The organism is Candidatus Firestonebacteria bacterium RIFOXYD2_FULL_39_29 (assembly GCA_001778375.1).
Lineage (GTDB): Bacteria > Oederibacteriota > D2-FULL-39-29 > D2-FULL-39-29 > D2-FULL-39-29 > D2-FULL-39-29.
The window spans coordinates 1-47,913 of record MFGV01000021.1; the positions used below are offsets into that span (position 1 = coordinate 1).

Below are 47,913 nucleotides of genomic sequence, written 5' to 3' on the forward strand. Positions count from 1 at the left end.
GAACGGTGTTTCTAGAAATAATTGCGACACAGTCTGTATTAGTAATTGATTTAATTGGAGGTTATATGGCTTTATTTAAAAAAATGAAATTTAGGGAACTTACTGCGAAAAAAGTGGAAATACCCAATGGTTTGTGGAGTAAATGCGATAATTGTAAAGAAATGATATATACCAAGCAATTGGAAGAAAACCTTCGTGTTTGTCCTAAATGCCAGAATCACTTCAGGATGAATGCCAAGGAACGAATTAAACTCCTTGTTGATGAAGGGACCTGGGTGGAAGATAAAAACAGAGTGATACCTATGGACCCGCTTAACTTTCCTGAATATAAAGGAAAACTTAAGAAAAGTCAGGAAGCTACCGGCTTAGATGATGCGATTATTACAGGTGAAGGTAAGATCTGCGGGATTCCGACAGCAATCGGTGTAACGGATTCTTTCTTTATGATGGGTTCCATGGGTTCTGTAGTGGGGGAAAAGCTGACAAGGATTGTTGAGCATGCGATAGCCAGAAAAATCCCGCTTCTTCTTGTTTCTTCTTCCGGCGGCGGCGCAAGAATGCAGGAAGGTATCCTCTCGCTTATGCAGATGGCAAAGACCAGCGCGGCTTTAAAAAAACTGACAGACGCACATATTCCTTATATTGCTCTTTTAACGGACCCGACCGGCGGGGGTGTTACTGCCAGTTGGGGAATGCTCGGAGATATTACTATTGCAGAACCAAATGCTTTGATCTTATTTGCAGGCCCGAGAGTTATCGAACAGACCATAAGGCAAAAGCTTCCGAAAGGTTTTCAGAGGTCGGAATTCCTGCAGGAACACGGTTTTATTGATATGGTAGTCCACAGAAAAGACTTGAAAGAAAGCCTCTCTAAGGTTTTAAAGTTTTTCTATAATAATTAAGCATACTTTGCTTTATTTTTTTAGCATTTTCTGATTAGATTTGATTTTTCTTTAATTTTAATGGTAAAATATAAATGGTAATATATACACCGTAATATTCATGTAATACTCATCCGCCTAGGCGGAAATATTTTTACTCGGCTTCAGCCGTACGTGCTCTGCTCGGTAAAAGGAGGCCATTAGATGGCGAAGGTAATACTTGAAAAGATAGAAAAGAGGTTCATAAACAATCCAAAACCTGCAGTTGCTGAAATGAGTCTTGAAATCAATGACAAGGAGTTTGTTGTCCTTGTCGGACCTTCGGGTTGCGGCAAATCAACAACCCTCAGAATGATCGCAGGTCTCGAAGAAATTACTTCCGGTAGAATATTGATTGACGATAAAGTGGTCAATGAAATCCCTCCCAAGGACAGAGATGTGGCTATGGTTTTTCAGAACTACGCACTGTATCCGCATATGACTGTTTATGATAATATGGCGTTTGGTTTGAAGATCAGAAAATATCCGAAAGATGAGATTAAGCGGCGTGTCATGGAAGCTGCAGAGATTTTGGGAATTCAAGAACTCCTGGAAAGACGTCCAAAACAACTTTCAGGCGGACAGCGCCAGCGTGTGGCCGTAGGCAGAGCCATAGTACGAAAACCAAAAGTTTTCTTGTTTGACGAACCTTTATCAAACCTTGATGCAAAATTAAGAGGTTCGACAAGAACAGAGATTATAAAACTGCACAACCGGCTTCAGGCGACGATGATTTATGTTACTCATGATCAGGTGGAAGCTATGACCATGGGGGACAGGATTGTTGTTATGAAGGATGGTTTTGTCCAGCAGATAGGCGATCCGGTTACTATCTATGATCATCCCAAAAATAAATTCGTTGCAGGTTTTATAGGCACGCCTCCGATGAATTTTCTTAACGGTAAAATTGAAAAGAAAAATGGAAATGTATATTTTGGAGAAGGTAGTTTTACTTTGAAACTTGATAAAAGCATGAATGATAAAATGTCTTCTTATGACGGAAAAGAAATTATACTCGGGGTGCGTCCCGAGTACATAGAAGAAAAAAGGATTTCAAAACTTGCTGACCCGGAATGGAAGATTTCGGCCATGGTTGATGTAATTGAACCGATTGGTTCTTCTGCATATGTTTATCTTACGACAGGACAGTCGTCTTTTGTCGCATCCCTTGATTCTCATGAACAGTTGAAGATTTCTGAAAAAGGGGAAATCGTGTTTAATATGGAAAAAGTACACTTTTTCGACCGTCAGACAGAAACTACTATTATCTAGGATTAAAAAAGATGTCAAAAAAAAATGAATATGCGATAGGAGTTGATCTCGGCGGTACTAATATTGCCGCGGGGATTGTTAATTATTCAGGAAAGGTAATTTTGCGTGAAAAAATCCCTACCATGGCAAAACTTGGAGGGAAAGCTGTTCTTGACCGCATAGTTCAATTAATAAACTCCTTAATTTTAAAAGCCGACCCAAAAATAAGAAAAAGAATTATTGGTATTGGTATGGGAACACCGGGTCTTGTGGAACATAAAAAAGGGATTATTCATGAACCGCCCAATTTGCCGGGAATGGACGGGATGAATATTAAAAAATACATGGAATCTCGTTTAAAAATAAAAACGTTTGTTGCAAATGATGCTAATGCGTATGCTGTCGGTGAACATACCTTTGGTGCGGGAAAAGGCACAAAAAATATGGTGTGTATTACTCTCGGGACCGGGCTTGGCGGCGGTATTATTATTGACGGTAAACTTTATGTAGGGTCTTTTGAGACGGCCGGAGAACTGGGACATATAATAATCAGGAAAGAAGGAAAAAAGTGTCATTGTGGGAGTATAGGGTGTGTGGAGTCTTATGTGGGCGCGAATTTCATAGCTGAGCGTGTGAGGACGGACATAAAAAATGGAAAAAAGACCGCAATAGTAAAACTCGTGAACGGGGATTTATCAAAGATCACTCCGGCAATACTTAAAAAAGCGGCAATGCAAAATGATAAATATTCTAAAGCTCTTTGGAACGAAATTGGCGCAGAGATTGGGACTGCTCTGATCAGTATCGTTAATACTTTAAGTCCTGAAATGGTGGTAATAGGCGGCGGAGTTTCAAAGGCCGGGGATGTTTTGCTAAACCCAATAAAGAAAAAATTTAATATGATAGGTTTTAAATTCTTAAAAAAGAGAGTAAAGATTGTTCCCGGCAAGCTTTCGGACGATGCGGGAGTGCTTGGTTCAAGTTCTCTTGTTTGGAATCATATTTAATGTCGGGAGCCGGAAGGCAATATGTTAAGTAAAACAATAGCCGCCCTTTTGTTTTGGGCGGTTTTATTATTTTGTGGTGTAATAAATACTTATGGCGGGGAAATATCGGCTCCGGCGGCCGGAGTTACAATAGAACGGACTTCTGCGGAAAAAAGTGTTGTCACTTCTGAATCAGTTATACTTCCCAAGCAGGAAGTGACCTCCGAAGAAAAAATACCGGTTGATTGTTCTGCGGACTATCTGGAATACGATGAAGGTTTGGGGATAATAAATGGAAGAGGAAATGTAAAAGTAATATACAAAGGGACCGAAATTACCGCAGATGAAGTAAGATTTGATGTGAAATCGTCGTATTTGGAGGCCAAGGGGAATATTATTCTTAAGGAAGGTGACAGTATTATTAATGGCGCTTATGTCTCCTTTAATATGAAGAGTAAAACAGGGAGAATAGACCGGATCCAACTTTCAAACGGTCCGTGGTATTTTAAAGGTTTAGCTATAGAAAAACCGGATGAAAAGAATGTTTCAATAATGGAAGGCTATGCCACTACCTGTAAGGATAAAGAGCATCCTCACTACCGTCTGGTTTCTCAGAAAATACATGTTGAAATAGATAATATAGTTGAAAGCTGGAATGTCCTGCTTTATATCGGAGATATTCCTGTGTTTTATTTTCCTTATATTTGGAAGTCTCTGAAAATATCCTCAAAGAGTCCTCTAACCGTGAATCCCGGTTATTCAAGCAATGAAGGCGGTTTTCTTAAGCTTGCGTATAACTATGATTTTTCTGCGTATCTTTCCGGCGCAATTTTGCTGGATCTTATGACGAAAAAAGGGTTAGGGTACGGGATACAACAAAATTATAGATTTGATGAAGGCTCGACAAATGGATACCTCTATGCTTACTATATCCGCGAGAATGATACCGGTAAAGAGAGAATCCGCCTGAATCTTGAACATTTAAGCAGATTTGACAATACTTTTAACCTTGTGGGGCGGCTTAATTTTCTCACTGATGAGGCGTTGACTCAGGAATATGATTCCTATGGTTTTCCGATTGTATCCAGAGATATTAGATCTTATATTGCAGGGACGTATTACGATCCGGCATTTTCGGTTATTGCAGCAATTGACCGTCAGGATACATATTTTCTTAAAGACAGTGCTTACAAAATGGCATATCTGACTCTCCCGATGTTGAGATTCAGCACTTCGTCATTGCGCTTTGGTGAGACCAGTCTTTATTACAGTTTTTGGAGCGAACTTGCCAATTACTACAGCGGGAACAGTGGATATTATATCCTCAGGCTTGGAGGTCATCCTGGGATTTCATATTCCATGCAATTAGATCAATCAACTAACCTTAATACCACTATGGGGTTTAATGCTTATACCCAGGATCGACTGGAGTTACACACTGTTGGGAATCTGACAACTGCTGATTACTATGCTACAACCAATCTGCATACTTCCTGGAACATGAATATGGATACGGACTTTACTTATTCGTATTCCCAGCGGCTTACCGATATAAGCTATGACTTTTATGGAGGGGTGTTAAACAGCAGGCTTGACGGGCGTCTTAATCTGAGAATTGAAAGTTTTTTCTCCACCACCTTTTCAAGCGGTTATGATTTCAGGAATTATTATAACGATCCCAGATTAAACTTCAGTAATATTCTCAATTCTATAAATGTTTTTGTTTCTGAAGATTTCAATGCTTCCTCTTTTTTACAATATAGTATAGTCGACAGTACGGTAAAATCCGCTGATGTTTTTGCTAATTATGGTAAACCCACCGGGACGAAAATAACATTTGGTATTAATTATTTGAATCGTGCTCCCTCCTATGCTGATTTCCTATATCTTTCCGGTTCTCTTGCGATGGATTTAGGAAAGGACATTCGTATAGAATATGGAGCTCGCTTTGATACTGTGGCAAATGAAGTTAAGGAACAGCATGCTGCGATTTCTACAAATCTTACGGATTGCTGGTATTTAGACATAAATTACTCAAAAACCTATGGTATATATACTAATGAATCTGTTGGCTTTACTCTTCAGCTTAGAGCCTATAAAGAATCTATTCTTGATAAAAAGCTTTCCCCGGGGGACTTCAAGTACTGACCTATGACAAAATATATCATTAGACGACTGCTTCTTTCCATCCCGGTATTATTTGGTATTACGGTAATTACATTTGTAATTATTCATATTACACCCGGCGGGCCTACAGCGCTTCAAAGTAATATGAACGCAAAAATTTCTGCGGATTCCGTGGCAAAGCTCAGGGCGCTTTACGATCTCGATAAACCTTTATCTGTTCAGTATGTGAAATGGCTGTGGCGTGTAGTCCGGCTGGATTTTGGTGAATCCTTTATTGATAACCGTCAGGTTATAGATAAGATCCTGGAAAGAATCCCTAACACATTACTGTTAACCGTTTTGTCGATGTGTGTGATATTTGTTGTTGCTATTCCTATTGGTATTTATTCAGCTATAAAACAAAACGGGTATTTTGATAAAATATTTTCAATTGGAACATTCCTGGGTTACTCCATCCCTACGTTCTGGCTGGCGCTCCTATTAATGTCGTATTTTGGGAATTATCTCAAACTCTTGCCTGTATCAGGTATGAGATCATCCGATGCTGAAAGTTTTCCGGTATATCTTCAGATATTTGACCGTTTATGGCATCTTGTGCTCCCTGTATTTGTGAGTGCTTTCGGCGGGGTTGCAAGTATATCCCGTTATACAAAATCCAGTATGCTGGAGGTTGTCCGTCAGGATTATATCAGAACTGCCAGAGCTAAAGGGTTGTCGGAAAACAAAGTAATATTTAAACATGCTTTTAGAAATGCGCTTTTACCTATTGTCACAATACTCGGGCTATCCTTACCCGGACTTATCGGCGGTGGTTTTATATTTGAAACGATATTTTCCTGGCCCGGAATGGGACGTTTGGCTTATGAGTCATTTTTCAATTTTGATTACACGGTTATTATGGGAGTAGTTATTTTTGCAGCAATATTAACATTAATAGGCAATATTATTGCTGATATTACCTATGCATTGGTAGATCCGAGGATTAGATATCAATGAAAGATCAAATATTACATAAAGGACAAAAGGTGTTGGGAAAGCTAATTCGTAATAAACTTGCATTTTTAGGAGCTTTTGTAATATTTGTACTGAGTTTTCTATCGGTTTTTGCTCCCATGATTGCACCTTTTAATCCTGAAGATCAAAACATTGAAGAAAGGCTTTTAGCGCCGAATTCAAAGCATATATGCGGGACAGATGAACTTGGAAGGGATGTTTTTTCGCGGATGGTTTTTGGTGCGAGGGTCTCTTTGGCTGTGGGATTTATAGCTGTGATTATATCCGCTATTATAGGAATTTTAATAGGTTCTGCGGCGGGGTATTATGGGGGCTGGCTTGATACGGTATTAATGCGTTTTGTTGATATAATGCTCTCAATACCTACGCTATTTTTGATATTAATGCTGACTGTGTATCTGGGACCGAATATTATTAATGTAATGATAATAATTGGTTTAACCGGATGGATGGATCTTGCCCGTTTGGTTCGAGCTGAGTTTCTTACCTTGAAAAAAAGAGAGTATGTGCTGGCTGCAAGGGTTTCAGGTGCATCAAACGGCCGGATAATATTTAAACACATTTTACCCAATGCCTTATCCCCGGTATTTGTATCTGTAATATTTGGGGTTGGAGGGGCGATACTTTTAGAATCCGGTTTAAGTTTCCTGGGTCTTGGTGTTCAGCCTCCGGATGCGAGCTGGGGAAATATTTTAACTTCAGGTAAAGATTATATCGAAAGGGCCTGGTGGTTGACTGTTTATCCCGGTTTGGCAATATTTATTACGGTTATGTCTTATAATATTTTAGGCGAGGGACTTAGAGATGCTCTGGATCCCAGGCTTGTAGAATGAAAGATAAAATGCTGGAAGTAAATAATTTATCGGTTGGATTTTTTACCCCGGACGGGACGTTGACCGCTGTGGATGGTATAAATATTTCGGTAAGAAAAAAAGAAACGGTTTGTCTTGTGGGGGAATCCGGATCGGGAAAAACGGTTTCAGCTCTTGCAATTATGAGGTTAGTTCCCAATCCGGGAGTAGTTACATCCGGAGAAATAATATTTAACGATGAAAACCTGCTAAAAATTTCCGAAGAAAAGATGAGGGCGCTCCGCGGGGCTGAGATATCAATGGTGTTCCAGGAGCCGTTTAACTGTTTGAATCCCGTATTCCGTGTAAGCGGGCAGATAGGGGAATCAATAGAGATACATCTCGGACTTAAGGGTAAAGAAAGGGATGAAAAAATAATAGAGGTACTGAAACTCGTAGGCATAACCGATGAAAAAAGGGTCTTTAGTTCTTATCCTCATGAACTTTCAGGAGGAATGCGGCAGCGTGTGATGATAGCTATGGGTCTTGTGAGTAATCCCTCCTTACTTATAGCGGATGAACCGACAACGGCGCTGGATGTGACCATTCAGGCGCAAATTCTGGAACTTCTGGCTGATTTGAAAGAAAAACTCTCTCTTAGTATTCTACTAATTACCCATGACCTTGGAATTGTAAATGAGATTGGAGATCGGGTTTATGTTATGTATGCCGGTAAAATCATGGAAAAAGGGAGTAAAAACGAGATATTTGGAAGCGCAAAGCACCCTTACACCGAAGGACTTCTGAAATCAGTTCCCGACCTTGGCCCCGTGAAAAAGCGCCTTTATACTATTGCGGGAAATATTCCAGACCTGACGGATATCCCCACAGGCTGCAGGTTTCACCCCAGATGCCCTTATGTTATGGATATCTGTAAAATGAAAGATCCTGTTGAGAGTATGTTCTCCAAAGAACATTCTGCCTGGTGTTTTAGATATTTCGGCGGGGAGCAGAAGAATGGCTAAACTTATTGAGGTAAAGAACCTTAAAAAATCTTTCAAGAGTTCAGAGGGGATTTTTAGTAAAGGCAGACCTGTATTTGCCGTTAATGGAGTAAGTCTTGAAATAGAAGTCGGAGAATCACTCGGATTGGTCGGGGAAAGCGGCTGCGGAAAAACAACAGTGGGAAAGCTTATTCTTGGTTTGGAAAAGCCCGACAGCGGTGAAGCGTTTTTTGAAAGCAAACAAATATCCGGTTTGCCCGAGAAAGAGCTTTTCCGGATAAGAAAAGAGATGCAGATAGTATTCCAGGATCCTTTTGCTTCTTTAAACCCGAGAATACGGATAGGAAATGCTATAGGTGAAGTACTTAAGATTTACGGCGAAAAAGACATAGAAAAAAGAGTAAAAGAATCTATAAAAACCATCGGGCTTCCGGAAGATACTTATTATCGGTACCCGCACGAATTTTCAGGCGGCCAGCGGCAGAGGATTTGTATAGCAAGAGCCCTTGTCGGAAATCCAAAGTTCGTGGTCTGTGACGAGCCCGTATCCTCACTTGATGTTTCCGTGCAGGCTCAGATTATTAATCTTCTGAAAGATCTAAAAGAAAAATCCAATCTGACTTATTTGTTCATCTCCCATGACTTAAGAGTTGTGAGAAATATTTGTGACAGGATTTCTGTAATGTATTACGGTGTGATAATAGAAGAAGGGGAAAATGAAGATATATACAAAACTCCTCTGCATCCCTATACAAAGCTGCTGCTTTCTTCAGTACCGTCAATGTCTGAAAAAAAGAACAAAGAAGTTTTGAAAACATACAAAGAAGGCACGTCTAATTTAAACAAACCCGCCGGCTGTCCCTTTTACTTTAGGTGTCCGGAAAGAATAGAAAAGTGTGAAAAGGAAATTCCACAGCTGAAGGATAAAGGAAATCGGCATAAAGTTGCATGCTGGAAAGAATAAAAAAGGTGCTGGGTACTGGGTTTACATATTTGAGTTATTGAATATAATAATACCACATTAATGTGGGACTATTATAGACCTTTACAGACATTATGGACTTTTATGGACAAATGTTTTACGTGAGCAACGTGATAACGTGTAACGTTTTAACAATATAGTTAAGGAGTTATCTATGTATTTACTCGGTCTTGACATCGGTACTACAAACTGGAAAGCTAACCTTTACGACTTAAAGGGTCGGCTTATTATCTCTGTCAGTCATCCTGCGCCTGTAAAAAAGGATAAGAGTGGTAATAGTTATTACGATGCCAATCAAATGTGGAAGATATTTTGTGTTTTGATCCGTCAGGCCGTAATAAAGGTTAAAAACCCTGAACTGATAAAAGCAATTTCCTTTGCTTCCATGGCAGAGGCGGGATGTTTAGCGGATGAAAACGGATTGCCTTTAACTCATATTATTCCCTGGTTTGATAAACGTACAATACCTATGATGAAAAAGATATTGAGAAAAATTTCAAAAAAAGAAATCTTTGGGATTACAGGGGTAAATCTTACTCATATTTTTTCAATATGCAAGATCATCTGGTTTAAGGAACATGAGAGAATTGCCTTTAAAAAAGCGGCAAAGTGGGTTTGTGTTCCGGACTACCTTATTAAAAGAATATCAGGCGAGTGGGCAACGGATTATTCAATTGCTTCAAGAACAGCGTTATTTGATATTAAGAATAAAAAATGGTCAAAAAAGATGCTTGATTTTGCGGGTATTAAAGAAAGCTTTTTACCCAAAGCGTTTCCTTCAGGGACTTTTGTTGGAAATGTCACAGAGAAAGCCTCGAAAGAATGCGGGCTTTCTATCAATACAAAGGTTGTCCTTGGCGGGCATGATCATGTTTGCGGCAGTCTGGGCGCGGGACTTTTCTCGGAAGGGAAAGCGCTTGATTCTATGGGGACTGCGGAAAGTATATGTGTCCCTCTGGAAAATATTGACAATCTGAATAAATATTTTAATTCAGGTTTTTCTTTTGGATGCTATACGTTCGGCAGTATGTATTATGCTATGGCAGGGTTATATTACTCCGGTGGAATTATTGAATGGCTTATGCGTGAATATTATGAAACAGATCAAAAGAAGAGTAAAATATATAAAACGATGATTAAAGACGCGAAAGGATCAAAACCCGGGTCAAACGGTCTTTATGTGTTGCCGCATTGGCTTGGGATAGGTGCTCCGTATGGACTGCGCGAGGCGAAAGGCATGATAATAGGATTCCATCCGGATACGACAAAAGGAGACCTTATAAATGCGGCTTATGAAGGACTTGCTTATGAATACAGACTTCTGATTGAAACTGCCGAAAAAACAGTCGGCTTCAAAGCGAAGGAAATAATCGTAATAGGCGGTGGTGCCAAAAATAAACTCTGGCTTAAAAGAAAAGCAGACATTTTAGGAAGAACTTTAACAGTGCCGGAGGTATCCGAGTCTGTATGTTTCGGTGCCGCCTTACTTGCAGGATTAGGCTCAAACACAATAAAAGATCCGGTAAGTTTTGTAAATCGTAATAAAAAAGAACTCATAAAAGCCGGAAAGAAGTTGAAGGACTTCTATAATAATGAATACCTTAACCATTATATGCGAATATACAGACAAAACCTGCCTTATTGGAAAAACAAGACTACTTGAAAACCCTGTATTGTACATGTGAAATCATTCTAAACATTAGTTTAAACTAAAGTGTAAACTAAAATACATACCATAAAAACGAAGTAGAACTATTCAAATTAGAACTTCATGAAACCATTATGTTCATTGTCTAATCAGTGGAATCCAGTAGCTTTGTAATCGGTGGAATCGAACCCGAAATTCCACTAAACTTTAATATTATGCAAGCCAATAATGGTATGCTTTCTACTTCGGATTTCGGGTACATATGTAAACTTTGCAAAAATAATAAAACGGTGTTATAATGTAAGTGAAAATATTCGCAGGGATGATAAAATTAATAGTAAGGATGGTGAAAATGAAAAAAACATTATTTGTGATGTGTGTTTGGTCATTTTTGTTTGTTTCGGAAGGCGGTATTTTGGCGGAACAAAAATTGAAAGATTTGGATGTGCTATATTTAGCTGCGCAGCCGGCGGATAAGGCAGCAAAGGATGCGGCAGACAAAGCAGCAAAAGATGCTGCGGACAAAGCTGCAGCAGAAAAAGAAAAACAGGAATTTGCTGACAGGGTTGCATTAGAAGAGAAAGCAAAAAAGGAAGCGGCTGACAAGGCTGTTGCAGAAGAAAAAGCAAAGCAAGAGGCGGCTGACAAGGCTGCGGCAGAAGAAAAAGCAAAGCAAGAAGAGGCTGACAAGATTGTTGCTGAAGAGAAAGCAAAGAAAGAAACGGCTGATAAAGCTGCGGCAGAAGAAAAAGTAAAGCAAGAGGCGGCTGATAAGGCTGTTGCAGAAGAAAAAGCGAAAAAGGAAGCGGCGGATAAGACAAAAGAAAGCGGTAACAGCGGTACAACTCCTGCTATTCCCGGTTCAGGAACCACGGATACTGTCCCTGCTCAGCCTGCTGACAAAGATTCTAAAGACAAATTAAAAGAAAACAAGGAAAATAAAGACGAAAGCATTGAGGATAAAGTTAAAAGATGGAAAGAGGAAAAAGAAAATAAAGGGAAAGGATCAAAAGAAAAAAAGGATAAGAACGATGGGGAGAATAAAGACAAAGATAAAGAGAAAAAGGAAAAAAATGGCGAAAGCAATGATGATAAATTTAAAAAGTGGAAAAATGAAACTCTTGATGACAAACTTAAAAGATTAAGAGAGGAAAAGAAAAATAAGACCACGGTTGGAAACAAAGACAGTAAGGAAAGTAAAGAGAAAAGAGAAATAAGCGGGGTGTTGGACGTTAAGGACTTTCCCGCGTCTAAAATGGAAATAGCGGTAATGTATATGGCAAGTGAGAATATCACTCCCAGTGTTGTCGAGATAGTCACGGAGTTGCTGAGAAATAATCTTATAAATTCCGGTAAATATAAGGTTATCGAGAAATTTGATATGGATAAGGTAATAAGAGAAAAGTACAGGGATGCCGGTTGTGCCAACCCGGAGTGTGCCATCGAAGTTGGGAAAGCGCTGAATATGCAGGAAGTGGTCGTAAGCTCAGTAAACAAAATTGGCTCAAAATACATAATTAATTCCATAATGCTCGATGTAAGCTCCGGAAATACCACCGTTACCGCCTCCGCCGAGTGTTCTTCCATAAACGATCTCTCTGAAGCCTGCAAAGAAATAGCAGGTAAATTAACTAGAGATAAATAAAATTAGGGACAGCGACCAATTTATTCATTTAATTGGTCGCTGTCCCTAATTTAGTTGGTTAGGATGTTTGCAATTATATCTTCAGGAATGTTCTCAACTATTTTTACTTTTCCTATGCTTATAGGAAGCACAAATCTGTTTACACCGGAGACGAACTTCTTATCTCTTTTCATTGAGGCGAGGATTTTCTTTGGCTCTATTCCTTTGGCTGAGACGGGGAGTCCTGCCTTACGAATAAGAGATTCTATTCGTGTTGCTTCACAAGAGCAAAGACAACCCAGTTTGACTGCCAGTTTTGCGGCTAAGACCATGCCTATACCTACGGCTTCTCCGTGGTGGAATTTCTTGTAGTTTGTGGCGGCTTCGATTGCGTGGCCGAGAGTATGACCGTAGTTCAGTATTATCCTGATATCTTTATCGTCTCTTTCGTCTGCTGAGGTGATTTTGGCTTTTATTCCCGCGCAAACAGGTATCATTTTATTAAGAGCGGTTTTGTCATAGTTTAAAAGCTTTCTCATGTTCTTTTCAAAGAAAGAAAAGAGCGAGCTGTCTTTGATCACTCCGTACTTTATTGCCTCCGCCAGACCGCATTTTAGTTCTCTTAGAGGGAGAGTATTTAATACTGCTGTATCCATGTAAACCATCTTTGGCTGCCAGAAGGCGCCTATAAGGTTTTTAGCTTCCCTGAAGTTAAAGGCTGTTTTTCCGCCGAGACCGCAGTCTACGAGACCGAGTAAGGTTGTCGGGACCTGAATATAGTTAACCCCGCGCCTGTAACTGCTTGCAACAAAGCCTCCGAGATCGCCGACTACTCCGCCGCCGAGAGTAAGTAAAATAACCTTTTTCTGCTGGTTCTTATCAAATTCATAAAGGGCATTGAGAATCTTAAGGTAGGTCTTAAAATTCTTTTGTACTTCGCCTGCAGGGATAATGACTTTTCCTACATCGGAAAACCCGCCTTTTTTCAAGGCCGTTATAGTCTTCTTTAAATAAAATCTTGCTACATTTTTATCAGTAATTATAAAAATAGAGTTGCCGCATTTAAGTTTTTTAACCGCTTGCCCAAGATTTGAAAGTATGTTATTACCGAGGACGATGTCGTAACTCTTGTCGGTTCTTGTTTTCAGGGATATTTTAATTATTTCAGGCATTTTTTACCCCGTTAGTTTCTGCGAAATCTTCCGCCATTTTAATCCTGTCAAGCATTGGCGGATGGGAAGCGAACCAGAAAGTCAGGAAGTCATCCGTGTAAAGATAGGACTTGTTATCTTTTGCAAGCCCTACCATGCTGGAGATAAAAACTGCTTTATTTTGAGTGGTTTTTAGTTCGAAGGTGTCGGCGGTCACTTCCATCTTCCTGCTGAAAAAGCTGTCAATAGGAGTTGTAAAGAATGTATAGACAGTCAGTATAAACATCAGAAGCGGCAATCCTGCGGCTTCTGAGATGATGAGCCCTCCTGAAAATTCAGGAAATGTTAACGCTATTAACCAGGCTATAATAAAAGAGCCAAAGAAACCGAGGGCAATTCCTTTAAGTACATGATGGTATTTCCAATGTCCGGCCTCGTGAGCTACTACGGAAGCGACCTCTTCAGGCGTATTGTTTTTCACCAGAGTATCAAATATGTAAATTGATTTTTCAGGACCAAATCCGGTAAAAAAGGCGTTTGTATGTTTTGAATATTTTGATTCGTTGATCTGAAAAAGTTTTTTAAGTTTAATCCCTGCCTTATCTGCAACTTCAAAAATAGGTTTGGTGTATTCACCCTGTTCGAAATTGCTCTTTTTGTAGAAAAGAGGCAGTACCAGGTACGGATAAAGAAAGGTAAGTACCAGTTCGAAGGCTAAAAGAACAACAGGGATAAACCAGACCCAGTTTTCTCCGGATTTTCTAAAGGTCATATAAGCTGCGGAGATAATAATGATATTGATAACTGCTCCTACAGAAAATTGCTTAATGTTGTAGATGAGCCAGTCTTTTAAGGTCAGATTGGAAAACCCGAATTTATGTTCGAGTACGTAAGAAAAGTAATAGCTAAACGGCAAGTTTAGCAAAAACTGGATAAGTATGTAGCAAAGCGCAAAGAGCGCCGTTTGAAGGGTTAGGTAGTTGAAAGAAATTGGAGACAAAAGCCCCGATAAATAGACTGCAAAGCCGCTAAAGAAAAAAATCAGGGGGAAGAGCAAATCGATTATTTTTTTTGCCACTCCCGCACCAAAACCCCTGTCATGATATTCCTTGCCCTTTTTAATATCTTCCTCAGTGAAGTATTTCAAGGCTAGCTTCTCTTTTTCTCCGGTCTTGCCGCCCTTTTTGTCCAGATATGTAAATAGGATGCGAAGAAGAATATAGGCGATTGTTAAGGTGATAAATAGAATTTTCATGTTTTATCCTCACTAATTGAATTTGCTAACGTTCACATTTTACCCATACCCGGAAAAAAAGTCAATGTTTAATAAGCTCAAACTGCTTAAAAGATAATGTGTGTGCGGCTTGATGTCTTTATTTGGAAATTCATCATCCTGAATATTTTTTGTAGTTGCCTCATTACGTGCCCGCCTCTGGAGGGATGAGGCCTAAAATGCTTGATAAATCAAGCAACTACAGTTCTAATTTTATTCTGTTTTTTTGAGGAATTTCTGGTATTTATTTGGTTTAACCGAAAAGTCTTTTAATAATTTATATTATCGATTTGATATATATGCTTTATTAGAAAATATTTGGTATATGTAGAAAGATTCTGGTAGAATAACAGCTGAACAATAAGTACAAAGTACGAGTGCGAAGTACAATATAAGGTACGACATATATAGCACTTTTTATCGTCATTTGTAATTTGTCTTTCGTAATTTATTTTGGGGGCGTGTATATGAAAAAGACTTTGAAAATAGTAGGGATAGTATTCGGAAGTTTTGCGGCGATTGCGGTGATTTTGACACTTGTGGTTTCTTTTCTTATTCCCTGGGATAAGGTGAAAGATAAGATAGCTGAAAAGGCTTCGGCCGAACTCAAAAGGGAAGTGAAGATTGAAAAAATATCTTTTGGCTTGTTCAAAGGTGTAGAGCTTAAAAACTTCTATATAGGTAATTCCGAAGGCTTTACAAAAGGTGCTTTTATTTCTGCCGAGTCGGCGCTGGCGAAATATGATTTTTGGGCGCTTTTTAGAAAACAGGTTATACTTACGAAAATAGAGTTGGTTAAGCCTTATATAATGGTGGAGAAAGATAAAAAGGGGAAATACAATATTTCTGATATTATGGAGATGGCAAATGCTTCAGAGAAAAACTCAAAAAATGAAGTAAAAACTGAAACGCCGGTAAAGGCGGACCTGCCTGTAGAACTTTCTGTTTCAAAGTTTGCTCTTACCGGGGGAACGGTCAAATACACGGATGCTTCTTCTACTCCGGTAATGCTGGTAGAAGTGAGAAATATTAATGTTTCGGTTGACGGTCTTTCGCTTGAGAGTATCAAACCCTTCCTTGTGAAAGCCTCGGCAACCGTGGATTACAATAAAATGCCTGTTGAATTTTCCTTTGAAGGTAAAATGGAGGTCAGGTTAAAGGAACAAATATGTAAGGCCAGCGGGCTTTTTGTACGTTTGCCGGGAGTGGAGCTTAATGCTGATGCTGAAGTAATGAAATTTATGGATAATCCTGAGTTTAAGCTTGACGCTTCTGTGGTAATGAACGGCGAAAAGGTGCTGAAATTGGCGGGTGGAATGGTTCCGAAAGAAATGAAGGTCTATATTGACGATACAAAACTGGCAGGTGATGTTTCGTTTAAACTTAGTGCGGCAGGGAGCATGGTGAAAACACAAAAATCCTACGATATAAAAGCTAACGGCTCGGGTAATGCTGATTTGTCGAAAATGGATATCAAGTACAGTACGTATTTTACAAAACCAAAAAATCATCCTGTTGTGATGAATTATAAATTTGACCTGACCGGGGAAAAAATTGTGCTTGACGCAGATATGAAGCTGAAAGATTCTGCAATGAAAGCAAAAGTTAATCTTTCAGGTTTTGAAGCGCCTAAAATAAACGTAAATCTTGACGGGGAAGTAGGGATAGCTGAAGTATATTCTCTTATTCCTCTAATGGAAGGTTTTTCCGCCGAGGGTAAGGCAAAGCTGGCGGGTAGTATGAAAATTCCAGTTAAAAAAGACTATTCCGTTGATTACAAAGGTATAGTTATTGATCTTAAAGGAAAGATAGCCGACTTTGGTACCAAGTATGCAAAGTTTAACTACGGTGTTACAAAATTAAATGCTGATTTGCTGTTTAATGAAAAAATATTGGAGCTTAAGAATTTGGCCTTTTTATCAGGAACTTCTCCTTTTAGCGGGTATATCTCGGCTGCAAATTTTAATCTGGAAACAATGACGGAATGGAAGACTAAGTTCACGGGAGATGTTAAGCTGGACCTGAAATGCCAGAAGTTTCTTATAGACGAGATAATGGATGCCTTGCCGGAAAAACAGAAATCTTCTATGCCTGCATCTGCTACGGCTGTAAAAGGCGCGGCAAGTGCGGCAGAGCCGGATGCAACTATAGGATTTACCAATGAAGAGATAAATGAATATCTTGTATATGTTAATCCCGGTCTAAAAGTTGACGGAAAAATAGAGCTTAAAGAGATGATTTATAAAAAAGTTAAATTCACAGATATGGTAACGTTAATTAAACTGGCAAATAAAACGGCTAACTTAAACAACACCATCAGCGGTTACAGTGGTTCTATTTTAAACACGATACAAATAGATATGAATATTCCCGGACTCGGGTATTCAGTTTCGGCTGATGTTAACGGAGTGCAGTCGGGGGATTTGATAAATGCAGTTATCGATTCTTTCTTTAAACCGGAATTTGCCGTGCATATGAAAGAAAAGATCTCAGGGGCTGCGGTTGCCAGGGTTGTACTTAAGGGTTCAGGTTCGAATATGCGGGATGTAAAGAAGAATATTGCCGGTTCTTTGGAGTATAAGATTGTAAACGGAAAATTGCGCAATTGGAAGATCCTTGGGGATGCGCTTGCCTCAGCCAAGATCAATAGAACGGACGAGATAAATTTCCGGGAATTTACCGGAAAACATAAAATCGGGAGTCAGAAAGTTACTTTTGATGAATTCAGGATTATTTGCGATGATGCCAGATATAATGTTGCTGCGGGAGGCTATGTTAACTTTGACAAAAATCTTGATAGTCTGATGTTCTTGCCTGTCAGAATTGATTTTTCTCCGGGAATTGCCGGTGCCTTGGGGGATATTGGTAAGTATGGAGCAGATGAAAAAGGCTGGATCCCTGTGGATGTGGATTATAATTGTCCTATTAACAGGCCTGCCCTTCCTGCTCCTAACCTTGAAAGGGCGCAGAATAATGTAAAAAGAAAAGCGGTGGAAGAATTAAAAAAGAATGAACCTGAGTTAAAGAAAAAGGCTGCTGATTTACTCAAAGGCCTTTTCGGAAGATGAGGAAATAATGGAAGAATTTATAAAAAAACTACTTGACCTTGATGTCCGGGTTTTTTATTTTTTAAACAAGGATCTCGCTAATCCTGTTCTTGATTTTATTATGCCGATTATAACTAATGAAAAATTTATTTTGATTCCTGTTATAGCTGTGGCTATTTATTTTATGATCAAGGGCAGCAGGAATACCAGGATTGCCATACTTTGTATGATTATTGCGGTGCTTCTTGCTGATGCTGTTGCCTACCGCCTTATAAAACCGTTTTTTGGCAGGTTGCGTCCTTGCGATGTCCTTCCAAATGTGCATATTCTTGTGCTGGCCGGGAGATTTTCTTTTCCTTCAAACCATGCCGCAAATATGATGGCTCTTGCGGTCATAACTTTTTTCTTTTATAAAAAATATTCCTGGATAATATTTGCTATTGCGCTTATCGAAGGATTTTCAAGGGTTTATGTCGGGGTGCATTATCCTCTGGACGTTTTGAACGGTTATTTTCTGGGGATCTTGTGTGCTTTTCTGGTAATTGCTGTTTACAGGGGTATTGAGTTGGAGAAAAAGAAAAAAGGAGCAAGAAAATAGAATGAAGAAAATGACCCTTATTATGGCGGTCTTCTTCCTGCTCTCGCTGCTGCTTGCCGTACTTTCCCTGGGTAAAATATCTGAACGTTTAAAACTTGAAGCCTCTAAATCCGTGGAGATAGCAGTGGACCTTACCGGGGAAAAAAATAAAACAGCAGGTAGTAAAAATTTTACGGTGTTTTGCGGTCAGAGTGACCGCGGTTCCATTAATAACAGTGAAAAAATATTATATGTTAAAACCGGAGAAAAATTTCAAACAAAAAAAGGCGCCCGGTATTGTTTTGAAAACAATATAATTCCGGAAGAGCTGTTAGAGAAAGACGCTAATTCTTTGGTTTGTCTTAATGAACTTGTAATGGCGTTAAATTATCAAAAACTGAAAAGAAACAGAATCCTTACTTTGCATATTTTAAAAAAAGAAGAGGCCTTGAAGTTGTCGCGGTTGGATATATATAAACGTTTTATCAGGGCGGCGGTGGAGAGAAATATCAAAGTGCTGGTAGCTCCTGATATTGAAACGGCGGAAGAGATCAAAAAATCTTTAACTTCAAGAGGATATGAAATTAAAACTTTCAAGTCAAACCCGGTGTTGATGCGTTCTGTTTTGAGCAAGTACCGCCTTTTGTATAATAAATACTATGCATTAATTGTTTCAATAATATACCCGTTATTTGGCTTCTTTTTAATGCGGTTCTTTAAAAGTGTTTTTGTGCGTTTTTCCGTGCTTACTTTTGTTTCTTTACTTGCTTCTTTTATTATTGCAGGTACACTTTCTGAAACGGATTTTATGCTGAAACTGAGTATGTTCTCCGGCGCAAAAGTTGCTCTGCTTTTACCGCCGCTTGCGGTATTTTTTATTCTGGCATATGAGAATAAATCACTATTTAACAAGAAATCCGCAGGTATCATATCCGTTTTTCTTCTCGGGTTTATTGTGGTAGCAGTTATCGCAAGATCCGGTAATTACAGCATGCCTTTACTTCCTTTCGAGAAAGAGCTTCGCGAGTGGTTTGAAAATGTTTTTGTTGCCAGGCCCCGGCTTAAAGAGTTTTTAACCGGGCATCCGGCTATGCTGCTTGGACTCTATATGTATGTCCGCACAAAAGTTTCTTGGGAAAAAGTAGCTGCAATATTCTTGATCGCTCTCGGGACGCTCGGGCAAACTTCTATTATTAACACCTTCTGCCATCCGCAGGCAGATTTTATACTCTCAGTACTCCGGACAATGTACGGTCTTTTAATCGGGATAACAATAGGAGGGTTACTTATACTATGCCTCAAACTCGTAAGAAAATACTGATATTCGGATATTTTGGTTTTAAGAACAGGGGAGATGATCTTATTCTTCTTTCTCTGGTGAATAATCTGAAGGAAACCGCGGACATTACCGTTCTTTCGAAAAGACCGGAGTTGACAGCTAAGGAATTATCGGTAAAAGCCGTGAACAGGTGGAATCCCTTCAGTGTTCTTTGGCAGATTTTACGCGCTAAATCAGTTGTCGGGGGAGGGGGCGGGTTGTTCCAGAATAAGACAAGTACCAGAAGCCTGTTTTACTATCTTTCGATAGTTGTGCTTTCAAAATTATTTTTTAAGAGAATTGTGCTATTTTCTCAGGGAATTGGCCCTATTCACGGTAAGTGGCCCAGATACTTTTCCCGGATGATTCTCAATCTTGCGGATATCATTACCGTAAGGGATCGCGGTTCCTACATGGAATTAAAGAAACTCGGGTTAAAGGAAGACTCGATTATTACTGCGGACGCGGTTTTTGCTTTGGATTTTTTCCCCTTCAGAAAAGAAAAGGCAAACACAGGAAAAGTCGGTTTGGCTCTTAGAAAGTTCCACGATTACGGGTATTTTGTTGAAGAGCTTCAGGAAGTGAGGGATGAACTTAAAAATAATGAAAAAATAAGTTTTACATTTTATCCTTTTCATCTGCCCGAGGATAATATAATAGGAGGGGAGATAAGGATTAAAGCGAAACTTGAAGATCTTCTTCGGGAGTTCTCAACTCTTGATCTGGTTGTAGGAGCAAGATATCACAGTCTGCTTTTGGCGTATGCTTTACATAAGCCCTTTATCGGTATTAATGTGGACACAAAAATTAAATATTTTTGTGAGGCCCACGAAATGCCCTGTCTGGACCTTAACAAAAATACTTTCAAAAAAAATATTAAAAGTAGTATAATACACATGATCGGGAAAAAACCGGAGTTTAATCCGGAAGAAGCCGGAAAAAGGGTGAAAGACTCGTTTTCGCTGGTATTCGAAGACTAGCGCGAAAAAGGATGCTCAGAGGCTTGGATGCTCGGATGCTTGGCAAAAGCTTGAGGATGGAAGATACAATGAAGGAAAAGGTTTAAAAATTTGTTTTTTTAGTTATTGTTTTGTTTTAAATTTGAATTATAGAGGAACGGATGTTTGCCAGGCTAGCGATTGTTTTATTCATAGTGTTATCACCTGTAACGGATAATAAAGACAGCCTTTTAACAAAGGACCTTAATAATTGGAATATAATTTCCGGGAATTGGAGTATTGTTGATAATGAAATACATGGAATCTCAGGAGGGGGCGACGGATTAATATTCTTTAAAAAAAGTATATTTAAGAACTTTGTGATGGAATGCAAAATAAATGTGGTAAATAGGGAAGGCAGCCTGGTTTTTAGAGCTGCTGATAAAAATAATCTTTATATTCTGGTTTTCAATCCTAAAGTTAATGAGGAATCACAGGGAAGCATTCTTTTAATCCGGCGGTTAAAAGGGAAAGAGACTTATTTCGCGGGAAGTGAACAGTATTTCAGGATAAAAGAATCTGTTAAGCTGAAAATAATCTGCGAGGGTAAGAAAATTGATATTTATGTGAATGACAAATTTACTCTATCGGTTGAAGACAATAATCTTGCTTTCGGTTTTACGGGTCTTCGTGTTTTTGGTGATTTTTTTAACAGCTGCAGTGCTTATTTTAAGGAATTCTCTGTGAAAGAGCTGGAAATAAAAAAATGAAAAGAATTATTATGACCGGTGGTAATATCAGCGGCGGGTTAAGTCTTAGGCATAAGTTAATTTTAACCGGCTTTATTATTCTGGGTGTTGTTTTAATGATTTTTTTTGCTTTTGCGGTCATGGCGCTTGCTGTAGTTCTCATACCTGTTGGTATCGCATTATTTGTTGTAAGGAAGTTACTCTTACACGGCAGAAAAGTTGAAACATCTGAAGTTGAACCGTTAAATACTCGGGAGATAAAAGATATTATTGATATAACAGAGTATGAAAATACAGAAGACCTAAAAATGCTTCAAGGGCACGGGAAAGATGGAAAATAAAATAGAATTTCTTTCGAAAAAAGATATTGGCCAGTTCTTAAAATTGGCTGACCACGCCTTCCCGACAGAAGTTCCGGTAGAAAAAACTTGCAGGCATATTGCCTTGAGTAAGAATGATAGAGGTATAAAACATCTGGGGATACGAGATAAAGGCAAAGTGGTAAGTCATGTCGGACTTTATCCTTTAAAAATGAAGCTCCCCGGTGCAGTGCTCGGTATTGCCGGTATAGGAGCTGTTGCCACTTACGAAAAATACCGCGGTAAGGGATTTATGAAACTCCAGCTGGAATATGCTGAAAAGCTTATGAATGAGAACGGCTATGATATTTCCTGGCTTGCAGGTGAGAGAAAAAGATACGGATATTTCGGCTGGGAAAATGCCGGAAGATTAATGAAATATAGTATTACGGAAAGAACAACAAAGGGGATAGTTACTTCCGGATACACTTACAGAAAATATTCCGATAGGATTCAAGATCTTAAAGGTATAATTAAAATACATGAAAAAGACGGAATCGGACTCAAAAGAACGTTTTTGGACTATCAACTTCTCTTTAGCCGGCTGCACCGGGAGACAATAATTGCCTCCGTTGGAAGTAAACCCGCGGCGTATATTACATTTATGATAACCCGATGGTCAAAAGAAAACGGGACCGTTCTGGAGTTCGGCGGTGATTTGACAGCGCTTAAGGCATTGTTCCGGCACGTAATTGAAAAATATGAATTCAAAGAAATTATTGCAGCTGCTCCTGCTTTTTTTAACAGGTATAATGAATTACTTGCTTCAATTTCAGGATACCGGGTGCTGGAAAATTACGGAATGATAAAGATAATAAATCTTAGATCAATGCTGGAAAAATTTACCGGTCAAATGAGCATAAAAGTAGAAGGTCTTAACCTTAAGAAGACGATGGTCACTTTCGAGATCCCGGAATTAAATCAGAAGGCAACTCTGGAAATAGGTGAAAATGTTAAAGTCGCTGATAAACCGGCCGCGCTTAAAATAAGCCTGAACAGAAAAGATATGGTGCGTTTCCTCTTTGGCTTGTCTAAACTTTCGGACGAATATAATTTAAGTGAAAAATACGCGCCGCTTAATGTAATTCTACCGCTTGATATCTATATGTGGCGGCTGGAAACGGTGTGAAACAAAGTTAATAAAGTTTGTAAAGTCCATAAGGTTCATAAAGTTCTGGCAGGTTGCTGAAAAACTCATTTTTCTGTCATTCTCGCGAAGGCGGGAATCCAGTTGTATTTAAAATTGCTTGCACAATAAGCATTTGGCATTTGAGGTTCTGAAAAATAGTATTAACGTATTAAACTTTTAATATTGAGTTTTTCAGCAGCCTGTTAGAACGTTAGTAACGTTTGAACGTGCAACGTGAGCAATTTTTTTTCCAGGGAGCTTTAATGAGATTAATACTCGTTTTCATCTTTCTGGCCGCCGCTTTTACTCCGGCCTATTGCCAGGAAAAAGACGGAAAAAACAGTCAGGTTTTGGACGCTAGCGAAGAACTTGAAAATGTCGCCTATAGCGGAGGACAGATCTCCGGTTTCACTATTACGGGCACCGGTATTTTGACGGCTAAACCCGACAATGTTTTTGTACGGTTTACCGTAAAATCTGAACCTTCCGTAAATTTAAAAGCGGCGGAAGTTGATGTTAGTAAAAAGGTGGAATTTCTGATCCGCGGAATTTGCCGTGAATTTAAACTTAAAAAAGAAAATTTTACGGTTTCCGGCGCCGGAACCCAAATTCAGGAAAGAACTAAAAAGGGCGCTTCCGCAAATGACCGGTTTGATGATGAAGGTAACCGCCTTAAAAGTAAATCGTACAAGAATACGGCAAAAAAAACTGTGGTTATAAATAATCTTAAAGATAAAAAACAGGCAGAAATAATGGATATTTTGGATGCGGCTGCTAAATACGGCGGAGCTCCAATAGCAATTAATGACATGGAGGACACTGCTGCTGAGAGTGTATCTGTTATTTCCGAAGGCTTGACCGGGTCTAAATTATTTAAAGGTGCGACCCCGGCAAAAATAACCGAAAATATCCAAAATCCGGTCAATCAATTAATTAATTATCATTTAAATGAAGAAACTCTTAAGAAGCTGATGAAAGATGCAAAAGCAGCAGCCATGCTCGAAGTAAAACAAAAATACTCCAAAGTCACGGCCAAAATTAAGATCAAAGAAGAGGAGTTCGATATAGATATAACGGAAGACAATAATGTAAATAGTGACGAGGAAGGTTTACTGACCCTTAAAACCGAGGTAACAGTGGCGTATAAGAAATCTGCAGTAAAAGAAAATTAGCAGGTTGCTGAAAAACTCATTTTTCTGTCATTCTCGCGCTATGTCCGCCGATCTTTATGGCGGAAAGGCGGGGATCCAGTTGTATTAAAATTGCTTGCACAATAAGCATTTAAGGGGGGTACCATCTGCCTTCCCATTACCATTCTGATATGACATATTACTTGACAAGGGCAGTTTATCCTGTTAAAATACCGGCATGAGGAAGATTATCAAACGCATATTCGAGTTAAATCTACCTAAATGCAAATCCGCCTATTTATGGGGTCCAAGAAAAGTTGGAAAAACTTATTGGATTAGGCATGAATTAGCAAATCATAAAATAATTGATCTTCTAAAAACAGATGTATTTGCGGAATATGCAGCCAGGCCTTCTCTTCTAAGAGAAAGATTTATTAATCATAAAGGGCTTATTGTTATAGACGAAATACAGAAAATCCCTTCTTTGCTTGATGAAATACATTGGCTCATCGAAAATAGTGATGTTTCATTCTTAATGACAGGAAGTAGTGCCCGCAAACTTCGAAGAGAACATGCAAATCTCCTTGGTGGAAGAGCGTGGCGAAGAACAATGCTTCCTTTATCGTATTTTGAAGTTGAAGGCTTTGATTTAGAAACAGTAATGGTATCCGGATTACTTCCACCGCATTATCTTTCTCCAAATCCTTTGGAAGACCTTAGAGCATATATAGCAGATTATTTAAGAGAGGAAATAATAAACGAGGCAAGAATCCAAAATATACCGGCTTTTAATGAATTCCTTCGAGTATGCGCCCTTACATCAAGTGAACTTCTTAATTATGTCAATGTCGGCCGTGAATCCGGAATTTCTCATAAAACAGTCCGCTCATACTTCAACATACTTGAAGATACTTACCTGGGCTATAGAGTTTCGCCCTGGAAAAGCTCTAAAACAAGAAGAATGATACAAACTGAAAAATTCTATATTTTTGATGTAGGCGTTGCAAATTATCTCGCAAGGCGTAAACCTGTAATAGGCAGCCGCGACTTTGGCAAATCCTTTGAGCACTACATATTCATGGAATTAAAAGCTTACCAGGCTTATAAAAATCCTGATATGCCTATAACATTCTGGCGCACCAGCTCAGGCTACGAAGTTGATTTCATTCTTGGGGATAAGGATATCGCATTAGAGATAAAAGGCTCTAGCAGAATTCATGATGGAGATACACTCGCTCTAAAAGCGCTGCAAGAAGACGGCCCAATTAAACACTCAATTATTGTTTGTCTTGAAAACGAACCAAGACAGCTCTCCAACAAAATCCAAATTTTTCCTTGGGAATTATTCCTGAAAAAACTCTGGAATAACGATTTTTTTATAGGGGACTGATACTATGAAAGGGTTACCTCCTATCGCTATTCTAGTAGCGGGCTTTTGTTTTTGCTATCGATACAATTTTACATTAAATTGCATCGTTGAGACTTGTTTAAATATTCGATTGAGAAATTTCGAATAATTAATATCATAATAAAGAAGAAAATGAAGAAAAAAAATATAGTAGACTTTACGATGGATGATCAATAAGGAAATCCTGAATCCAAAAGCTAAAAATGTAGAGCCAATATCCGCCGGAGGCAGAATAAAATTAGAGAATTTAGAATTGGGTAAATATATTGTAGAATATTGGGATACGTATAATGGAGAAATAAAGTATAGGCTGCAGAAAAATGTTGAAAAAGACGGTAATATGGAAATTAAGCTGCCTAAAATAGAAAAAGATATAGCGTGTAAGATAAAGAATATAAACAAAATTGCTGCAATACCAACTATATATAATAAAGAGGAAGAGCTTTTTGGTCAATCTCAAAATTTAACTGTGAGCCAGATGGAAGACATAGAAAGAAATCTGAAACTTATAGAGCAATTTCTTTATAATAAAGATTATGGAGTGGCAAAGAACCTGTATAATAAATTAAAAGCAAAATATCCTGATGCGGATTTTGGTTATGTTAACAAAGTTGTATATAAAAATGTAATGAAAAGGATGAAATAAATAAATAGTTCTTTGATTCTTAATATAAATTTGGTAGCATACTTGTAACATAATATAATACAGGAGGCGGCAGATGAATAGAAAAACGGTAATTTTAGGGAGTATTGTTGCGGCAATATTGTTTGCTGAGTTGTGGATTGAGGATAATCACTATGCCTTTGCTGCACCTGCAAAGGAAGCGTCTGCGTCAAAAGCCAAGTTGATTGGAGAACCTAAAGTCGCCAAATCTGCCATTGGATATACTATTTCGTTTACTGTTTCTAATCCGTGTGATGTAACTGTAAGGATAACTAAATCAGGGGAAGCGGTAAGACACTTGGCAAGCGGTATGGTGGGATTAAAAAAAGCGGTACAGCCTTTTTCGGCAGGTTCATTGTCTCAGAGTATAACCTGGAACGGGCAGGATGACAGCGGCAAAGAAATAGAAGTGAGTAATGACTGCAAGGTTCTAATCGCGGTAGGCGTAAACGCAAAATTCGATAAGTTTATTTTAGGGGAGCGTGACGGCTACAAATCCTGGAGATCTGATGCACTTACTATAGTAAAAGGAAACGGCGACGAATATCTTGTTACTCAATCAGGCGGGGTTCATCTAAATACCACAAGAGTATTTGACAGCAAAGGCAAATTCGTTAGGATGGTATGGCCTCCGAGCATTAACAAATCTAAGGAAAAATTACAAAGATTTATAACTGATTCTTCAATAGGAATGGATAATTGGGACGGTTCCCGGGTTCCTACATGTGTTAATCATAATTCGACATATTATGCCGGGACATCTCACCCTGCAACAGTTGCTCCCGATGGAAGCGTAATAGGCATTCATAATTGGTGTTCCGATTATCTGGGATTATGGATGGTTGATCCCGACGGATTTATATGCAAGTGGGTTTGGCGTCCTCCCTGGCAGCCGGCTATTGAAAATACCTTTACGAAGAATCTTTGGAAATTTGCTTTTGATAAAGAAGGGAATGTTATTTTTGCGGACGGATTTCATCATGTTGTGGGATATTTTAAGATAGGAGATATGAGTCCGATAAATTCATTTGTTTATTCCGGAAAGGAAAAGCTTTCTTCCCCCCGTAATTATATAGGGGAAGTAAGTTTTAACAGTTATGCGGCGCATGTAAAGAGAAGACACAAACTGGAAGATAAACCGGTTTTAGACGATGAGAGTCACTTTTCAGGGCCTAATGATGTGGCTGTAGATAAAGACGACAATATACTTGTGCTTGACGGGGATAAGGTTAAAGTTTACAAAAAGGACGGATCGTTTATTAAAACAGCGGAAAAAACCGCGTTTCCCGATAAGTCATTCAAGGTTCCTCCGCCGATTCTGGATGCCGGTAAGAACCCCCGCGCATTTGTATTCCCCGGATTTCTAAAGGTCGATTCAAAAGGTCAGCTATATTTGGGATATACAAGAAGCGATATTGACGGAAAAGAGTTTAAAGAATTTAACATGTCGGGTTTTAGCGGTTTTTACGGGTATTCCGCTATTGATTCCGAAAACAACTGGTATTTGCCGGTTATGTATAAAAAAACTGTTCAAATCTGGAAAGTTTCTCCGAAAGGTGAACGTTTAAAGTTCGGGACAAAAGATGCTATTAATCTGGAATATAGCGATGCCGAACCGTTTAGCGGCATTAAAGGTCTTTTTGTCGCAAAAAACTCTGATATTTATGTTGTTTCCGAGACGGATAAATGGAAAGTTACCCGTGATGTTACAAAAATATTAAATTTTGGGGATCTTGTTACAAGAGGTGAGAAGATCTGCCAAACAAAAGTAGATATTTATGGTGCTGACGGTTCATTAAAGAAAAAAGGCGCAGTTAAAAGCGTCGGCATAAATGATGTTGCGGTTGACAAAGAAGGAAATATTTATGTTATCGACGGAACTATGTGGCATGGCGCTCAGATGACAACTGCTTCCCAGGGAGGTTCGCCCGGCGGAAAGAAAGCGTGGCCGATGCCGTATCTTACTCCGGAAGAAACAAAGCTTGATTTAAAGAAGGAATGGCCTAAAATATTTACGCTTTTTGGGCGTCTTTTAAAATTCTCCCCGGAAGGGGGAGTTTTGGACAGTGTTGACGGAAAACCGCAAATTTGGAATCATGCGGGGGTTTCGGGTGTATCTCCCTGGAATTGCGGAGGCGAATGTCCGGCTGCACAAATTTGTCTTGATTCTGATGAGCGGCTTTGGGTCCCGGATGCGTATATGTATCAGATAAAAGCGGTTGATAAAGCAGGGAATCTTATTTTACGTGTCGGCAATTACGGAAATGAAGACTGTAATGGCGGCGGCGGCGATAAAATTCTTGAAGGTACAAAAGTGATTATTGATCCGGAGATTCCTTTAGCAAGACCTTCCGGAATAGCTGTTTACAAAGATTATCTTTTTATTTCCGATATGTATGCTCACAGGGTTATGCGGTGTAAATTAGAATATAATGACAAGAAGGAAGTAGCTGTTCCGTGAGAAATAAGGGGCAGAGCCGATTGTTTTTTAAGGAGAAAAAATGAAAAAGAAGCATATACAAGATTTCACTATGGAAGATAATTGGAGAATGTTCCGGATCATGTCGGAGTTTGTTGAGGGTTTTGATGAAATGGCAAAAGTTGTCCCCGCGGTTTCTATATTCGGATCTGCGAGGGAAAAACCCGGGGAGAAATATTATAAGATAGCCGAAGAAATTGCCGGAAAACTTGTTAAAAAAGGATTTTCAGTTATTACGGGCGGCGGCGGCGGTCTTATGGAGGCGGGAAACAAAGGCGCCTTCGAGGCCGGAGGCAAATCCATCGGGCTTAATATCGAATTGCCGCATGAACAAAAACCGAATCCTTATGTTACCAAATCCATGCAATTCCGTTATTTTTTTGCGAGAAAGGTTATGTTTGTGAAATATGCGACAGCCTTCATTATTATGCCCGGCGGGTTTGGGACTATGGATGAACTCTTTGAGTCTATTACTCTTATCCAAACCAAAAAAATAAACGAATTTCCTGTGATTCTTGTCGGGACAGAATACTGGAAAGGCTTATTGGAATGGTTAAAGAAAGAGATGGTGGGAAGAGGCTATATTGATGCTTCCGATATGGATATGTTTATTTCTGCGGATACCGCAGAAGAAGCCGTCTCGCATGTAATTAAATACTGTAGAGTAAATAAAATAGGACATAAGTACAAAGATAAAGAGCAAAAAATATTGAGATAGTATTTGAAACAGCACTTTCTTGCGTGCCTAAGGGTTTCGGGCTATTGCCACAAGCCTCCTTATTATGCTACAATTAACACAATGTTAAAGAAAATTCTTATAGTAATACTCTTAGCGGCTTCCATGTCCGGCGTTGAAGAAGCTTCCGGCATGTACAGGTTTGCTTACGGGCTTTTTAAGGACAAAAACTATCAGCTTGCCATAGAGCAGTTCCAAAAAATCAGCTCCTTATATCCTTCCGCAAAAGAAGCAGCAGATTCCGCTTATATGACTGCGGAATGTTATTTTAATCTGGGTTCTTACGAACAGGCGATTAAGGAGTATAACAATGTCCTTGATAGGCATTCTACGCTGGAATACAGGGATTCTGTAGCTTATCGTATAGGTGAAAGTTTTTTTGCGTTAAAAAAATATGAAGAAGCTCTTGACGCTTTTAAAAAAATAATTCCCGGAAGTTATCTTTATCCGGATTCTTTATATTGGACGGGGGAGTGTTACTTTAATCTCGAAAAGCTTGAGGATGCGGTAGTTCTTTATGAAAAAGTAGTAAAAGATTATCCCGAATTTACCCACGCTGATTTTGCCTATTACTCCATGGGTTGGTGCTATTATCGCCTCGGAAAATATCAGACGGCGGCAGTTAACTTTGCGAAGATCTCTCTTAAAACTGTTAATAGCCCGCTTACGGAGACTTCGCTTTTCTGGAAGGGAGAAGCTTTATTTCTGGGAGGATCTTTTGACCAGTCAATAATCGCCTTTGAGGAGTTCTTAAAGAAAAATCCGGCGCACAAAAATTCTGACGCGGCGTCTTACCGGGTTGGCGAGTGTTTTTATAAACTGAAAGATTATAAATCTGCAGTCAGTGCTTTTGAGCTGTTTTTAAAGATATATCCCGAGAGCGCGTTGAAGAATGAAGTCAGATACTGGCTTTCCGTATCTTTTGTCAATCTTGGCAAGTTTGACTATGCTTTAAAATCGCTTAAGGATATTACGGCAGGGAAGGATGTCCCCTCCGAACTTGCCCACAGGGCGAAGTATGCGCTCGGGTGGTGTTTCTTTAAACAGAAACGTAATTGGGAAGCGATAGAAGAGTTGAAGGATATTACGGATAGTGCGGATGCGCCGAAGGCGTTGAAACCTTATGCTCTGTATCTTTCTGGTAATTGTTTTTACAGTCTGGGCCGCCTTATGGATGCAAAGGTTCAATATTATAAAATATATAATGAATATCCAAAAAGTGAATTAGCCGACGATGGTCTGTATTGGGTTGGTTGGTGTGATTATAAATTAATGTATTATGACTACGCTAAAACACATTTTTCCAACTTGCTTACTCAGTTTCCGGATAGTACCTGGGTTTCAGAATCGCATTTTCGTCTCGGAGAAACATTCTTTGCGAAAAAGGAATATGAAGCTGCGATTACTGCCTATAAGGATGTTATTTCCGATTATAAAGATCCCCGGCTTACGATTGTCTCCCAGCTTGGAATAGCCTGGTGTTACTTCCAGCTTAAGAAATTTACGAGTTCTTTGAGTGAGTTTACCAGGGTCTCAGAGCTGGATAAGAATGAAGATTTTATCGGAGAAATAAGCTATATGAGCGGAAGCTGTCTTTATAATCTCAAAGATTATATTTCCGCCTTAAAGTCTTACCGGAAAGTAATCGAAAAATCCAGGGATCCCGAAGAAACAGCTAAAGCCAAATATCAGGCAGGCTGGTGTCTTTATAACGGGAATGATTTTGAAGGTGCAGTTTCTTTCTGGTCAACTTTGAATACCGCAGAAAGTGCTTATTGGACGGGCTTTGCTAATTTTAGAAGAAATGAATTTGACAAAGCAATTCTTAGTTTTTCCAGGATAGAAAAAGAGCATTCAAACAGTGCTTTTGTTCCGGATGCAATGCTGAAGATCGCAGACTCTTACTATAATATGAATAACTATGACACCGCGGTTAACTACTATCAGAAGGTAATAGACAAATACAGCGACACGAAATATGAGAGAGATGCTCTTTACGGTCTTTCCTGGACGTATTCCCGACTTGGGAAGGTGAGCGAAGCTGCTGAAATATCAAAAAAGTTCCTTAGGAAATTTCCCAAGGAAGAATTCTCCGCCGAGGTTCAATTTAAACTCGGAGAGTATTATTTTAGCGAAAAAAATTATAAACAAGCGGTGGAAGAGTATGAAAAGTTCATAAGCGAGTTCCCGACTTCAAATATGGTGGACCAGGCGTTATTTAGCAGAGCTGAAGCTTTTCTTAATCAAAAAGATAATGGAAGAGCTGTTGAAAGTTTCCGGGTGCTTATTTCGAGGCACAGCACATCTTCATTGGCACCCAAGGCGCAATTCAGGATCGCGAGTATTTACTTTTCTCTCGAGAGGTACGCCGATGCGGCCAATGAGTATCTGGATGTTTTAGAAAAGTACCCAAAAAGCGAATTTGCTCCTTCTGCCGCTTATAATACGGGTCTTGTTTATAAAAAACTTAAAAAGATTGACGAAGCAATTAAACAGTATAAAGTAGTATTGGACAACTATCCAAAGAGCGAGCTTGCGAAGGATGCGGCGATGGAAGCCGGGGCGTTATATGAGGGGAAAAAAGATTACGCAAATGCGGCATTATCTTACGCCTGGCTGGTTAAAAATGTTCCGGAGAAGGCTCAGGAGGCTCAATACTGGACGGGTAATACTTATTACGCCTCGGGTGATTATGAAAATGCGGCGAAAGAATATATGAAAGTGGTTGAAATAGAAAAGGTGACGGATGTTTGGAAAATTACGGCAAAAGCAAGAGCGGCTGAGTGTTATGAGCGTCTTGCAAAATATGAGGATGCAAGAAAACTTTATTCTGAAATTATAAAAGACAGTGTAAATCCTGACTGGAAAAAATCCGCTGAAAAGCGCCTGAAAGATCTGGAGGGTAAATGAAAAAGATATTTGCTCTTCTTTTGCTGGCGTTGACTTCTTGTTTGCTTGCCCAGGAGGAGATTAAAAAAGACAGAGAACCGGTATTTGTACTTCCTGATGTTGTGGTCTCCGGGGAGTCGGACCTTAGAGTAGGAGTCGAGAAGAAAGATTTACTTCCTGCAAATTATCCGATGCCTCCGAAAGAGACTCCGCTTATGGAAATGGAGTTTATAAAGGGTCCGTATCTGGAAGAAGATAAGAGATCCCCGATGCTTGAAAAAACTGAAGGTAAAAATCAGTTTGGAGAGTTAACAGCATATGCGGGAACTTTTGATAATTATTTTGCCAAATTAGCATACGGAAGACAATTTGAAAATCTTAGTTTTATAATTAATTTATTGGGAGATAAAAAGAATTTTCTCCTTCAGGATTCGGGTTATACCAATATTTCAGCTTCCGGAGATTTGACATATTTTTTTAATAAGGCCTTGAAGCTGGGACTTACTCTTGATTATGAAAACGAGACGATAAAAACCCCTTATGCCTCGACACTGGGATTTTCCTCTGTTATAAAGGATTTTTATACCGCCTACTTGCGCGCCTCTTTGCCTCTTATGGACAAGCTCAGCTTGACTTCATATTTCAGCTTTGCAAGGTCAGATTTAAGTACTTTTGGAGTTGTAAACAATGAGACGAGTTTTGGTGTTAAAACTGATTTTGAGATGGTTTTTGAAAATAAAAAGCATCTTCCGGGTCTGGGTATAGATTTTCGAAACGACAATATTTTTGGCTGGAGTTATTCTGCTGCGTTGGAAGACAGATTTAAAATTGAAAATACCGACATATTTGTCGCTTTAAAAAGCGATAATGGCTGGCTTTTTGTGAATGCGAAAGCTGTATTTGATGTTGACGGCTTCACCCGTGTGTTTGTATCTTATGAACCGGGCAGGGTCTATCCAAAATTTAAAAATACCTATGACGATGATATATACCTTGTAAATCCCGGACTTATGGCTGAAAACACCTGGCTAAATATAGGTGTGGGGGTGGAGCACAGATTATTAAAACAGATACCTGTAACTTTGGAGTTTTATAGAAAAGAAATAAGCGACCTTATCTCTTATGAGTCCGCAGGCCTCGCTACTTCCCCCGTAAATATTTCTAAAGCTTCAATAATAGGTGTAAATGTGAAAGAAGAATGGAAGATATTTGACGGGCTTACTCAGAAATTGATTTATAAATATGTTAATGCGGCTAATCCTGATAATCCGGTAATGAATATTCCGTATATCCCTCTTCATTCGGCAACCCTGTCCGGTGAATATGTAATCACTGATTGGACTTTTGACGCCTCCTTTGAGTATAGAGGAGATATTTTCTACTCTCAGACGGTTACTGACAAGCTAAAAGATGTCTTTTTGGTCTCAGCAGGTGTCAAAAAAAGCTTTGGCGGAAATATCACAGTTTTCGTCAAAGGGGAAAACCTTTTAAACAGAGAGTATCAGAATATCAAAGACTATTCATTGCCAAAAGCAGCAATAAAAGCAGGGGTTACGGTGAATTTCTAAGAAGCAGGCTTAATTTGAGATGAGATGAGTCAATCTTTAGGAAAAATCCGCTCAAGACTTCAATTTCCATTTGCCAAGTAAAGGTATACTGTCTACTTTTGTGTCGGCCTAAATGGGTATTGACTTTTAATGCTTTTGTTGTTAAAATCTACTAGACATCCGAAAAGGCACACTTGTCGTAAGGCGGGGTCGCAAAGCTACGGGTCCAGATGAAAGAGGCTGGATTGCCAAGCGCATCGATAACTTATTAATTTAGTTGCGAACCGTCAAATTATCGCAGGATGCGGTAATTTGACGTATGTTTTTATAATATTAAGCAATTCATTTAATTCAGGTTCAGGGCAGTGAACCTGATTATGAAGAGAAGTTGGTTTATTGCGGGTAAGAGGATTTGTTTCAAAATATTTTGAATAGGGTCGGTCGATATGGATAAGCATCCGTTAGGTGAAATGCTTATACAGGAGAAGCTGATTACTCCTGCGCAATTGGAAAAGGCTATTGCTGAGCAAAAAGCCAGTAATAAACGCCTTGGTCATACTTTAATTGATTTAGGTTATATCACTGAAGATGATCTTCTAAGAATACTTGGTAAACAATTAGACACACCTTACATCAACCTCAATGATGTTATAATCGATCCCGAAATAATAAAATTAATTCCGGAAGACATTTGCAGAAGGTATAAAATTTTACCTTATAGTCAGGAAGATAATTCCGTTTATGTTGCAATGATAGATCCCCTGGATTTCCGGGTTATCAACGATCTCAAATTTTTGATTCATAAGGAAATTAAACCAATGCTTGCTAGTGCGAAAGCGCTGGCAAAATCAATTTCCAGATATTACGGTCTGACAGATGAAATGCGTGATATGGTTAAGGAGATAGATAATAAGCTTCTTGATGATGGGGCCTGCGAAAGTGAGAAAGTAAATGAAATATCTGATGATGCTCCTATTATTAAAATAGTAGACTTGATTATTATTAATGCGGTAAAAGAAAGAGCAACTGATATTCACATAGAGCCTTTTGAAAAGACGATGAGAATACGATACAGAAAAGATGGAGTTCTTCATGAAGTGCCGGCTCCGCCTTTTCCGATTTATCCTGCAATGGTTTCACGTGTTAAGATTATGTCCAGGCTTGATATTGCTGAAACAAGACTTCCTCAAGACGGTCGTATTACAAAAAAAGTAACCGGAAGGGATATAGACTTTCGTGTTTCTATTGTTCCTAATCAGTTTGGTGAACGTATTGTTCTTAGGGTTCTTGACCGGGGCGCTACGGTGCTTGATTTGGAAAAGCTGGGTATGCAGGGCGAAGACTTAGTCAAATTTAATGAAGCTATCAACAAACCTTACGGTATGATTCTGATTTCCGGACCTACCGGTTCGGGTAAAACTACCACACTTTATGCTGCCTTAAATAAAATATATAATACCGGCGAGAACATAATGACAATTGAAGACCCGATAGAATACTCTTTCTTTGGGATAGGACAGGTTGAAGTCAAAGAAGAAATAGGACTCACCTTCGCAAAAGTCCTGAGAAGTTTTCTCAGACATGACCCTGACATTATTCTCCTTGGTGAAATGCGTGATTTTGAAACTGCTGATATTGCGGTTAGAGCCGCTCTTACCGGCCATCTGGTGTTCTCAACTATTCATACTAATGATGCTCCAAGTTCTGTCACCAGACTCATTGATATGGGCATAGAACCTTTTCTTATTAATTCCTGTATAGTCATGGTTATGTCCCAGCGTCTTGTAAGAAAAGCTTGTGAACATTGCAAAGAAGATTATATAATGACCGCTGATCAGCAATTGGCGGCGCTGGGGATTATTATAAATAAAGCAGGCGCGAAGTTCTATAAAACCAGAGGGTGCGAGATTTGCGGCGGTTCGGGTTCAAGGGGCAGACTTGCAATCTATGAAATAATGGTTATGGACGGAGAGTTAAAAAATATGATTGCAAAAAGGGCTGAACCTCATGAACTTAAAGCTGCTGCTGTCAAAAATGGTATGCGGACTCTGTTTCAGGCAGGTATAGATCAAGCCTTAAAAGGCATGACTACGATTGATGAAATAATAAAAGTAGCAGGTACTGCCAATCAATAATTATTTAAAGGGGTTATAAAACCCTTTTAGGGTTAACGCGGAGGCTAAACAATGCCAGTATTTTCGTATAGTGCTGTTGATTCAGACGGAAAAGCCTATAAAGGTGACGTTGACGCAGAGAGTAAAGATATTGCTGTAACAAAGCTCCAGCGTCAACGGTTAATGATCACCAGTATAAAAAGAAAATTGGCGATAACCCAGTTCTTCAATAAGAGCCTGTCCGGCGGGAATATCTCCCAGGATGATATTTTACTTTTTTCGAGACAGCTTGCAACTTTAGTTAAAGCCAGAATCCCTATTGAACAGTGTCTTGAAGTTTTGATAAATCAATTGGCTAATCCGCTGTTAAAGACAATAATTAAAAATGTCAGAAACGAGGTTATTTCCGGTACGCCGCTTTCTACCGCCATGAGTAAGTATCCCAAATACTTTGACAGTTTATATGTGGGCATGTTGAGGGCCGGCGAAGCTTCCGGTAAACTGCCGGAGATTCTTATTCGTACGGCAAAATATATGGACAGGACATCGAGGCTTCGCAATAAAGTAAAATCGGCAATGATTTATCCCATACTGGTCATTTTAGTCGGTATAGCCGTTGTGATATTTATTTTAACTTTTGTTATTCCCAAATTTCAAGATATGTATAAGACCATGGGCGGCAATCTGCCCTGGCTTACAAAAACGATGATTTACTTGAGTAACGATGTAATCGGTAAATATTTTTTAACTTTTCCTGCTGCTTTCTTTTCTTTTGGAATTATTATTTGCGGGATTTATTTTATTTCGAAACTTCTCGGCACGGAAAAAGGCAAATTTAAAAAAGATGAAGTAATGTTACAGCTTCCTATACTCGGTGCTTATATGTCGAAAGTTATTTTTGCCAAATTTTCCCAGACTCTCGGTATTCTTGTAAATAACGGGGTGCCTATCCTTGAATCAATGGATTTAGTTTCTAAAACAGTAGGAAGTAAACCTGTCGAAAAGGCAATTCTTGATGCTAAAGAGAAGATTAAAGAAGGTGAAAAAATAGCGGATACCTTAAAAAAAAGCGCGTATTTTCCTGCGCTTGTTATCTCCATGGTGCATGTCGGCGAACAGACAGGTAAGCTTGGTGAAGTATTGGAGCAAATATCGGAGTTTTATGATGAGGAAGTTGAGATCTCAACAGCTGCTCTTACTGCGCTTATTGAGCCTTTACTTATTATCGGTCTTGCAGGTGTAGTTGCTCTTATTGTTATGGCTCTTTATCTTCCGGTCTTTAAAATGTACGGAAATATGAAAAAAAGTTAAAAAGGATAAAATTAAAAAGGGGAGGCTTTATGAAAAGAGGGAAAGGTTTTACACTGCTGGAACTGATGATTGTTATAGCGATTATCGGATTGTTAATAGCTATAGTAATACCGGATTTACTAAAGACGAGGGAGCAGGCGGAGATAGAATCCTGTAAGGCGTCGCTTCGAGGCGTGCAGTCAGCGCTGGAACTTTACTATACACATTACAAATATTATCCTGACAATTTACTGACACCAATAAATGAAGGGTATCTGCAGGAAGGCGGCGACAAGGATCCGTGGGGCAGGGCGTACCGGTATCGTTTGGCTACCGGTTCCGGAGCTGCGAATGAATCAGAAGGTGCAAAGACGGCGAATAACTACCTTATAGGAAGTGACGGACCGGATGCAAAGCAGGATACGGATGATGATGTTGAGCCGCCAATTAATACGAAACGGCATTCTTTTAAGAGCAATAAAACTTCTTCTGAATCAACCGGTGAGGGCGTTTCGGAGGAATAATTTGTTAGTGATTAAAGAAAACACAGCTTTTGACTTTTGCTGAATAAATGAAAGAAATTTTGGAAAGTAATGAAGATTTTAGCGGTTTTAAGACTCAATATTAATGGATAAAAAAGAAAGCCGATTAGGTTATAAGGTACTTAAATTAAGCACCGGAAAAATGCAACAGCGAAGCAGGAGAGCAAAACCAATGAGAAAAAGAGTAAAAAATAAAGGGCTTACACTGGTTGAGGTTCTTATTGCTGTTGCTTTTATTTCTCTGGTATATGCTTTTGTTATTCAGCTTTTCTTTAGCGGCTTCATGGATATTAACGTCGGAGATATCCAGGAAGAATCCGCGCGCCTTGCAAATAATGAAATGATAAGACTGTCAAGTATTGAGAACCCTCTTTATGTGGGCTTGCTTGAGATGCCGCAAGGCGGAGAGATAATTGACAAGTTAAAAGCAGGGACAATGACGCCCAGTCAGCTGGTTGATGAAGGTATCGTTGTGCTGAAAACACTTCAGACTGTCGGGCAGATTCAGGATTCTTCAAATAACGAAGAAATAAGGATGTCAAGTGAAACCAGGGCTGATTTTACCAGAACAGTTGAATGGATGGTTATGGATGTAAATCCTGTTCTGGTCAGCATTAAAGTAACGGTGAACTGGAGCGACCCTCGCGGTGAAATAAAAGACGGGGATTTTTTCCTGGAGACTCAGCTGTCAAATTAATTTTTAGGAGATGTACGTAGAAATGAAAAAAACCTGTAAAAGGCACAAGGGTTTTACTCTTCTGGAGCTGATGATTGCTATGGGTATTTCCTCCCTCCTTCTTCTGGTTTTATATTATGCTTATTTCCTTGCTCAGACATTCTTTTACATGGGTACTGATACCATTCAGGAACAAACATATGTGCGGAATCTTTTTTCTAAAATTTCAGAAGATTTGCAGTTTGCAAACCGTCTGAATTCTCTCGGAAATAATTGTGATGATTTGGAGTTTGAAATCTTTAACAGAACAGTAATTGATACCGATGCCAGTTCAAATGATAAAACCGTGGAAGGTAATACTATTGCTTATTCTACTAAATCTTCCGGTGATTCCAAGTATATAATTCTTATGAAAAAGGTAGACAAATACGAATGGGTTTTGAAGTTTGGCCATAGCCAAAAGCCAAATGATAATGAATATCCCCTTGGTTATCCTGATGATATGCGTGATCCAAATGATGGCAAAAGACAGACAGAAACGGGAGAAGAAGAGGAAGTTCTTGAACAGGTTGATGGGAATGAATTTCTTATGAATACAATACAATTCATACCTTACGATCAAAAAGGAGAAAAGATTGAAAGCGCATCGGGATATGATTATAGTTCAATGAAAGCTTCAAGAAGCATCCGGATTGAGGTTGAATACCTGCTGAAAGGTGATTATGGTGATACGGCAAGATTAGCAACAAGAAAAAAAACAGCCACTGCGAATATTCTTTTTATAAGTTTTTCAATGCTTAGTACATCTACCGAAGAAGTCATGATTAATCCGGCTCCGGGTATTTTTAATATGTATTGCCTTGGCGATGTACCTGTAACATCTAAAAATAGCGCTTCAAAATATCTTCCCTGTACGGGCCTGAATGATTTTCAAAAGATAAAGATAAGTATAAACTAGAAAGGAGATTTAAATTGGCTAAAACAACAAGCATAGGAATTGACATAGGCTACAACCAGTTAAAGGTTGTTCAGCTCAAAAAGACGTCAAATGGTGTCAAAATTGACAGATTTTACTTTGAAGATTACGGATTATCATCAAAAGAGCTTGATTCCCCTGGAATCCGTATGAAAGCTATTTCTCAGATATTAGGCAGGATATTCAAGGATTTAAAACCGGTTAATGTTGTTTTGGCTATCAGTAAATTTGAGGAAAATATCCGCACACTTTCAATGCCCATAATGCTGGAAAAGCAACTCCGGGAAGCCTTGAAACTTGGAGGAAATCAGGAGTTTATCCCGTTTGATCTTAAAGAAATGATCTGGGATGTCAATATATCTCATTTATACAGAAGAAAAGAAGATGTAAAGAGTGATGGCAGGGAAAAAATGGATGTTATCTTTGCTGTTGCAAAGAAAGAAGTCGTAAATAATTATCTTGATTTAGCGGAAAAATTAAAGTTCTCGGTTGATTTTCTTGAGTCGAATGCTCTTGCCAGTCTCAACTTCTCCTGTTTTAATATGGTGATACCAAAAGACAAGGTCTGGGGTAAAATTGATTTTGGTTCGGAGACAACCGCAGTAAATGTGCTTGAAGGTGAAAGTTTAAAATTTGGTCTTAATGTTCCGTGGGGAATAAATGATATTATAGAAGTAGTTCAGTCTTCCCTTTCCATGGACTGGTTGACTGCGAAAGAATACGTCAGTAAACTGGATTTTAGTGCGGGTTATACCGGCTCTGATGATCAATCTAAAAAGGTGTTTTCTGCGCTTGAATCGAAGATTAAGGATTTTTTAAGGCAGCTTAACGGGGCTTTTTCTTTCTTTGAAAGCAAGAGCGGCGGAAGTTCTGTTTCGGAAGTTATTATAAGCGGAGGCGGGTCCAAACTCGTAAATATCGGTAAATATATCTCGTCAAAGATCGGAAAAAACGTAAAAAGTGAAAATCAGATAAATAAAAATGTTATCAGTTATGATAAAGCAATAGAGTCCTCGCTTTTGGAAAACCTGCCTTTGCTTACTACCGCTATCGGTGCGGGACTTCGTAATCTGTTGCAGGTAAAGAACAATATCAATCTACTTCCGCTTGAAATAATAATCGGGAGGAAGCTCCGGAGTCGAAGGTCTCTTATAATTGTTGTTGCTGTTTGTATTTTCCTGATTCTGATGCTTGCGACGGGATATAAAATGAAACAAAGATCGGATGTAATGTTGAAAATAGATGATATAACAGGAAAGCTTGATACCATGTCTTCCGATATTAAAGATCTTAAAAGGAAGAAGAAAGCAATAGACAGGTTGAAGATAATAAAAATAAGATATACCAAGCCTGAAACTAAGTTTAGAAAATGGTCGACTTATATATATGAGCTTAGCTCGATTGTTCCGGATAGAATGTGGCTTGAAACTGCGGAATGGAGTTCTCTGGGTTTTGACACTACCGGTGCCTGCAAAGAGGATATTGTCAAGGAACTCTGCGATAACGGGGAAAATACGGAAAACTTTAAAAAACTTAAGAGTGTTAACACCAGGCAATTGGAGGATAGGACTGCTTTTAAGGTTTCTATCAGAGCAGAAAGAATACCTGCAGTCAAGACCAAAACTTCGGTTAGTTCGGCGGGAGGGAATAAATAATGGCTGCCCAAAATTCTAAAACACAAAAAAAGACAATTCTTGCTTTGCTCGAAGGTTATAACATCAGCAAGGTGGATTTGATAATTTATGCTTCCTGTCTTCTGGTTTTTGTTGTATCGGTTGCGATGTTCGTATTCTTTTCCGGAGATCTTGTTAAAAAGCAGAAGGATTACACCGAGTATTCGGAGGATTATGACAGTTCTCTGATGATTAAGACGCAGGAGGCCCAGTTAACGGAGGCATTTTCTGTCCTGGACACGGCGGCTTTTGAGCTCAGAAATAAGTTCTTGTCGGAAAAACAGGTCGGTGATTTTAAAGAAGCTGTGAAAAACCTTGCAAAGAAATACGGTTGTGATAGAATGGATGCTACAGAAAGGTCAGAGCCTTCTGATACTACAGAGCTTTTCAAAGTTAAGTCAAAAGACGGAGTTGAAAAGGTTATTAGAATTAAATTTAAGAGAAGGTCTCTGGAGTTCAATTTCCAGATGACACTCGGTAATTTTTTCGGGTTTTTAAAATCATTTGAAACAAGTAATAAAATGCTGGAAATTCAGCCTTTCAGGCTGGCACAGGGTGATAATAAAAATTCTGTAAGACTTAATAATTTTAATGTTATGGTCTATGTCGTACCTTCTGAGCTGGATAAAGAGCTTGTGGATTTGATAGGGGATGTGACCTTTGAAGATCATATTTCTGATGTTTTGTTGGGAGAAAAAGCCCAGGTGGTACCTATAACAGAAAAAAGGATAATGGTGAAAGAAACTGTTAAGACAAAGGACGGAGAATGGAATATAAAGCCTATATTCAGGCCTATGGACCCTCCAAAACCAAAGCAGATTATCCCTCCGGGTGAACTCAGATATTTCATAGCTTCTAATCCTATTTATGGTTTTACTTATAATAATGATACGAATAATGTCTACTATGCTATGGTTGGCGGGATTTTGAAAACAAGGGATAATAAAACTATTCCTAACTATGATTCTTTAAAATTACTTCAAATTACGAAAATGGGTTTTATTCTGGAAATGGATGATGTAACAGGGGAGTTGTCGAAATTAAAAAGGTGATAAGTTTCATAAAACTTTGGGGGCTTGTGCCGGTAACACGGTCTTATTGCCCCTGATAGAGAAGGAGGTGTAGTCTCTTAAGTATTTTAAAAAAAATAAAAGGAGGAATGGCTGATGAAAAGAATACTAACTGTAGTAGTCGCAATGCTGATTGGAAGTTTTGCATTTGCTGCTGATGTAAAGTTTGTGGAAGCGCCTATAGACTTCCCGAATACACCGGTAAAAGTAGCGCTCGAAACGGTGTTTTTGAAGTCAGGGGTTGCGTATGCTATAGAGGTGGCGGACATGGGAGTGTATGGTAACGTAACTCTTAGCATAACAGAAAGACAGGAACTTGACACCGTCTTGAATTTAATCCTGGAGCCGAAGGGTCTGCAGTTTACGGTAGATGCCGGCGGTATTTATCATGTAAAGAAAAAAGAAAAAGAGGACACAAAGGCTCCGAGAGTTACCAAGTTGTATGCGTTGACCTACGCGACAGCGGGTGAACTTGTAAGGCAGATGAAGTCAGTACTTACAAAAGAAGGAGTAGTCTCGGTGGATGTAGGGACAAACGCCCTTATTATTACCGATGTAGCGGAAGTATTTGAGGGAATTGAAAGTTTGCTAAAAGAATTGGATAACCCTGAAAGAAAAGCAAAGTTAATAGCAATAAAGGCGAAGTTATTAGAAACGACAAAGAAAACGGACACTCAAGTTTCAATGGATTTTCAGTATACACCTGCCTCTAAGATAAGTATGGGAGGCGAAGCGTTTTTAGACATAACTAGCCCGGGCAGATGGCTGGGAACGATGTACAAGTCGGGTAGTTCATTATTTGCATCACAAACAACACTAACAACAACGGTAGGAGCAGGAGCATCGACGTATGTAGGGGGAGCTTTTTTAGGTCCGTTTACCTATACTGATGGAATTAATAACAAAACGGAGTTTGAAATGCTTGCGACCCAGGCTACGACCCATGTTGAAATGGTCGCAGATCCGGATGTTATAGTGGAAGATGGTACAGAAGCAAGAGTACAGATAGGATCAAGGGAACCGATTACATCTATGAACGTAGTTAGCGGTACGATAACGTATTCGTATACTTATCAGGATGTAAATATAATACTACAGGTAACTCCTCAATCCCAGAGAGACGGGACAATCAGTGTGCAGATAAACCCGCAGATGAACCAGATTGCAGGTTATGTTTCACCGCAGGAAGGAATGAGAATACCGGTCATAGATAACAGGGAGATAAGGACAAAGTTGTTTGTAAGTAACGGCGGAACGATAAGACTGGGAGGAATGATAAAGGATAGGGCGATGACTTCTGAAACGAAGGTTCCATTCCTTGGAGATATTCCGTTAATCGGAATGCTGTTTAAATCGTCAAATCCTGTAGTGGAAAAAGTGGATGTGAGCTTGTTTGTTAGCCCGCATATAGTAGATTATGCGCCGCCAAGGTGTCAGAATACACCCTGGATAAGCCAGTATGAAGTAAAGGTACCGGGTGAGACGGATGTGTTGATAGACTGGAAATTGGACCTGCCGTTTGGAGCTAATGGAATATACAGCTACAATATATACAGAGATGTGCAGGTTATCACTGACTTAACAGATAGAAGGCCGTATGCAACAGGAATAAACGGAGACAGTACGAGCTGGATGGATATGAGCAGGAAGAGAAGGGGTCAGACGTACTACTATGTAGTTACGGCAGTTAATCCGTCAGGAATGGAGCAAGCAATAGATCCTTCGGGAAAGAATAACGCTGTAATCACTATTCCCGATAGATAGAGAAAAGATAGTTAAAAGTTGACATGTCCGGCACTTGCTGATACAAGTGCCGGATGTGTTTTTGTATCGAGAATGTAAGACTTTAAAAGTATTCTACTATGCATAAGGGCAAGTGCCGGACTGATTTTCAGGGTAAATCTTAAGAGGAGGAGCAATGGCAGGAGTAAGTAAAATAAAAAAAATAATCGGAAGGGAAATAATGGATTCAAGAGGTAACCCAACCGTTGAAGTGGATGTAATACTTGGTTCCGGAGTGGTCGGAAGAGCTGCTGTGCCGTCCGGCGCCTCAACGGGAATTAACGAAGCGCTTGAACTTCGTGACGGAGACAAAAAGAGATACGGCGGAAAAGGTGTCCTTAAAGCCGTGAGCAATGTAAATAATATTCTGGCGAAAGAAATAGCAGGTATGAACCCTTTAAAACAGCGGGAGATTGATAATAAAATGCTCTGTGCTGACGGTACCGATACAAAATCAAATATGGGTGCTAATGCGATACTCGGTATTTCCCTGGCTGTTGCTAAAGCTGCAGCACAAGAAGTAAAAAAACCTCTTTACGAATATCTCGGCGGAAAAAATGCCAGAGTTTTGCCTGTACCTATGATGAATATTTTAAACGGCGGCAAACACGCGGATAACAATGTTGACATTCAAGAGTTTATGATTATGCCTGTGGGAGCAAAAAATTTTAAGGAAGCTCTCCGTATGGGTTCTGAGACGTTTCATTCGCTTAAAAAAATACTTTCCAAAGCAGGACTGAGTACCAGCGTCGGTGATGAGGGCGGTTTTGCTCCGAATTTAAAATCCAATGAAGAAGCCTTGAAAGTGATGATGCAGGCTATTGAAACCGCAGGTTTTAAACCGGGGAAAGATATTGTGTTTTGCCTTGATCCGGCGGCAGCTTCTTTTTTTGAAGAAGGTAAATATGTGTTAAAAGCCGAAAAGAAAAAAAATAATACCTCCGATGATATGATTAAGTTTTACGGAAATTTGATAAAGAAATACCCGGTCAAATCCATTGAAGACGGTCTTGATGAAAATGATTGGGCAGGCTGGAAAAAGTTTACCGAGATCTGGGGTAAGAAACTTCAGCTTGTCGGGGATGATTTGTTTGTTACAAACGTGAAGTTGCTTCAGAAAGGTATTGACCGTGACACGGCAAATTCTATTTTAATTAAAGTTAATCAGATAGGTTCTCTTTCTGAAACGCTGGATACCATTGACCTTGCAAAGAAGAACGGTTATTCGACGGTTATGTCGCACAGATCAGGAGAGACAGAAGACGCGACAATTGCCGATCTGGCAGTTGCGGTAAGTGCGGGACAGATTAAAACAGGCTCTGTCTGCAGATCTGACCGTGTTGCGAAATACAATCAGCTCCTCAGGATTGAAGAACAACTGGGAAAGAGAGCTGTTTATCCCGGAGCTTCAATATTTAAGAGGTAATAAGATTGTTTTTTCAGCAAATAGTGAATGGAATTACTCTTGGCGGTGTTTACGCGCTGGTAGCTCTCGGGTATACTATGGTTTATGGAGTACTCGAGTTTATAAATTTTGCGCACGGTGAAATTTACATGGTTGGCGCCTATTGGGCGCTCTTTACGCTGGGGCTGTTCAATGTATCTCTCTTGAGCGGCCCCGGTCTTTTTTTTGCTCTATGTGTAGTATTTCTTTCATCTATATTGTTTTGTTCAATTCTTGGCGTAATAATTGAAAAAGTGGCTTATAAACCGCTTCGAAATTCTCCCAGACTGGCGCCTCTCATAACATCCCTGGGGGTCTCAATTGTTCTGCAAAATGCCGTAATGCTTATTGCCGGCGCGGAAAATAAGAAATTTGATGTTAATTTCCCTGATACCGGTATTAATATAGGAAACGTTTATATCTCCTATATTAATGTTTTTATAATAGCCGTGTCAGTACTTTTAATGATTTTACTGAATTATTTTGTGAGAAAAACTAAGCTTGGCAAGGCGATGAGGGCGGTAGCTGAAGACAAGAAAACAGCAAGTCTGATGGGTATAAACGTAGACGGGATAATATCATTGACTTTCCTTCTCGGTTCAGCGCTGGCGGCTGTGGCCGGCGTGATGATAAGTATTTCTTACGGTATGATTAATTTTTCCATGGGTTATATGGTAGGTCTCAAAGCTTTTACAGCGGCAGTACTGGGAGGGATCGGGAGCATTCCCGGCGCAATGTTTGGGGGGATCCTTCTTGGTCTTATTGAGAGCCTGGGAGCAGGATATATTTCCTCGACTTATAAAGACGTAATTTCATTTGCGATTCTTATTTTAGTATTGATCTTCAGGCCGAGAGGTCTTTTTGGTTCAAAGCAGTCGAAATAATAGTGAAGTAATAATACTAAATATAGTATAATGTTTAATAATAGCAGTGAAGGACAGTTTACAGTGTACCGTTTACTGTAATAAAGTAGCTCGAATACAAAAAAAACTGTAAACAGTAAACTGTAAAAATTTTGAAGGAGGAATAATGCGAAAAAGAATATTTGATGGAATACTTTTGTTCTTAGTGAGTGCGATCTATCTGGCGGCAATGGATCAGAATGTTGCGATAGATGATGCTTTATCAAGGGTGTACTCTTCTGCCTCGAAGATAAAAAATGCAAAAGTCATTTCTATTGTCCCGTTTGAATACGGGCCCGGGATTACTTTTAAATCAGTTGAGGATAAAATTGTTCTTAAACTTGCGAAAACAGGAAATTTTAAGGTGATGGATAAGAAGTCTCTTGAAACAATAATAAACGAGCAGAAACTTTCATTAACCGGATTGACAGAACAGACTAATATGGCGAAAATAGGACAACTTTTAAACGCTGATTGTTTGTTGTTTGGTAAGGTTACTTTGTCCGGCGAATCAATTGTTATAAATGTTAATTTAAAAGATGTAGCCACAGGGGCCGTGGTCTGGGCCGATGAGTTTGTGGGTGAAGACCTGAATAAGATTTCTTTTGGGCCCGGAATCAGAAGCGGATTTTTCAACGGCAGTGTAAACTATCTGCTAAATGACGGCGCGACTAATTTTACGACAGTTCCCGGAGGTTCCGCCGAGAACCAGTTCTTCTTTGCTTTTACCGGTTCTTTTGAACAGCGCTTGCAGGGGTTGAAGGCCATATCTTTTAGTTTGGACGGTATATTTTATCGTGGATATTTTCAGCCTGATCCGGTTGCTGCGGCAATAAAAATAGGGGCAAATGATTATATTTTCAGGTCAACGTCTAATTATACCAATCTTAAACTTCAGCTTTGCGCGCTTGTCAAACTTCACCCGGGTTATATCTTTGACTGGGGTAATGATGTTCTTGTTCTTTATTTTGGTCCCGGGCTTGATGCTAACTATATGCTTGCGGACGCAACTTACAGGTTAACACAAACTACCGGAGGTACTTTTGACAGCGGCGATATTACGTATAAAAAAACGATAGGCCAGATCCTTGCTTTCGGCGGTATGACTTTCAGGGTAGGGATTGAACTAAAACTTTCAACTAACTTCTCGGTTTTTATGGAAGCTTTTTACATCCCGGAGATTACAGCAAATATGATCGAGGCGGATACAAAGATACTGCCCAAGGTAACTATCGGGCAGGGTAATTCAACTTACGGTCTCGGAATAAAATACAATATATTCTAACAGGCTGCTGAAAAACTAAAATAATGGACTTTAAGCAGCCTGATACCTCGCCATTTGTCCTCAAATGGCGGGTAAAATGATAAAAATTGCAGCTGAAAAAATCTTAAAAAGAGTTTTTCAGCAACCTGCTAAGGATGGAAAAAAGGGGCCGCTAAAAACGGTCCCATGAAATATGTTCAGTTTTATCGCAAAAATACTCGCTAAAATAAGAAATCTGCTTAAAAACCCGTCTGATGAATTTCTCTGCGACACCTGCGCCTATGACTACCCGTCTGCCTGTAATAATTCGAAGAGACCGAATGTAAAAGAATGCTCTGAGTACAAGAAAAGATAACAATTACTAATAACTAAGCACTAAATTCTAGTGTGCCAAGGGAAGCGTATTTGTTTAAGCTGGTGAAAGTCCAGTGCAGGCAAA

General features: G+C 39.3%; 37 protein-coding genes and 1 other annotated feature. Of the genes, 35 read left to right on the top strand and 2 right to left on the bottom strand.

Annotated features, from left to right (window positions below):
* Nucleotides 1-65 precede the first annotated feature (65 nt).
* The 10 genes from A2536_01895 to A2536_01940 all read left to right on the top strand — a co-directional run bounded on the left by A2536_01895 (nucleotide 66) and on the right by A2536_01940 (nucleotide 12,368).
* Nucleotides 66-902, top strand: coding sequence for an acetyl-CoA carboxylase subunit beta (locus A2536_01895; protein ID OGF47518.1), 837 nt, complete (start codon nucleotides 66-68; stop codon nucleotides 900-902).
* Nucleotides 903-1,085: 183 nt separating this feature from the next.
* Nucleotides 1,086-2,192, top strand: a complete 1,107-nt coding sequence (locus A2536_01900; protein OGF47519.1) for a glycerol-3-phosphate ABC transporter ATP-binding protein — start codon at nucleotides 1,086-1,088, stop codon at nucleotides 2,190-2,192.
* An 11-nt stretch (nucleotides 2,193-2,203) separates the two neighbouring features.
* Nucleotides 2,204-3,178 carry a hypothetical protein gene (locus A2536_01905; GenBank protein OGF47520.1) on the top strand — a complete coding sequence of 325 codons (975 nt, stop codon included), beginning with the start codon at nucleotides 2,204-2,206 and terminating at the stop codon, nucleotides 3,176-3,178.
* 21 nt (nucleotides 3,179-3,199) lie between these two features.
* Entirely contained in the window at nucleotides 3,200-5,305 is a 2,106-nt protein-coding gene (locus A2536_01910; GenBank protein OGF47521.1) for a hypothetical protein, read from the top strand.
* Nucleotides 5,306-5,308: 3 nt separating this feature from the next.
* On the top strand, nucleotides 5,309-6,280 hold the full coding sequence (locus tag A2536_01915; protein ID OGF47522.1) for a diguanylate cyclase: 972 nt from the start codon (nucleotides 5,309-5,311) through the stop codon (nucleotides 6,278-6,280).
* A gap of 32 nt (nucleotides 6,281-6,312) precedes the next feature.
* Nucleotides 6,313-7,131 (top strand): peptide ABC transporter permease, encoded by an 819-nt coding sequence (locus A2536_01920; protein ID OGF47553.1) that lies wholly within the window; start codon nucleotides 6,313-6,315, stop codon nucleotides 7,129-7,131.
* The gene (locus A2536_01925) at nucleotides 7,128-8,114 is read left to right on the top strand and encodes a dipeptide/oligopeptide/nickel ABC transporter ATP-binding protein (GenBank protein OGF47523.1); all 987 of its coding nucleotides are present in this window, start codon (nucleotides 7,128-7,130) and stop codon (nucleotides 8,112-8,114) included. The genes A2536_01920 and A2536_01925 overlap by 4 nt, the downstream gene beginning before the upstream one ends.
* Complete coding sequence (locus tag A2536_01930) at nucleotides 8,107-9,057, top strand: peptide ABC transporter substrate-binding protein (protein OGF47524.1); 951 nt, start codon at nucleotides 8,107-8,109, stop codon at nucleotides 9,055-9,057. Before A2536_01925 ends, A2536_01930 begins: the two co-directional genes overlap by 8 nt.
* A gap of 172 nt (nucleotides 9,058-9,229) precedes the next feature.
* A complete protein-coding gene (locus A2536_01935; GenBank protein OGF47525.1) occupies nucleotides 9,230-10,738 on the top strand; it encodes a hypothetical protein in 1,509 nt (502 codons plus the stop codon).
* Between the two features lie 337 nt (nucleotides 10,739-11,075).
* Nucleotides 11,076-12,368 carry a hypothetical protein gene (locus tag A2536_01940; GenBank protein ID OGF47526.1) on the top strand — a complete coding sequence of 431 codons (1,293 nt, stop codon included), beginning with the start codon at nucleotides 11,076-11,078 and terminating at the stop codon, nucleotides 12,366-12,368.
* Nucleotides 12,369-12,418: 50 nt separating this feature from the next.
* Here A2536_01940 and A2536_01945 read toward each other — a convergent pair whose 3' ends face one another.
* Together A2536_01945 and A2536_01950 are read right to left on the bottom strand one after the other, a co-directional pair.
* Nucleotides 12,419-13,519 (bottom strand): 3-dehydroquinate synthase, encoded by a 1,101-nt coding sequence (locus A2536_01945; GenBank protein OGF47527.1) that lies wholly within the window; start codon nucleotides 13,517-13,519, stop codon nucleotides 12,419-12,421.
* Entirely contained in the window at nucleotides 13,512-14,645 is a 1,134-nt protein-coding gene (locus tag A2536_01950; protein ID OGF47554.1) for a hypothetical protein, read from the bottom strand. Before A2536_01950 ends, A2536_01945 begins: the two co-directional genes overlap by 8 nt.
* Before the next feature lie 593 nt (nucleotides 14,646-15,238).
* Between A2536_01950 and A2536_01955 the strand changes: the two genes are divergently transcribed.
* The 25 genes from A2536_01955 (at nucleotide 15,239) to A2536_02075 (ending at nucleotide 47,495) form a co-directional block, all read left to right on the top strand.
* The gene (locus A2536_01955; GenBank protein ID OGF47528.1) at nucleotides 15,239-17,839 is read left to right on the top strand and encodes a hypothetical protein; all 2,601 of its coding nucleotides are present in this window, start codon (nucleotides 15,239-15,241) and stop codon (nucleotides 17,837-17,839) included.
* 7 nt (nucleotides 17,840-17,846) lie between these two features.
* A complete protein-coding gene (locus tag A2536_01960; protein ID OGF47529.1) occupies nucleotides 17,847-18,416 on the top strand; it encodes a hypothetical protein in 570 nt (189 codons plus the stop codon).
* A 1-nt stretch (nucleotide 18,417) separates the two neighbouring features.
* On the top strand, nucleotides 18,418-19,716 hold the full coding sequence (locus A2536_01965; protein OGF47530.1) for a hypothetical protein: 1,299 nt from the start codon (nucleotides 18,418-18,420) through the stop codon (nucleotides 19,714-19,716).
* Complete coding sequence (locus A2536_01970) at nucleotides 19,689-20,693, top strand: polysaccharide pyruvyl transferase CsaB (GenBank protein OGF47531.1); 1,005 nt, start codon at nucleotides 19,689-19,691, stop codon at nucleotides 20,691-20,693. Before A2536_01965 ends, A2536_01970 begins: the two co-directional genes overlap by 28 nt.
* A gap of 140 nt (nucleotides 20,694-20,833) precedes the next feature.
* Nucleotides 20,834-21,421, top strand: a complete 588-nt coding sequence (locus tag A2536_01975; protein ID OGF47532.1) for a hypothetical protein — start codon at nucleotides 20,834-20,836, stop codon at nucleotides 21,419-21,421.
* On the top strand, nucleotides 21,418-21,741 hold the full coding sequence (locus A2536_01980; protein OGF47533.1) for a hypothetical protein: 324 nt from the start codon (nucleotides 21,418-21,420) through the stop codon (nucleotides 21,739-21,741). Before A2536_01975 ends, A2536_01980 begins: the two co-directional genes overlap by 4 nt.
* The gene (locus tag A2536_01985) at nucleotides 21,731-22,888 is read left to right on the top strand and encodes a hypothetical protein (protein OGF47534.1); all 1,158 of its coding nucleotides are present in this window, start codon (nucleotides 21,731-21,733) and stop codon (nucleotides 22,886-22,888) included. Before A2536_01980 ends, A2536_01985 begins: the two co-directional genes overlap by 11 nt.
* Before the next feature lie 263 nt (nucleotides 22,889-23,151).
* Entirely contained in the window at nucleotides 23,152-24,060 is a 909-nt protein-coding gene (locus A2536_01990; GenBank protein ID OGF47535.1) for a hypothetical protein, read from the top strand.
* 196 nt (nucleotides 24,061-24,256) lie between these two features.
* Nucleotides 24,257-25,408, top strand: coding sequence for a hypothetical protein (locus tag A2536_01995; protein ID OGF47536.1), 1,152 nt, complete (start codon nucleotides 24,257-24,259; stop codon nucleotides 25,406-25,408).
* 184 nt (nucleotides 25,409-25,592) lie between these two features.
* Nucleotides 25,593-26,072 (top strand): hypothetical protein, encoded by a 480-nt coding sequence (locus A2536_02000; GenBank protein ID OGF47537.1) that lies wholly within the window; start codon nucleotides 25,593-25,595, stop codon nucleotides 26,070-26,072.
* Between the two features lie 73 nt (nucleotides 26,073-26,145).
* Entirely contained in the window at nucleotides 26,146-28,551 is a 2,406-nt protein-coding gene (locus A2536_02005) for a hypothetical protein (GenBank protein ID OGF47538.1), read from the top strand.
* A gap of 40 nt (nucleotides 28,552-28,591) precedes the next feature.
* Nucleotides 28,592-29,287 carry a Rossman fold protein, TIGR00730 family gene (locus tag A2536_02010; protein ID OGF47539.1) on the top strand — a complete coding sequence of 232 codons (696 nt, stop codon included), beginning with the start codon at nucleotides 28,592-28,594 and terminating at the stop codon, nucleotides 29,285-29,287.
* 123 nt (nucleotides 29,288-29,410) lie between these two features.
* Nucleotides 29,411-32,215, top strand: a complete 2,805-nt coding sequence (locus A2536_02015; protein OGF47540.1) for a hypothetical protein — start codon at nucleotides 29,411-29,413, stop codon at nucleotides 32,213-32,215.
* Nucleotides 32,212-33,762, top strand: a complete 1,551-nt coding sequence (locus A2536_02020; GenBank protein ID OGF47541.1) for a hypothetical protein — start codon at nucleotides 32,212-32,214, stop codon at nucleotides 33,760-33,762. The genes A2536_02015 and A2536_02020 overlap by 4 nt, the downstream gene beginning before the upstream one ends.
* A 156-nt stretch (nucleotides 33,763-33,918) precedes the next feature.
* Nucleotides 33,919-33,994 (top strand) — a binding site (cyclic di-GMP riboswitch class I).
* Nucleotides 33,995-34,187: 193 nt separating this feature from the next.
* Nucleotides 34,188-35,876 (top strand): hypothetical protein, encoded by a 1,689-nt coding sequence (locus tag A2536_02025; GenBank protein ID OGF47542.1) that lies wholly within the window; start codon nucleotides 34,188-34,190, stop codon nucleotides 35,874-35,876.
* A gap of 51 nt (nucleotides 35,877-35,927) precedes the next feature.
* Nucleotides 35,928-37,166 (top strand): hypothetical protein, encoded by a 1,239-nt coding sequence (locus A2536_02030; GenBank protein ID OGF47543.1) that lies wholly within the window; start codon nucleotides 35,928-35,930, stop codon nucleotides 37,164-37,166.
* A 29-nt stretch (nucleotides 37,167-37,195) separates the two neighbouring features.
* Nucleotides 37,196-37,669, top strand: a complete 474-nt coding sequence (locus tag A2536_02035) for a hypothetical protein (protein OGF47544.1) — start codon at nucleotides 37,196-37,198, stop codon at nucleotides 37,667-37,669.
* Between the two features lie 103 nt (nucleotides 37,670-37,772).
* On the top strand, nucleotides 37,773-38,384 hold the full coding sequence (locus tag A2536_02040; GenBank protein ID OGF47545.1) for a hypothetical protein: 612 nt from the start codon (nucleotides 37,773-37,775) through the stop codon (nucleotides 38,382-38,384).
* Nucleotides 38,385-38,406: 22 nt separating this feature from the next.
* Nucleotides 38,407-39,321: a hypothetical protein gene (locus A2536_02045; GenBank protein ID OGF47546.1), complete on the top strand. Its 915-nt coding sequence runs from the start codon at nucleotides 38,407-38,409 to the stop codon at nucleotides 39,319-39,321.
* Nucleotides 39,322-39,335: 14 nt separating this feature from the next.
* Nucleotides 39,336-40,994, top strand: coding sequence for a hypothetical protein (locus A2536_02050; GenBank protein OGF47547.1), 1,659 nt, complete (start codon nucleotides 39,336-39,338; stop codon nucleotides 40,992-40,994).
* Nucleotides 40,994-42,064, top strand: coding sequence for a hypothetical protein (locus tag A2536_02055; protein OGF47548.1), 1,071 nt, complete (start codon nucleotides 40,994-40,996; stop codon nucleotides 42,062-42,064). The genes A2536_02050 and A2536_02055 overlap by 1 nt, the downstream gene beginning before the upstream one ends.
* 114 nt (nucleotides 42,065-42,178) lie before the next feature.
* Nucleotides 42,179-43,846 carry a hypothetical protein gene (locus A2536_02060; GenBank protein OGF47549.1) on the top strand — a complete coding sequence of 556 codons (1,668 nt, stop codon included), beginning with the start codon at nucleotides 42,179-42,181 and terminating at the stop codon, nucleotides 43,844-43,846.
* Nucleotides 43,847-44,000: 154 nt separating this feature from the next.
* Nucleotides 44,001-45,290: a phosphopyruvate hydratase gene (locus A2536_02065; protein ID OGF47550.1), complete on the top strand. Its 1,290-nt coding sequence runs from the start codon at nucleotides 44,001-44,003 to the stop codon at nucleotides 45,288-45,290.
* Between the two features lie 5 nt (nucleotides 45,291-45,295).
* A complete protein-coding gene (locus tag A2536_02070) occupies nucleotides 45,296-46,192 on the top strand; it encodes an ABC transporter permease (GenBank protein ID OGF47551.1) in 897 nt (298 codons plus the stop codon).
* A gap of 145 nt (nucleotides 46,193-46,337) precedes the next feature.
* A complete protein-coding gene (locus tag A2536_02075; protein OGF47552.1) occupies nucleotides 46,338-47,495 on the top strand; it encodes a hypothetical protein in 1,158 nt (385 codons plus the stop codon).
* The last annotated feature ends 418 nt before the right edge of the window (nucleotides 47,496-47,913 follow it).

Excerpts from the sequence above, each read along its gene's own strand:
- A2536_01895 (OGF47518.1), top strand. The coding sequence starts at position 66 with ATGGCTTTATTTAAAAAAATGAAATTTAGGGAACTTACTGCGAAAAAA.
- A2536_01900 (OGF47519.1), top strand. The coding sequence starts at position 1,086 with ATGGCGAAGGTAATACTTGAAAAGATAGAAAAGAGGTTCATAAACAAT.
- A2536_01905 (OGF47520.1), top strand. The coding sequence starts at position 2,204 with ATGTCAAAAAAAAATGAATATGCGATAGGAGTTGATCTCGGCGGTACT.
- A2536_01910 (OGF47521.1), top strand. The coding sequence starts at position 3,200 with ATGTTAAGTAAAACAATAGCCGCCCTTTTGTTTTGGGCGGTTTTATTA.
- A2536_01915 (OGF47522.1), top strand. The coding sequence starts at position 5,309 with ATGACAAAATATATCATTAGACGACTGCTTCTTTCCATCCCGGTATTA.
- A2536_01925 (OGF47523.1), top strand. The coding sequence starts at position 7,128 with ATGAAAGATAAAATGCTGGAAGTAAATAATTTATCGGTTGGATTTTTT.
- A2536_01930 (OGF47524.1), top strand. The coding sequence starts at position 8,107 with ATGGCTAAACTTATTGAGGTAAAGAACCTTAAAAAATCTTTCAAGAGT.
- A2536_01935 (OGF47525.1), top strand. The coding sequence starts at position 9,230 with ATGTATTTACTCGGTCTTGACATCGGTACTACAAACTGGAAAGCTAAC.
- A2536_01940 (OGF47526.1), top strand. The coding sequence starts at position 11,076 with ATGAAAAAAACATTATTTGTGATGTGTGTTTGGTCATTTTTGTTTGTT.
- A2536_01945 (OGF47527.1), bottom strand. The coding sequence starts at position 13,519 with ATGCCTGAAATAATTAAAATATCCCTGAAAACAAGAACCGACAAGAGT.
- A2536_01955 (OGF47528.1), top strand. The coding sequence starts at position 15,239 with ATGAAAAAGACTTTGAAAATAGTAGGGATAGTATTCGGAAGTTTTGCG.
- A2536_01960 (OGF47529.1), top strand. The coding sequence starts at position 17,847 with ATGGAAGAATTTATAAAAAAACTACTTGACCTTGATGTCCGGGTTTTT.
- A2536_01965 (OGF47530.1), top strand. The coding sequence starts at position 18,418 with ATGAAGAAAATGACCCTTATTATGGCGGTCTTCTTCCTGCTCTCGCTG.
- A2536_01970 (OGF47531.1), top strand. The coding sequence starts at position 19,689 with ATGCCTCAAACTCGTAAGAAAATACTGATATTCGGATATTTTGGTTTT.
- A2536_01975 (OGF47532.1), top strand. The coding sequence starts at position 20,834 with ATGTTTGCCAGGCTAGCGATTGTTTTATTCATAGTGTTATCACCTGTA.
- A2536_01980 (OGF47533.1), top strand. The coding sequence starts at position 21,418 with ATGAAAAGAATTATTATGACCGGTGGTAATATCAGCGGCGGGTTAAGT.
- A2536_01985 (OGF47534.1), top strand. The coding sequence starts at position 21,731 with ATGGAAAATAAAATAGAATTTCTTTCGAAAAAAGATATTGGCCAGTTC.
- A2536_01990 (OGF47535.1), top strand. The coding sequence starts at position 23,152 with ATGAGATTAATACTCGTTTTCATCTTTCTGGCCGCCGCTTTTACTCCG.
- A2536_01995 (OGF47536.1), top strand. The coding sequence starts at position 24,257 with ATGAGGAAGATTATCAAACGCATATTCGAGTTAAATCTACCTAAATGC.
- A2536_02000 (OGF47537.1), top strand. The coding sequence starts at position 25,593 with ATGATCAATAAGGAAATCCTGAATCCAAAAGCTAAAAATGTAGAGCCA.
- A2536_02005 (OGF47538.1), top strand. The coding sequence starts at position 26,146 with ATGAATAGAAAAACGGTAATTTTAGGGAGTATTGTTGCGGCAATATTG.
- A2536_02010 (OGF47539.1), top strand. The coding sequence starts at position 28,592 with ATGAAAAAGAAGCATATACAAGATTTCACTATGGAAGATAATTGGAGA.
- A2536_02015 (OGF47540.1), top strand. The coding sequence starts at position 29,411 with ATGTCCGGCGTTGAAGAAGCTTCCGGCATGTACAGGTTTGCTTACGGG.
- A2536_02020 (OGF47541.1), top strand. The coding sequence starts at position 32,212 with ATGAAAAAGATATTTGCTCTTCTTTTGCTGGCGTTGACTTCTTGTTTG.
- A2536_02025 (OGF47542.1), top strand. The coding sequence starts at position 34,188 with ATGGATAAGCATCCGTTAGGTGAAATGCTTATACAGGAGAAGCTGATT.
- A2536_02030 (OGF47543.1), top strand. The coding sequence starts at position 35,928 with ATGCCAGTATTTTCGTATAGTGCTGTTGATTCAGACGGAAAAGCCTAT.
- A2536_02035 (OGF47544.1), top strand. The coding sequence starts at position 37,196 with ATGAAAAGAGGGAAAGGTTTTACACTGCTGGAACTGATGATTGTTATA.
- A2536_02040 (OGF47545.1), top strand. The coding sequence starts at position 37,773 with ATGGATAAAAAAGAAAGCCGATTAGGTTATAAGGTACTTAAATTAAGC.
- A2536_02045 (OGF47546.1), top strand. The coding sequence starts at position 38,407 with ATGAAAAAAACCTGTAAAAGGCACAAGGGTTTTACTCTTCTGGAGCTG.
- A2536_02055 (OGF47548.1), top strand. The coding sequence starts at position 40,994 with ATGGCTGCCCAAAATTCTAAAACACAAAAAAAGACAATTCTTGCTTTG.
- A2536_02060 (OGF47549.1), top strand. The coding sequence starts at position 42,179 with ATGAAAAGAATACTAACTGTAGTAGTCGCAATGCTGATTGGAAGTTTT.
- A2536_02065 (OGF47550.1), top strand. The coding sequence starts at position 44,001 with ATGGCAGGAGTAAGTAAAATAAAAAAAATAATCGGAAGGGAAATAATG.
- A2536_02075 (OGF47552.1), top strand. The coding sequence starts at position 46,338 with ATGCGAAAAAGAATATTTGATGGAATACTTTTGTTCTTAGTGAGTGCG.